Below are 57,671 nucleotides of genomic sequence, written 5' to 3' on the forward strand. Positions count from 1 at the left end.
TACTCCAATCGATGTTTTAGAACAGAGTAAAATAGGATCAAGACCAGCTCGTAGAACAGGCAAAAGATCCCTTAACGACCTGCGTTCTATTCCTTGGGTATTTAGTTGGAACCAAGCTAGGTTTAACCTAAGTGGATGGTTCGGAACAGGTGCGGCATTTGCCGCTTTTAAAGAAAAATATCCAGAGGACTTTTCCTACCTGCAAAAAGTCGCAAAAGATTGGCCCTTCTTAAAATTTGCTTTAATACAAATTGAAACCAACTTATTGAATGCTAATCCTAAAATCATGAGAAAATTTGCAGAATTAGTAGACGATTCTGATACAAAAGATAAACTCTTAAAATTGATTCTTACAGACTTCACCTTAGCCCTTGAAACAATAGAAAGTCTGTTGGGTGCATCAAAAGAAGAGCGTAGATTTTCTAGAATGGAAAATAATAAACTGCGTCACGAAGCATTAGATACACTCCATCATATTCAAATGCAAACGCTAGAGCAATGGCGACTAATTAAGGAGATTAGACCAAAGGAGGCCGATAAACTACTTTTAATGTTATTGTTGATAGTAAATGCTCTTTCAGGTGGTCTAAAGGGTACGGGGTAATAAGCCAACTATTTTCTTCGCCCTTCTGGCAACTTATAGTAAGTAGAACAGTCTTCATGCGGCCTTAAAGAATCACTTAGCTGAGAAATTTAAATAATAACAGGGCCAACCTCTATGTAAGTAGATGTATCTGTTTAGTTAAAAAGACTAGATCACTCTTTGATATATTCAACTGTGGACTGGTCCTTTTCTCTATATATATAATGGCTACCATCGGGTTTAAACACAATTTCCCCGTTCATTTCGGGATCATTGGTTACAAAGCCAAAGTGTTTCCCAGAGGTTTTATCGGAGCCCTTCGAAACTTCAATATCGGTAGTAAGGCCATCATCGTTAATCCTTAAAATATGCTTACCCCCACTTTGTAAAAGAATTAATACCCCAATAGCTTCTATCTTCTCTACCTTGCCATCGGCGGTCTTAATTACCTTATAGTTAAAGGGATGTAGGCCACTCCACTCCTCTGCGTTAATGTTGCTATCCGCATTTACAACAGTTGGTGCATCCCGAGGCGCAGGGGCATCAGGATCTGGTGGTGAGGTAGAATACTCTTCTACAACCAAAGCTTTTGAATTAAGCAAAACAAGTTTATTGTCTTTAAGTTCTTGAATCCGTAAATCTGCCACTTGCATGTTTCCATTGAAGTCCATGGTAACCCGCAAATCGCGAGAGGCTTGAATATACTCCCAGCTAGCGTCCAACGTCATCTCCCCTTCTTTAATGGTTAAGGTTCCATCCTTAGAAATATCTAAGACAGCATTTTTCTTGGTCGGCACCATTGCGCCACCTTCCGCATTGCCTACTTTAGCCTTATACCATGTTTTAGATAAGCCGTTCTCAATCTCCGCTGTATCCTGTGCAACTACTGCTGATAGACTAAACAATAAAAGGCAAATTAGATATGCTAACTTATAGCTAAACTTTTTCATAATGTTCTATTTTACCTAAAAATAAAAAAAAGTCAATTATTTCCATAAATTTTTGCTCCAGAAAATCTTATTACTAAGGCTTCTAGAAAAACTATGAATCCTGAGAAATACAGAAAAACCGACAATATGGTAGAACATGGAAAAGGTCCTAATAGAAAAGACCTCGATCTTAAAGAATTCGATAGAAAGATCCCTGCAGAAAGTGTCTGGAACCAGCCTATTGCACAGACACTATAGGTGTAAGACATCTTTTATTTAAAAGCACAGCTTCTTGAGCTTGCCCTTTTCTTATAGCTTTAGTACTTTAGAAGAATAAACACTCAATTGTCTTTCTAACTTTAAAAGACCGTAGTACATTTTTTATTAATTGTATGAGATTATCAAGAATTTGCGCCCTAATAGTTATTTCAATGGTTCTCCTTTACGCTTGTAAACAAGAAAAGGAAAAACCCAGTTTAGCCAAAACCTCAGAGAGAGATTCGATAAGAATATTTGCGCAGTCCAGACCTGGAGGAGAAGCTTTTGATTTTCATATGCCTGTAGACCCAGCTCTCGACAGTCTCGATATAGTAGATCATAATCAGGCAATTTTAGACGATAACGAACTAATACTGGGGTTGGTACTAGAAAGAACTCCAATTGCCGTTCCTATAAAAGTCTTGTCTGGTTTTGAAGTGGCTAACCTGAGAATAGCCTCAGAGAACTATATACTCACCTGGTGTCCTCTTGTTGGTTCAGCCCAAATTTTTAATGGTAGAATCAGAGGAGACACCTTGGGTTTTGATTTTGGAAGGGGCCTCATAGACAATAACTTATTGCTGGTAGACAGACGAACCAAAACCGTTTGGAATCAGCTATCTAACGAAGCCATTCAGGGGGTGTTGAAAGGAGAAAAATTAACTCCTTACCCTACCATACAATCTACTTGGAAATTTTGGAAAGACAAATACCCTAGTACTAAAGTGGCTTTAAGCACCGATACAAGTAATGCAGCATTTCCTGAATCTGTCTTAGAGAAACAATATTACAACACTTGGATACCAGGTAATAAATACCCAAATAATTCGGAACACAAAATTACCAATCTAGGAATTGGAGCAGTAGTATCAGATGTGCCGGTGTTTATTCCTTTAAAAGAGTTATTTAAGGAAACATCCCCCATGACTTACCATATAAAAAATCAGTCGTATTTTATCTATTTTAATGTGGAAGGTATAACGGCATGGATAGAAGATAAAAATGAAAAACTAGTTCCATCTACCTTAGTCTATAATTGGGCCTGGAATAGTTTTTATCCTAATTCACAAGGTATAAATCAACAATAGTTCCTATTGGTTATTCAGGTTATGCGCCTAAATATTTAGTTTGTCAGTACTAAATTTATGATAGTCTTATCGATGTACGATAGCAATAAAACACTTCTATGATTAAGTTTTTTAGACATATTAGACAGAACTCACTTTTTGAAGGTAAAACAGGCAAATATTTAAAATATGCCTTAGGAGAAATTTTCTTAGTGGTTATAGGTATTTTGATTGCCTTACAAGTCAATGATTGGAATGAAGTAAATAGGGAAAGAAAACTAATTAGATCTTATTCAGAATCTTTAATTGCTGATTTAGAAGCAGATATAAGACTCATTAAAGATGTCCAAGCACAAATGCGAGAGCTAAATAGTAGAATAGATAGTCTAGCGGTCTATGTTCGAAATAAATCTATAAATGAAATATCCAATTTAAGGGTATTAATGCTGATCATAGATGACAATATATACCCCTATTCATGGAATAAAGTCACTTTGGAGGAATTACGGTCAACCGGCGTCCTTCGTTATGAAGGCAATAAAGAATTAGCGAAATTGATTGTTTCTTATGTTAGTCTGCGGGAACATATGTCGGAAGACTATAAAATAGACCAGGGAATTGCAGAAATGAATTTCCCACTAGTCCATAAAGTATTGAATATGAATTACGCAAATTTTAAAGAGCTATCTCATGTAGGAATGAATAATATAACATATCATACTTCCTCTCAAAAGGACAGCGAAGAATATATGAATCAACTGGCTCTCTTGAAAAAGGAAATATCCATAGCAGAAGAAAACAGTTTAGAGTTACTAACAAAAGATGTAAACTTGTTGCACGAAATGGTAAATGGATATCTAGACCTAGGAAGAAATATGGATATCCGAGCTAATGCAGAATTACCAAGTTTAATTGAAAAAGCCGAGGAGATTATAGTATTACTAAATTCCCCACAATTCAAGTAAGGTAGAAAACATGGTACTATCTTATTAATTTTCTTGTAACAAATTGCCTATCAAATACTCTAATAGATTATAGTTGAACATTTTGCTTGCGCAGCCAAAAAATCTATTAATTTTTTCCAACAGAAAATGACCATGCCTTCCACACCCAATGCCGACAACAAAAAAGTTTATAAATATTTCCTCCTCACTTTTTGTATTTCATGGACGCTGTGGAGTCCTTTCTACTTTTCTGAAGAAGTTAACGAAATTTGGGTCTTACCAGGAGCGTGGGGACCTACTATAGCCGCCCTTCTTCTTACTTTTTTAGATAAAGGAAAGGAAGGTGTTCGAATCTTATTAAGAAAGATACTAATATGGAAACTTCCTATTAAATATTATCTGTTTGCCATTTTTGGAATCCTAGCAATAGGCGTACTTTCAATTTTGATTTATCGTTTGATTGGCGGTTATTTTCCAGATTTTGGCCTTATTTTGGAAGGAATGGGATTGCCGCAAGGGCAGTATCTGACAGCACTTTTATTATCCCCGCTGTTTTTTATTCTTAACACTCTATTAGGAGGACCCATAGCAGAAGAGTTGGGTTGGAGAGGGTATGCGCAGACCCACTTACAAAAAATACTGTCTCCAAATCTTTCTGGATTGAGCATAGGCCTTATATGGGCTATTTGGCATTTACCCCTAATCCTATTTTTACCAAAGGCTGTAGGTAACATCCCGGTTCTGGCATACATTCCGCTTATGACCACTATGGGAGTGCTTTTCTCATGGATGTATAACAGAACTAGAGGCAGTGTTTTATTGGCTATTTTAATGCATGGAGGTATGAATTTTACCCTTGGTTTTCTTGGAGCGGATATATTTAAGGACCAAAATTTACTCCTTCTTTTTATAGCACTGATTATCCTTCTGGCTCTTGTTCTAGCCACAAAAAACAAAGCTAATTACGAGGAGGGCAAACCTTAATAAATAGGATAAGCTATTTATTTATGAGCCCAGACAACCTTTAATAGAGATTTTGCGTCTATTCATAAACAAGAGAATTGTAAAAATCCAAACCCAAAGTAAAATGTTCGAAAACCCTGAAGTAAATATTAAGATCAGACTTGCCGCCTTGTGGACTTCCGTAATGTTTTGTTATATCTATTGTGACTATTTTGAGCTCTACGTCCCGGAAAAGGTAGAAGGATTAGTTAATGGGCAAAACATATTGAATAGTCCTGTAAAATTATTTACAGCCTCCCTGGTGCTTGCTATTCCTGCTATAATGATTTTTCTATCGACGCTTCTCAAACCAAAAATCAATCGGTTTTTAAACATCTTCTTTGGTGCACTCTTTACTTTAATGATGTTATTTATTGCCATTAACTCTATAACACCTTGGTATGGCTTCTACGTCTTTTTCGCGATTTTGGAAAGCGCTATCACCTTTCTAATTATATGGTACGCCTGGAACTGGCCAAAAGAACAAAAGACGTAATACCACTGTGCGGAACACAAATACTTGTATTGCCATTATTGAAATAAGCCGGAATATATAGGTCTTTATGTAAGAAGATTAAGCATGGTTGATTTATCTTTATAAGAAAAGTAACTTCATGAATTTTCGTCTTCGGTTTCCTTTAGTCATATTCTTACTATCTTTCCTAACTATAGGTTTATTATCCGTTAATCGTTCTTATGCTCAGGAAAAAATGACACCTCAAACAACTAACAACACCGAAGAAATTGCCTTTTTACTTTTCGATAATTACGAAACTCTAGATGTTTACGGGCCAGTAGAAATATTTGGTAGGCTAAAAGATCTATATTCGGTGAAATTCTATTCTTTGGAAGGCGGAATTATTAAAAATAGCCATGGAGTCTCTGTCCTGACAGAAAAAATAAGCACCATAAAGTCTAAACCTGAAATATTTCTGATTCCAGGTGGATGGGGAACAAGAGAGGAGGTGAACCATCCCGAGCTAATAGAACAGATAAAAAAGATATCGGAACGCAGCGACTATGTCTTAACCGTTTGCACTGGAAGCGCTTTATTGGCAAAATCAGGACTTCTTGATGGTAGGCAAGCTACTTCTAACAAAAGAGCTTTTAAATGGGTAGTAGGTACTGGTCCAAAAGTAAATTGGGATAAGAAGGCCAGATGGAAAGTAGATGGCAAATACTATACCTCTTCTGGAGTTAGTGCAGGTATGGATATGTCTTTAGGTTTTGTGGCCGATAGACACGGCCTTGCGTTTGCGAGAAAAGTAGCGACTGAGATTGAATATAATTGGATAGAAGAGAAAGATAATGATACGTTCAAGGCAGATTAAAGCAGTATAACTCTTCTTTTGTTGACAATTATTGGTCTTTAGAATTGTGAAACCCTATAGCTAGCCCCTGTACTACTTTTACTATGCTTAGTACGCCAATATATTATTATCTTTGATATCCCCCTGGAAATGAAGATCCTATGAGTATAATTAAATCCTTAACGGACTATTTTAAGAAGAACCCAAACCTTAATAAAGAGGAAACCCCTGAGGGAATTTGCCCTAATTGCTGGGGAGAACAGGAGTACGGAGGTAAATTTTATGAAGCTGTCAGAAACTACCATAATGACATTAATAGTCATGACCCCCGTGATGGATGGGTAAAAGAATACGCCGACAAATACCTATTAAATATTCAATTACAGCAAGAAAATGATGAATTGGTTTGTCAGACCTGCAAAGTGACCTACCGTCTGACCAAAGATTAAAAAGATGATTCTTTACGATTCTATGTCACTTCTGTATTAATCAATGTAGTTAATATCCTTTCATATGAGCTATACCGAATTAATGTACCTGCATTTGGCAACGGTAGTTCCCTGCTTCCTCATCGGAACATTTTTGCTCCTTATTAAAAAAGGTTCTCAAATTCATAAAGTATTTGGTAGAATATATATGATTCTTATGCTTTTCACAGCGATTGTGACTCTTTTTATGCCTTCTGAGGTAGGACCCAGGCTTTTAGATCATTTTGGTTGGATTCACAGTTTTAGCTTTTTAACTATCTACACCGTTCCAACTGCCTATTGGGCTATTAAAAAAGGAAATATCAAAGCACATAAAAGAAAAATGATATTACTTTATTTCGGGGCGATTATTATTGCAGGGGGGTTCACTTTTTTCCCCGGCAGGTATTTACACCAACTATTTTTTGGGGTTTAAGTATATTTGGTTTTTTCATGTCCCTCCTTTAGGTATACTCTCGGTTAAATATTAAAGACCCTTTCTAAATTACGTCAAAAGGGATTATCTTTAGTTAAGCCAAAACAAAACTGTCGTATGAAACAAGTAGGTTTAAAATTCCTAATACTTTTTGTCTTTTTTTGGATACTATGTGGATGCCAATCTAAGGAAATAGATTCTAAGAAAATACTGAATTTTGGAAAGGCCTATACCGAAGCTTGGAACAGCATGGTACCACAGCAAATGGCTTCTTTCTATACAGAAACAGGCTCACTAACCATAAATAACGGAAAAGCTGCCATTGGTCGCGATCAACTGGCCCAAACAGCTGCCTCGTTTATGAAAGCTTTCCCCGACATGCATCTGGTCATGGATAGTATTGTAAAACACCAAAAATCGTACCGTTACTATTGGACGTTTAGAGGTACCAATACTGGTCCGGGTGGGTCCGGAAATAAAGTAATTTTTAGCGGTTACGAAGAATGGATATTGAGTAATAATGGCCTTATTGAAAAATCGATAGGTACATTTGACGCAGAAGATTACCAGCAACAGTTGGAAGGAAATTAACGCTTGAAAAGAGTGCAAGACCACATTATTTAAATTAAAGAAATGATCCGAATCCTTATTATTGCAACAATTAGTTTATGTAGCATCTTAGGGATGGGACAAACAAAGCCCCTTGAAATAGGCGAAGTTCACTTTTTAAAGTCTACTGTCCTAAACGAAGATCGGCAAATAGCTATTTGGACACCGGAAGACTACAAGAATACCGATAAAAAATATCCAGTATTGTATTTACTGGATGGTGAATGGAACTTTCGCTTTGTATCTGCCCTGGCGGATAAACTAGCCAGCAGCGGAGATATTCCTCAAATAATAGTGGTTGGAATTATCAATAATAACAGGAGCAAAGACTTAACACCACCAGGACCGGCTGATAACAAAAATAGCTTTGGTGGTGGAGAAGAGTTTCTGCGTTTTATTGAAACGGAACTCCAACCATGGGTAACCTCTACCTTTAGAACACACCCCTATAGGATATTGGCCGGGCATTCTTTCGGTGGCTTGTTTAGCATCTATAGCATGATGGCCAGGCCAACAGCATTCGAGGCATTTATTGCTCTTAGCCCAAGCCTTGGAAGAAATAACGAACAAGCAGTTGAACAGGCTGTGGAATTTTTTAATCAAAATAAGTCCTATGCAGAATGCCTTTATTTGGCTGTCGGCAATGAAGGGGGTTATACGCTCAAAAGTTCCCAAAAATTCAATAACATAATACAAGATAGTTCTCCTCCAAAGATGAGATATACTTATGAAAACTTGGAAAACGAAAATCACGCATCAATTACAACAACTGGTTTCTTAAATGGTTTAAGGTTTATTTACGATGGCTTTAATATCGAAGAATTATCCGATTTGGATGAAATATTTCTTTGTGAAGAATACTACCAAAATCTCTCAAAAAGATATGGTTACAAGATTCGGGTTCCGGAAGAAAAGTATCAGGAGTTTGTTCTTGAACAAATGGCCTTGCGTGAATTTGATTATGCTCTTTTCTTATTGAAGAAGTATAAAAAGATATATCCCGAGTCTATCTCTCAGATGTATCTCTTTGCAACTTTCTATTTACAGAAAGGAGAATTTAAAAAGGCCAAGGAGTACTATAAACGTTTAAGACAAGATGGTTTTGAGGATGAAAATACAGAGCGAATCTGGGAGCAACTAAAAGATTTTTAAACAAAAGTAAGCATATGTTTATTTCATATATCGTATCACAAAAAATATTAAGACAATTCATATGAATTTAATCGTAATTAAAGCACTATCTGTATTACTATTACTAGTTCCCAAGGTATTTCAAGAGTCTAATCGAATAACTAAAGAAGAATTAAACCTTATTACGGGTTCCTGGAAGGGTAGTCTAACCTATTTAGATTATAGCTCGAATAAACCTTTTAGCATGCCGGCAAATTTAATGGTAAAACAAGGTTCAACTAAGCAGGAACTTATTCTTATGAACGACTACCCTCAGGAACCGAATGCCAATAGTTCTGAAAAAATAAAGGTTTCTAAAAATGGGGAGGCTATCAATGGTTATAAAATAATTAGTAAAATAAAACGCTCCGATGGCAATCTTGAAATAACAACGGAACACAAAGGAAAAAACAACAACAAAAGTGCCCTGATAAGAAATATTTATATCCTGGGTATTAACCATTTAATTATACGGAAAGAAGTTCAATTTAAAGGCTCCATGAATTGGATAAGGAGGAATGAGTTTTCCTATACTCGCTAAAAGAAATACCATTAAACACCAACTCCTAAAATGATACTAATTTGCACTATCGTCTTTAATTAAACTATCTATGAAAGAAGATTTGGTCTCCCAAGTAAAACAGGAACTTTCTAAAAACGCAGAAACTACCACCCAGAATTCCAACCAAAGATTCTTTAAAGAACCTATTCAAAATTATGGAGTTAAAGCGTCTATTGTCCACAAAATTGCTAAATCACATTTAAAAGAACTGAGAGAAAAAACAAAAGAAGAAGCATTTAATTTGTGTGAAGAATTATGGGAATCTGGGCAGATTGAAGAAACTTTAGTAGCATGTGATTGGTCATATGCCTTGAGAAAGAGTTATGTGCCGGGCGACTTTAGAACTTTTAATAATTGGCTGGCCCTTTATGTTAACAATTGGGCATCCTGTGATACCTTTTGTAACCATACCATGGGTGCTTTTATAATGATGTATCCTAAATTCATTACAGAACTCAAGGAGTTTACGCTTTCCAATAATAGGTGGCTCCGAAGGGCTGCAGCCGTTTCCCTGATAGTTCCGGTTAGAAAAGGTGCATTTCTTCCGGATGTTCTGGAAATTTCTGATAAGCTCATTTACGATCAGGACGATTTGGTACAAAAGGGGTACGGATGGCTATTAAAAGTAGCTTCTAAAAATCATCAGGAGGTGGTGTTTAACTATATCATGGACAACAAGACTCGTATGCCAAGAACTGCCTTTAGATATGCCATAGAAAAAATGCCGACTGAGTTAAAAGAACTTGCTATGCGGAAATAGGCGGAAATTCTTCTTGACAATGAGGAAGAAAAGGAGGTAATAATACCCAATGCCCCAATTTTAGCAGTCGAAAATTATTACATTTAGAATATGTAAAGACTTTAATATCACCTAGCCATTATTATGAAAACATTTAAAACCATTGCCTTGATTGCTGCTTTTTTAACTGTACACCATAGCATTTCATCTCAAAACATAGCTGCTAATTTACAAGATTTTATAGGATTAAATGATTCTATCGTTGCCATCACCAATATTACCCTCATTGATGGTACGGGAAGCCCCCTCAAAAGAAATCAGGACATCGTCTTTACCAATAACAACATCCGGTCTATTGGTAATACCGGAGAAATAAGCATTCCTGCAAATGCCACCCTCATTGACGGCACTGACAAAACCCTGATTCCCGGTTTTATTATGATGCATGAACATTTATTCTATGCCAAACCTACCGAAAACAGGTACAAGGCCGTACATATGCCCTTTACTTTTCCAAGAATGTATTTAGCCGGGGGAGTAACGACCATGAGAACTGCAGGAAGTATAGAAGCTAATACCGACTTAAATGTAAAAATGCTTATCCAGGAAGGAAAGATGATAGGACCTAAAATAGATGTATCCACTCCACATATAGAACATGAAGGTTTTATACCACAGCTTCAGTCTCTTTATGGAAATGAAAACATAGAAGACTGGCTTAACTATTGGTTTAAAAAAGGCGTGACATCGGTTAAAGTATATAATCATATCAGTAAAGAGGAGTTAAAGGAAATAATTCGGGTCTCGCATAAAAACAAGATCAAGGTAACAGGACACCTGTGTTCTATAACCTATCGTGAAGCTGCCGAATTAGGTATCGACAATTTGGAACACAGTTTTCTTGCTGCTACCGATTTTGTAAAAAATAAGCCTGAAAATGAATGTGTACTAGACTATAGCTCTCTTTTAAAGTTAGATGATAATGATCCTAAGCTAATGGAACTAATGAAGTCTTTAATCGATAGAGAGGTAACCCTTACCTATACCCCAACCGTATTTGAGCCATTTACCAATAGAGAAGTGATTCCTGGAGGCGGTATAAAATCGCTCGCACCAAGTTTGAAAAAGCATTTACAAGGCATCTATGATAATCAAATTAATACTAAAGCCGATTCAACGAGTTTGGTTCAGTTTAAAAAAGAAATGACAAGAATTAGAAAGTTCCACGCTTTAGGAGGTAAGCTAACTGTCGGCACAGATCCCACAGGTTCCGGAAAAACAATTGCAGGATACGCCAACCAAAGAGCCTTTGAATTGTTAATTGAAACAGGTTTTGCTCTGGAAGAAGCTGTTAAAATTGCAAGCTCTAACGGCGCAGATTATTTAGGAATATCAGAAGACACAGGAACTATTGAAGTAGGAAAAAAGGTCGACTTAGTTCTTATAAACGGGGATTTATCCAAAGACATTTCGTCTATACGAAAAATGGAACTGGTTTTTAAAGATGGTGTTGGCTATGACTCTCCTAAAATCTTTTCTTCTGTGGAAGGAAAAGTTGGTCTGTATTAGATTCTATTTCGTCCTAGTAAAAAAATATCGTTAGAAAAATATGAGTTTATGAAGGAAATCATGAAAAACAATGCCATTGCGTTTTACAAAATGGCCTATGAAGGTAATCCTAAAAAAGCATGCAAACTATATCTTGGTTCTGAATACATTCAGCATAACGCTGAGGTAGCAGATGGTGTGGAAGGTTTTATCGATTATTTTGAACGTATGCAGGTTGAATACCCCAATAAATCTATTGAATTTGTGAGGGTTATCTCTGAAGGGGATCTGGTAGCCTTACACACGCATCAAACCTGGCCGGATAATGATGAATACGTAACCATGGACTTTTTTAGATTTAATGAAAACGGAAAAATAGTAGAGCATTGGGATGCCATTCAACAAATTCCTAAAACTTCAAAGAACAATAACACTATGTATTAATAAATCTATTAAGGCAAAGTAAAAATTATCTTTGATTAAAAAAGTTAAAATACCAGTTGGAGACGAAAGAAGACCTTCTTAACTTTAATAGCTTAACATCCTTAAAAACTCCTCGTAAATATTCTGATGGCACAAGACATTATTCCAAGGCATAGAATTTTTGACTCTCTAAAAGTTAACAATGATTTTAAGGTCATAACAGCAATAGCTCCAGGCGGCTATGGTAAAAGTATTGTAATAAAGTCATGGCTAAACCATGAAAAATCTAAATACTTTTGGTTAGATCTAAACAAAAGAAATAGTGATACAAACTTATTTCTACAAGCTGTTCTAAAACAACTAGAAAGACTTATTCCAAACGATAGACCCAAAACTTTTGAACTACTTCGGAATGTCAATGAACAGGCTCCTTATATAATAGTGGAAACATTAATTGATGACTTAAATAAAATAAAGGAAGAATTATTTATTGTCTTCGATAACTACCAAGTGATTAATAACCCCATAATCCATAAGATTGTTCATGGGGTTATTAATTATTCCAATGAGAATATCAAAATAATTCTTATAAGCAGAAATCAACCTCCAATTAATCTGACCAAACTAAAAATAAACTTTAAGGTAAAAGAGCTTTCCATGGCAAACTTAAAGTTCGACCTGTTAGAACTCAAATACTTAGTCCAAAAACTAAATTTAAATGAGATTAGTGATGGGGACTTAGGGCAATTGATAAATCTAACTGAAGGCTGGATTATTGCTTTGCGTGTTGCGTGCAATCAAATCTTAAACCAACATAGCATTACTGAAGTCATAAAGAATCTAAACAATAATTCAGTAAAATATTTTGATTTCTTTCTTAGGGATATTTTTCAAAGGCAAGATCCATATATTCAAAAATACCTAGTATTATCTTCATTCCTCAACCAATTTACTGCCGAATTAATTAATTCTTGTATTCAGTTAGACACTATTGAAGTTAAGAACTTTTTCAAAAGAAAGAATTTTTTGAATCATTTACTAGACGACAGTTTGTTTTTGATTAACATCGATAATACTAATGAATGGTTCAGATTTCATCATCTATTTCAGGACTACCTCCAAAGACAACATTACAATACCATAGCGGATAAGGATCTGGAAAATTTTATCCGAATCGTCTCTTATAAATTAAGTCGCACTAATAGAGTTGAAGAGGCAATAGAATATGCTTTGTCTGTAAATAACACAGAAATAGCAATTGACATATATTGTCAACATAAGGCAGACATCATAAATAAAGAAGAATTTAATAGACTTGCCTACATTTTATCCTTATTTCCCAATGTTATTATTGAAGCCAATGTAGAACTACTCTTAGCAAGAGCTTTATTGGCAGATTGTAGAAGAAATTACGTTGATCTGGAAAACGATTTGGCTTTAGCCAAAGTATTAATGGATAAGGAGAATGATTATACCAAAATTGGAGACTATTATAGTCTAATTTCCTTTAAATATTATATGGAAGGTAAGGTTAATAAATCTTATGAATTTTCATCCAAAGCGTTACAAAAACTTTTCGACACTCACGGATATATAAAAGATTATGCTGTTGGCACACATGCTATTGCTATCTTCTCCCTAAAAAATGCAGACCATAGTTCAGAATTTTTAGATAAAAAACTAGAAAAAATAACAACTTATAATGAATTAGGTCGAATAAGGCTATTATCTGCAAAATCCAATATTCTAGCCATGGAGTCAGATTTAGAATCTTGCATAAAAAACGCATTGGCCTTCTTACGTATTAGCAAGAAGCAAGGACTCTTGATGAGCTGGACTATTGCGAGCTATTTTCTTGGCATGGCTTATTATCAAACGAATCAACTAGAAAAGGCAATACAGGCTTTGGAACCATTGATTAACTCTAAATACTATGGAAGACCATTTTGGAATTTTAACATCTATTTTATTTATTTGAAAACCTTGCTGCATTTGCATAAAAATGAGGAATTTAAGGCTTGCCTTGTACAATTTGACAACTTGGTGGTAAATTCAAAAGATGCAAAACATACCCAGTTTCTTAAATTTGTTAAAAGTGAAATAGCACTACTTAACAATGATGTTTTAGCAGCTAAAAGATTCTATCGAAATAGCGATTTAGCTCCATTTCCAATTATATTTTTTTCATTTTTTCCGCAATTGACCAACATAAAAATAATGCTTCACTCAACACTTCCGGAAGACATTGAACAAGCAGGAGAATGCTTAAGAGAATTATGTGTGGTTGCTAAAAAGCGTAATAATAATTTATTGCTTATCCAATGCCTAGCCCTTGAGGCAGTTTACTTCGAAAAAACTAATGCAAAACAAGAATCCATAGCTTCTCTGAGCAATTCAATTATTTTAAATAAAAACGGGATTAATATAAGACTGTATTTGGACTTGGGTCTCCTAATAGAGCCATGCTTTGAACTTTTAAATGAGGCATCCAACAAAAATACCATTGTAGATAAAGTATCGCACATGTATTGGGAAGGTCGATGGAATAAAAAAACCATACTTCATAAGGACAATATGCAGGGAAAGAAACTATTAATTGATAAGCCTATTTCTAAACGAGAATTGGAGATTATTGGATTAATAGCTCAAGGTTCTACAAATAATGAAATAGGAAAAAAGCTTTTTATTTCCGAGGAAACAGTAAAAAAACATCTTTCGAAGGTATATCAAAAACTCAAAGTTAAGAATAGAATTGGGGCAGTCATTGAGGCGAAAAAACTAAAGCTAATAAAAGACTAATCAGGAAAGCTAGATCTCAAGCTTCAAAAATGAAGGGTAAATTTCAAAAAATACAACTTTAGTGCTATTGTATACCACCAAGCTTTTAATGACTTTTATAAAAAATTGTAAATTTCATAGCATTGATTTTGTAAAAGACTTCTGTTTTGATTTGGAGCTGACGGTCCAGTCAAAATATTGATTAAAATTCTCCCCCAGATAAGTCTATTTCAAACTATAATTCGCAATATTTTTCAATTTCTTTTTGAACTATAGATGAGACAATATAAAAAACATCTTAATCAAAATTAATTGAAGATACTTCACTGGGAATATTAAGATGCTATAAAAACTAATCTAGTAATAGCAACACAAATAAAATATAATTCAAAACTTAAAAAAATGAAAAGAATTCAAGCCTTCTGCCTTCTTTTAGGATTTATTATTATAACAGGGTGTAATTTAGAAACAAAAAAAGAAGAAAATCAGTCTAAAGATGTTTCCCTTTCTGCCGACACGGAATTTGATGTGGTAATATTAAACGGTAGGGTTATGGACCCTGAAACCAATTTTGATGGCATTAGAAATGTTGGGATTAAAGACGGTAAAATAGGGCTAATAACGGAAAAAGAAATTTCTGGTAAGGAAAGTATAGATGCTTCAGGGCATGTGGTGTCTCCTGGTTTTATTGATTTTCATACGCATGCCTCCAATATTCCATTTGGACAGCGTTTGCATTTAAGAGATGGGGTGACTACTCCATTAGAATTAGAAGTAGGTGCTTATCCCTTGGATGCTTACTACAAAAGACTTGAGGGTAAATCCTATACAAACTATGGTGCAACAATTGGGTTGGGCGGAATTCGTGAAAAAGTATCAAATCCAGATTACAATTCGACTTCGGGAAATTTGGTAACAGACCTTTTCAATGTGAATGAACATTCATTGGCCACGTTAGGGATTACCACTTTTCAAGCTTCTCCAGAGCAAATAGAGGTTATAGCTCAAAATGTCGAAGAAGGAATAAATCGCGGTGCATTGGGCATTGGTGTGCCCGTAGGTTACATGTCTACAGGGGCAACAACAGACGAAATGATTGATATGCAACGTTTAGCTGGAAAATACAAGTTATCCACGTTTCTTCACGGGCGTTTCTCGAGTCAAAAACCACCAACTTCAGGGATATTTGGCTTTCAAGAATTATTAGGACCTGCTGGTATTTATGGAGGCGGGATTTATATTCATCACTTGCACCAACAGGCACTTAATCAAACACCAGAGGCATTAAAAATGATTGAAGATGCAAGAGCATCAGGGACAAAAATCATTGCAGAAATCTATCCGTATTACCAAGGTGCAACTATTGTAGGGGCAGATTATTTAGTTCCAGAAAATTATGGCCCAAATATGGGACGTAGCTATGAAGATATTATAGAAGTAGCAACAATGAAGCCTTTAACCAAAGAGCGTTATGAGGAATTGGTGAAAACAAATCCCGCAGCTTCCGTAATTTTTGGAGGGATTTCAGAAGACGGCCTTATGTCTGCTATGGCCGATCCTACCACCATTATTGGTAGTGATGGCATGCCTCTTACTATAAGCGCCACCGGAGAAATGGCTGTAGACTTTAATATACCATTTGATGGGGTTCAGGGGCATCCTCGTGGTGCAGGATCACATGCAAAAGTACTTCGATTAGTAAGGGAGAATCAGCTTATGCCCCTAATGTTGGCAATAGAAAAAATGACTATCATGCAAGCCAAATATCTAGAAGAAAACGGGGTGCCTGCCATGGCCAGGAAAGGACGCCTACAAATTGGTAAGGATGCCGATATAACTATTTTTGATCCCGCTACTGTTAAAGATAATGCCACAATGGTAAAGGCAGGCTTGCCTTCCACGGGTATTCCTTATGTGTTGGTTAATGGAACCATTGCAGTAAAGGATTCTAAAGTCTTAGAAAATGTGCATGCAGGACAACCGATTAGAAATCCAATAAAAGAATAAGTCGTTTTAAAAAAAATTAACACAAAATACATATTATGAAAAGAAAAAATATAACAGTTGTCTATTTACTTTTAATTTTTACAATTAATTATTCATTCGCTCAAAGCACTATATCAAAAAGTCTACCTGTAAAAACTGACTTTGATGTGGTTATTTTAAACGGAAGAGTCATTGACCCAGAAACTAATCTTGATGCTATTAGAAATGTAGGTGTCAAAGATGGTTCTATAGGGATTATTACCGAGAAAGACATCAAGGGAAAGAAAACCATTGACGCAACCGGTAAAATAGTTTCTCCAGGCTTTATTGATTTGCACATGCATGGATTGAACATTAGTGCATACAGAATGCAAGCCATGCAGGGAGTAACCACCGCTTTAGAATTAGAGTCAGGAATACTACCCATCAATGATTTTTATGAAGGACAAGCAACTAAAAATCTACCCATTCACTATGGAGCCGCAGCCGCATGGACCTTTGGGCGCATTGCTACTTTTACCGAAAAAGAACCAGAAGCTACGGCCGACTATTTTCAAAATGCTCAAGGGGTAGATAATTGGAAGAAAGAATTAGCTTCTCCTGAGCAACTAGAAAAAATTCTGAATGAAGTTGAGGAAGGCTTAAAGCAAGGTGCCATAGGGATTGGCGTTAATGCAGGTTATGCTCCTGGCAATGGACATTTGGAATATTACAAGGTTTCCAAACTCGCCAAAAAATACAATGTGGGTACTTTTACACATGTGCGCTTTATGAAAGGCCCTGAGCGCAACAATGCCTTTGAAGCCTTTCAAGAATTAATTGCCAATGCCGCTGCCACAGGTGTGGATATGCATATTTGCCACATCAACAGTAGTTCGCAAAAGGATATTGAAAATACCTTAGAACTTTTTGAAAATGCCAAAGCCAACGGTATTTCTGTTACTGCTGGTGCTTATCCATGGGGTGCTGCAAGTACAGTTATCAAAGCCGCTATGTTCACAGGTCCAACCTGGAAGGAAGACATGGAAACCGATGAGACGGCTTTTCAATTGGGACCAAACCGCCTAACGAAAGAACAATTTGACGACTTGCAGGCTAATGAGCCTGGCACCTTTATAGTGTGGCACTTCCTAGATCCTGCAAAACCAGATGAACTTGCGTTAATGGATGCCTCTATTTTACATCCAGACGTCTTAATTGAATCTGATGCTATTCCATGGTATGCCAGTGTAGATGGTAAAATTGTACCTTATGAGGGAGATGAATGGCCATTGCCAAACAACCTTGTTAACCACCCTAGATCTAGTGCCACGTATACTAAAATATTGCAAGATTATGTGAGGGATAGAGAGTTAATGTCTTTATCAACTGCCATCAAGAAAATGAGCCTTATGCCAGCGCAAAACATGGAAGACGCTGTTCCCCAAATGAAGAAAAAGGGTAGGCTTCAAGTGGGCATGGATGCAGATGTTCTAGTTTTTGATCTTAATGCTATTAAAGTAAATGCAAATTATATTAAACCTTACCTTGCCTCGGAAGGAATGTCTACTGTCTTAGTAATGGGGACTCCAGTTATTGAAAATGGCGAACTATTATTAGATGCTGCTCCAGGACAAGCCATTAGGAATTCATCAAAAGATTAAAAACCAGACTAGAAATTATTATGAATTTAATAATGAATCGAACTGACTTTGTTTTGATGTACTTAGTAGGCGCTCTTTTTTTCTCAGCTCCAGTACTATCGCAAAATCAAGATAAAAGTGAAGTAACTACAGACACTATTCCTGCAGGAGTACGTGGGTCTATTAACCCTTTAACGGATAATAACCCCGTACATACGGGAGAAAATTTATTGGATGACTCCTTTCCTAGTTCATGGCCATTGTTTGGCTCTGATATTCGCATGCGTATTGGTGGTTACGTTAAAGCAGATTTTATAAGAGACTTTGATTATTTGGCAGATCGATACGAATTTGAATTGGGAAGTATAGCCGTTGAAGGTTCTCCGGAGCGAGAATTAGGTGGGATTTCTACCTTTCATGCAAAGCAGACCAGGATTAATTTTGATTTTAGATCCAAGGCAAAATGGGGCAATGGCAAAGAGTTTCCGATGCAAGTGTTTTTGGAACTAGATTGGTTTTTTGATTCTGATGCTTTTAGGTTAAGTACAAGATTGCGTCATGCTTATGGGGTAATTGGAAGGCTATTAGTTGGGCGTACTTGGACTACGTCGGCTGACCTAAGCACTTTGCCTGGAACAATTGATTTTGCAAATGGCGATGCCCTATATGGTGGGAGAACTACGCAAATTCGTTGGCAAGATAAGATTAACGATAAGTTCTCGTATGCAGTGGCTTTAGAAGACTTTGCGCCTCAAATAGACAACGTTTTAGATCAAGAGGGGGCCGCAAGACCCTTATGGCCAAATATAGCCGCAATGGTAAAGGCGAAATCTAGTAATGGGTCTAGTATTCAATTGGGATTAGATGTTTTTCCACTAAGCTGGAAAGGACCTTCCACCGTTCCCAATTCCAATAAAACAGGGTATGCCATAACCGCCACGAGTAGAATAGTGTTAAAGGTTACAGAATACCAAGATGCCTTTGTTTGGGGTGCGGGATATGGTGAAGGGCAAGCACACAAAATCATTTCACTTTCTTGGGACGGCAAAGCCTCTGGGACACTTACAAACAATGATTTAACCCTAGCTCCAGCATGGTTTGCCTTCGCAGGATACAATCATTATTGGAGTAAGAAGTTTAATTCCAATATATCCACGGCTTGGAGCGGAACCACCTTATCGTCTTTACAATCGGACGATACCATTCAAAAGGCAGGTTCGGTCCATGCCAATCTAATATACTTTCCAACTCGAATGATTTCTGCGGGGATAGAATATATGTGGGGCGTAAGAGAAAATAAAAATGGCATTGAAGGTACTGCATCAAGAGTTCAGGCCATGGTTAAATTTAAATTTAATTAAATTAAAAAATTATGAAAACAGTTAGTAAGTATTGGTGGTTAACTTTAGTAAGAGGTCTTGTTTTAATCCTATTAGCAGTGATGGTATTTAAGCATCCAGTAGGAGCCTTAGTTGGAGTGGCCATGTATTTAAGTATTAGTTTACTTTTTGTAGGCATTACCCAAATATTTATGGCCATAGCAACCAAACAAACTCAAGATAATTGGGGTTGGACGCTAACGGTAGGTCTTATCGATGTTTTTATAGCCTTTATTCTGTTGTCTAATCCTGCGGTAACGGCAGCAACCCTGCCTTTTGTAGTGGGCTTTTGGTTAATTGTGGCAGGTGTTATGAATTTTGTAAATGCCTTTCAAGATAAAAAAGAAGGCTTGGCCTACTGGTGGTTAGGATTAGTTGGTGGGGTGCTAATGATTTTAATAGGATTTAAACTTACCAATAATTTACTGGTTGGTACAATGGCCATTACCTCTTGGATTGGCATTGGATTATTATTGGCAGGTATAATCAATATAGCTGTTGCTTTTGGATTGAAATCTTTGAAATAGGACCAAGTTGCAAAGCTTTTTATTTAATATTTAATGTCAATTGAACATCTGGGATATAATGAATTAAATAATGATATTCAAGGGAGTGTGGGGAAAGCACAAACAATAGTCTTTAAAGGAAATAGTAGGATTCAAAATGGAATGAAAAATAGGATTCTTCTATATTCTATCACCTAAAATAAGCATCTACTCCCTTCACGCTAATTTTATGAAGCGTATAAACAATAGGTAAACCTGACCATTAAGAAAGCTAGCCATTTTAGAAGGAAATCAATTCTTGAATAGAAACAATCCCAATGTTTCCGATGATTTTTTCCAATCTGGAGAATAGAGGCAAAATAGTAGAGCATTGGGATGCCATTCAACAGATTCCAAAAACTTCAAAGAATAATAACGCTATGTATTAATCCCCAATTATTTAGTACCTTGGGGTTATACCCAAATTTTACCAGTAGTTTTTAATTAAGCGGCCATACTTAAGGCAATGGTCTATACCAAAAAATAGAGTCTAGATACCAATCGTACCAAAAATGACAGAACTATTAAATGAAATTGAATGGAGTGAGCCAACCATTTCCATTGTGCATGACAAGAAATGGGAGGCAGAAGTAAAAGCCGACATAGGCAGAGTAGCAGACGTACATATGCGCACTTCTCCCAGCCCATGGCTACGGAAAATCATCCTTAAATGGCCGCGTTATGAGGCTAAAGAGTTTCCAAGAAAATTGGCAGATATATGCGGTCTTGTCGCAGCGCAGGAAAATGCATGCAGGTATTGCTTTGGTGTTGCCCGATCCTGGATGCGACTTTGGGGATATTCTGAAAAAATGATTAATAATATAGAACGGAATGTTCAAATGGCTGATTTGGAAGAAAAGGAAAGGGCTTTTATACGCTTCTGCAGAAACCTTTCGAGATCTAATCCCCGGCCACCAAAGAAAGATAGAGACGAGCTACTGCGCTTGGGCTATTCCGAATTAGCCATTGCGGAAATGGCTTTTCTAATTGTTAACCATTGCTTTGTAAATAGGGTGTCAACCTTTATAGCCGTACCTCCCATGGAAGAATTAGAGAATCTCCCGAATAGCCTCCTTGGGAAAGCACTGAGACCTTTGTTTGGATGGAAACTCAGAAGTATTGGCTGGACAGAAACTAAGGCATTGAAGGGGAAACCAGAATCATTTCCTGGAGTTGTCCAAAAACTCATTGGGCTACCGGCGGCCTATGCCATGAATGAAGCGCTCAGCGAAGCACTAGAATCAGAAGCCCTGTCTAGGAAGCTAAAAATACTTATGTTTGCGGTTGTAGCCCATAGTCTGGAATGTAAATTTTGTCAGGCCGAAACCGCTGCCATGGCAATGGAATGCGGTTTTACAGAGGAAGAGTTTAATAAAGCGCTTGCCACGCTGTCCTCTCCCCATTTAAATGAGCAAGAGGAAAAATTACTTGCCTGGACAAGGGAGACTATTCACTTTCAAAATGCACCTATGCAGTCCAGGATTAGGAAACTTGCAAAAGAAGTCGGAGAACCTATGATGCTAGAGGCTATAGGAGTTGCATCTCTTGCTAACTCAACTGTTAGACTAGCTGTGCTTCTCGGATAATGGAATTAGTATACTACATCGCCGGATTGCTAATAGCTTTGCTTCTTGTATTAATTCTGTTTTTTAAGCAGAAAAAGAGGAATAAACAGCTAATTAAACTCTTGGGACATACAAATAAAAAGCTCGAAAGACTTCAAATTCATTTTGGTAGATTTACACCGGAAGAGGTTATAGAACATCTGACAGATTCTGATAGTACATTTAAACCAACCCTTCGATCTGTAACTGTATTATTTGCAGATTTGAAAGGATTTACAAAGATGTGTGAAGAAAGAGATCCTGTGGAAGTGATGGGTATTTTAAATGGTTATTTACGCTGCATGAGTGAAGTATTAAGTCGCCATCACGGACAGGTTACAGAACTTATCGGGGACGGGATTATGTCTCTTTTTGGTGCTTTAAGCAACAACCCCTGGCAGGTACAGGATGCCGTTATGGCGGCATTGGATATGCGAAAGGCACTTCAGGAATACAATAATGAACTGCGATCCAAGTCTTTGCCAGAACTGTCTTTTGGCATTGGGATTCACAAAGGGCAAGTTCTTGCTGGGGTTATGGGTAATTATGAGTTAAGCAAATTTGGTGTGGTTGGAGACGCAATTAATGTGGCCTCACGAGTTGAAACGCTCACAAGGGAGCATAAGACAGACATTCTAGTAACTGATACTATTGTAGCCGAATTAGATGATCGTTTTGTATTAAAAAAAATGCCTCCTGTTAAAGTGAAAGGAAAGTCGGAGCCCATTGTAACCTATGTAGTTGAAAAACTGCTTAATAAAAGTGGTACCTAAATTTAGCCGTATTCCTTTAATTTAAAAATGTATATTTCTTTAAGTTGAGATATTTATTACTATTAAAGGGATGTTTATATTCCAAATAGATGCACAAAAATTAATTAACCTTTAAATAAATACTTTTATGAAACTTGGAGCCTTTTCCGTCAGTTTATCAGTGAAAGATTTAAGCAAGTCGCAGTCCTTCTACGAAGCCTTAGGGTTTAAGCTGTTTGCAGGATCTCATGAGATGAACTACCTGATAATGAAAAATAATAAATCACTTATTGGCTTGTTCCATGGCATGTTCGAAAACAACATCCTCACATTTAATCCGGGATGGGATGAGAATGCTCAGGAGTTAGCCACTTTTGACGACGTTAGAGAAATTCAAAAATCTTTAAAAAAAGATAACATCCCCCTTCTTTCTGAAGCGGATGAATCTACTACTGGTCCTGCCAGTTTTATGGTTTTAGATCCGGATGGTAATCAGATACTAATAGATCAACACATATAATTTTTTATAGTTTAAAAACAGCTTTTTAACAAGACTATCCAACAAATCGGACTAATGAGAAATAACATCCATTACCTTTTCCTATGCGCTGCTGTATTTTTTATAACGAATACCTCTGCACAGAACAAAACTAGTACTAGTTCAAAAGAATCTTCTTCCATACCTAAGTTGTTCTATGAAGGGCTTCAATGGCGAAATATTGGACCTCATAGAGGAGGCAGGTCTTTGGGTAGCAGTGGAAGCCCGGGGCGACCTAACGAATATTATTTTGGGGCCACAGGAGGGGGATTATGGAAAACAACAGATGGAGGTAATGAATGGTTTCCTGTTACCGACGGGCAGCTCACTAGCTCCTCCGTTGGTGCCGTTGCAGTTGCCGAAACCAACCCAGATGTGGTATATATAGGAATGGGAGAGGTGCAACTGAGAGGTAGTATTACACAGGGCGATGGGGTATATAAGACTATAGACGGTGGAAAAACCTGGAGACATCTTGGCTTAAAAGAAACCCAGGCAGTAGCTAGAATCCGAATTCATCCAACGAATCCGGAGATTGTGTATGTGGCAGCCTTAGGGCATCCATATGGAGAAAATGAAGAACGGGGAGTATTCAGGTCCACCAACGGAGGTAATAGTTGGGAAAAGGTTTTATATGTTAGTCCTAAGGCCGGTGCAGTAGACCTTATTATAGACCGTAATAATCCTAAGGTATTATATGCCAGCACCTGGCAGGTCTATCGTAAGGCATGGAAAATGTGGGGCGGTGGAGGCGATAGTAAGTTATGGAAATCGACCGATGGCGGGGATACATGGACAGACCTAAGTGAAAATCCAGGTATGCCAAAAGGTCCAATTGGTAAGATTGGGGTAACAGTTTCTCCTGCGGATTCAAATAGAGTCTGGGCCATAGTAGAGGCCAATGAAGGGGGAGTCTTTAGATCAGATGACGCTGGGGCAACTTGGGAACGTACCAATGAAGAGCGTAAGTTACGACAGCGTGCTTTTTATTATTCAAGAATTTATGCAGATCCCTGGGACAAAGAAACTGTTTACTGCCTAAATACCGGCTTTTATAAGTCGACCGATGGAGGAAAGACCTTTGATACCACCATTAAAGTACCTCATGGAGACAACCATGATTTATGGATAGATCCAAATAATCCTAAACGTATGATAAATTCTAACGACGGGGGAGGAAATGTAAGTATTAACGGTGGGGATAGCTGGACGGAGCAAGACTATATTACTACACAGTTCTACCATGTAATGACCACCAATGACATCCCATATCATGTAGCAGGTGCCCAGCAAGATAACAGCACTCTAGCAATGCCTAGCGATGGGTGGGAACATATGCAGGCGAGAGGTCCAAATCACGGATGGTTTTACGCCGTAGGCGGAGGAGAAAGTGGTTGGATCACTCAGCATCCCAAAAATTTGGATATTTTCTATGCAGGAAGTCAGGGAGCCCTTTTAACCAGATATGATAGAAGCAATGGTCAGACAAGAGATATACAAGTTTATCCCCGTTTCTTTTCAGGAGAACCGGCCGATGCACTTCCAGAACGTTGGCAATGGACTTTCCCAATAATGTTTGCTCCACAAGATTCAAAAGTTATGTACACCTGTTCCCAACATGTTTGGAAAACCATTAATGACGGCCAAACATGGGAAAAAATTAGCCCGGATCTTACGTATGCCGATCGAGAGACCTTGGGAAAAACGGGCGGTGTCATTACCATGGATATGAATGGGCCCGAAATATATGCTACCGTATTTGCCTTAGCCCCCTCCTATCATGATATCAATACCATCTGGGCAGGATCTGATGACGGGAAAGTGCATATTACAAGAGATGGCGGTGAGCATTGGGAAGACATTACTCCTCCCGATTTACCCAAGTTTTCACGGGTAAGCATTATAGATGAATCAAAACACCGTCCGGGCACGCTTTTTCTAGCTGCTAACCGATACCAAGTAGATGACAGAGAACCTTATGTTTTTAAAACACATGATTATGGAAAAACGTGGCAAATGATAATTAACGGGCTAGAGAAAGGACATTTTGCCAGGGCAGTTAGAGAAGATCCAAAAAGGGAGGGTCTACTTTTTCTGGCAACAGAACACGGCGTATATTTCTCAGTTAATGATGGGGTTTGGTGGCAGAGTATTCAATTAAACCTTCCGGATACCCCCGTTCGGGATTTGGTAGTTAAAGACAATGATGTGGTCATCGGTTCTCATGGAAGAGGGTTTTGGATTTTAGACGACATTCTTCCCATACGTCAATACCAGAGTACAATGAAAGATGAGGCAGCAATTCTGTTTAAACCTTCCAATGTTTATCGGGGCTTAGAAGATGCCTCCATACAATACTATCTTAACGAACAAATAGACAGTATTACCTTTGAAATTTTTGATGCAAATGATAACCTTATAAACACATTTACCGGGAGTAAGACCAAATATGAAGCGGATCCTGATATTCCTTGGTGGATGCAAGGAGGTTCCACCAAGCCAACAATTGCCAAGGGCCTAAATAACTTTAGCTGGGATTTAAGATATCCGGGAGCTACAGAATTTGAAGGTATGATTATCTGGAGTGCTCGTCCTCAAAGGGGTCCAAAAGCACCATTAGGCACATACAAAGTAAAGATGAAGACCAAAAGTTACGAGAAATCATATGATTTTACCGTCCAAATGGATCCCAATCTTAAAGGCGTTTCAGAAGCGGATTTACGGGAGCAGTTTAACCTGGCCAACAAAATAATGCAAAAGACCAGTGCGGCCAATGAGGCGGTTATTCAAATACGTCAAATGAGAAAACATCTAGAAAACTCAAAGAGTAAGTTGTCTGCTGCAGATTATAAAAGAACAATAATGCCATTTATAGACAAAACTGCAATAATAGAAAAAGAATTATACCAAGTTAAAAATCAATCCGGACAAGATCCTCTGAATTTTCCAATAAAACTTAACAACAGACTCGCCTCACTAAGAAGAAGTGTTGAAAGTGGAGATGCCAAACCTACAGATGGGGCATATAAGGTTTACGAGGAACTTTCTTTGGAACTTAAGCGGCATCTGGAAGATTTGAACGCTATTCTGACTAAAGATTTACCAAAAATTAATACTGTCCTTGAAAAAGTAGGTGCCACTGCTTTAAAAGGGTCAAAATAACAAAGGCTAAAATTTGTATACCTTTACACCTTAATTACAGAAATTAAATTTTAAGTTTTCGATTTGGGCACTCATGAAAATATATAAAGACATTCCCTAATAACTGGATGTTTCATATATGTGCCTTTACGACACCATACTATAAAGCACTTATTCCATATAGGGCAAATAGCAATAGAATTATTAGTCTTAAAAAAAATGGATAGTAAAAATACTTTTGAAATTAATTTTTTAGATCATGTTGCTATTCGGGTAAAGGATTTGAAAATATCGGAAACCTGGTATACAAAAGTCTTAGGATTAAAAAAATATCAATTAGAAGAGTGGGGCGAATATCCAATTTTTATGTTAGCGAATAAAACCGGGATTGCTCTTTTCCCTGCGAACAGAGCAGACAAGGAATTAGATATAAAATCAAAAAATGTAAAAATAGACCATTTTGCCTTTAATGTATCGAAGGAGAATTTTGAAAAAGCCCGTAAAAAATATCAAGAATTAAATATAAATTTTCATTTTCAGGATCATCATTATTTTCATTCCATTTATACCAAAGATCCGGACGGACATACCGTAGAATTAACCACCTTAGTTGGAGATGAAAAAACATTTTACAAATAAAAAATCCCTCCAAAAGAGAGCATAAAATATTAATCCTGGAAATAATAATCTATACCTAATAGACTCGAACCTTTTTTCCAAGTAATGGAAGAGAAGAAAATAATTAACCATAAGGTAATTCGAGTCCTTAATCCAAAAAATAATGACATTCGAAGATTTAAAGCTGAATCCTTCTATACTTAAAGCCTTAAAAGATCAAAATTATAGTACACCTACAGACATACAAGAGAAGTCTATTCCTTTGGTCCTAAACAAACAAGATGTATTGGGAAGTGCCCAGACCGGCACTGGTAAAACTGCGGCATTTGCAATACCGATTATTCAATTGATGAACAATAGGGAAGAAAGGCAAAGTGGTAGGCGTAAGATTAGAGCTTTAATAATTACCCCCACCAGAGAACTGGCTATACAAATTGGTGAGAGTTTTAATGCTTATGGAAAATACACTAACCTTAAAAGTACCGTCATTTTTGGAGGCGTTTCTCAAGGAGCACAAACAAGAATATTAAGAAGCGGTGTAGACATTTTGATTGCTACACCTGGACGCCTTTTAGATTTAATGAATCAAGGTTTTATTTCCTTAGATGACGTGCGTTATTTTGTGTTGGATGAGGCCGATCGTATGCTCGATATGGGATTTATAAATGATATAAATAAAATTCTGGCGAAATTACCCAAAAGAAAACAATCGCTATTTTTCTCAGCCACCATGCCAAAAAAAATATTGGAACTTTCCAATAAGATATTGGTCAATCCAAGAAAGGTGGCAGTAAATGCCGTCTCTTCTACTGCTGAAACCATTAAGCAGTACGTATATACTACCAACCAGTCTAATAAAAATGAGCTATTACTTCATATTCTTGAAAATCCTGAATTAAAGCAGGTTCTTATTTTCTCCAGGACCAAACATGGGGCAGACAGAATTGTACGGAATCTTCAAAAAAAGAAAATAAAAAGTGCTGCGATTCATGGCAATAAAAGTCAAAATCAACGTCAAAAAGCCCTCAAGGAATTTAAAGCCGGCAACCTAAGAGTACTGGTCGCTACCGATATCGCCGCAAGGGGAATCGATATAGACAAATTACGTTATGTAATAAACTTCGATATACCCAACGAACCGGAAACATACGTGCACAGAATAGGACGATGCGGAAGAGCTGGAGAAGAAGGGGTTTCCATTTCTATCTGTGAACCAGAACACAATGCCTATCTTAGAGATATTGAACGACTCATAAAACAGAAAATAGTCTTGGTAAATGACAATCCCTTTCCGCAGACCGACAAACCCATGACCAGTGCAGAGAAAAAAGAATGGGAAAGAGAAAAACAAAAAAGGAAACAAGAATTTTTTGCCAATAGAAAAAACAATCAATCAGGTAGGAAATCTGGATTTAGAAGGAATAAAAGATAGGCTTAGGAGGGCATTTAGCCAATAGAAATACTATAAATAAGACTGTAGTCTAAATTACGAACATTCAATTCTTTATAGCAGACAAACCGCCAAGTACTTGAGTTCAGTATGTCGCACCTTCTTAAAAATAAACACTTAGAGTTAGTATGGGATTTTCCCTTGGAAAAGTATCGTTTTTCTAGGTTCGACTGGACTGGTAAAATCTCCTCCTTAAAATATGAGGGCATGGAGTTGCTTGCTAAGGAAACATTGGAGAGTCTTGATTACAATAGTATTGGCAAAGGTCTTTATAATGAATTTGGGATTTCAGAACCTATTGGTTTTGAAGAAATACCAGTTGGAGGTTGGTTTCATAAAATTGGGGTTGGATTGTTACAAAAAGAAACCACTCCTTATTTCTTTGCTCATGATTATAAAATTAAACCTGCCAAATTTCAATTTACTGCCAACTCCCACAAAATCGCTATTCTTTGTAACTCGGCAAGCATAAATGGGTATGCTTATTCTCTGAGTAAAGAAATAGCTCTTATGGAAAAGGGGGTTATCATTAGATATCGTTTAATAAACACAGGCAAAAAAACTATCAAAACCGATGAATATACGCACAACTTTATGGGTATAGGTGGTAATTTTACAAGTGAAGATTATGTACTGAAGTTTCCGTTTGAACTAGACCCTGATATATTTAGTGAAACAGTAAATCCGGACCAAAATGTTGTTATCCAAAAAGATAAAATCATATTGGATAAATCTTTAAAAGCACAATTCTTTTTTGGCAACCTCAGCGGGGGAAAAGAACGTAAAGCTTCATGGGAACTGCATAATGTTAGAGCTAATATTGGAATTCGTGAAACAGGGGATTTTAAAACAACCAAAATCAATTTGTGGGGTTGGAAACATGTGATTAGTCCAGAATTATTCTTTAAAGTATCTATAAAACCATCAGAATCTATGCAATGGGTTAGGAAATACGACGTGTTTTCGCTCTAAGTAATCCTTCTAATCTATAATCAAAACAGTTTCAGACTGCCAAGGAAAAGTAATTTCACTATAAATTGGACAGTTGTTTTTTACACTTTTTCCAATAAGAAAAAAAAGAAGGATAATATCCTTTTACAGGAAACATCCATTCCCTATCCTCCTTAATACCTTCATAATGCTCGGTGGTAGGATGTTCCTTAAAATATAATGAATTAAATGAGTAGGTTGCAAGGAGGTCTTGAAATTCTCCAACAAATACTTGTACCTTATCTATATTCTCTTTCGCAAGTTTTAGAATAAATTGTATAGTTTTTTTTGCCACCGGATAGTTTTTAAAATGTGAAGGTTCTAACAATAAAATTCTATTGGCCTTTATCTCTGTTCTCCAAGCGGGATCCAAGTTGTAAAAATTATAAATACAAGCCGGCAAACTTCTATCTATTGAAATATCTTCTGCTGGAGGCAGGGAGGTTGTAAATATGGGAGTTATAGTTGGTTCCAATATAGAAATTGTTTCTATGCCAGAGAAAGCCTGGTAGGGAATATCTAAAAAAGTGCTTTTCTGAGAAGTATAGCAATACCTATTAATGTTCTCCTGGTTGGCATAGTATTTTTTGTTGCTGTTACTGCCAGCCACCCATTGCCAACTTAAGGCGTTGCTAGCCCAGTCAGCGTCTAACAAATGGTAATACATCCATTGCGCAGGTAGTTTCCAATGATTCTTGGCTAGATTACAGCTTAAGGAGGCTATGTACATTCGGATATGATTGTGGATATAACCCGTATTATAAAAATCATCGATAGCCAAGTCAATTGCTAAAATCCCGGTAGCACCCTTATAAATTGCTTCTGCCATTCCGTAATTATTAACCGGAGTCTGCGGATTCTTTATATCTGTATTAATCTCGCTACCCTTAGCTATCCAGACCTGCTGCCAATAGTCTCGCCAAGCTAATTCCTGAATAAACTTTTCAATTTGGGCTGGCTTATACCCCCTTCTTATTACACTGTCTAATATGCGTTTTGTTGTGGTAAATCCCCTGGATATGTAGGGCGATAAATACGTAACTTTTCCATCTACATAATTCCGTGTTCTGCCATAGCTTATAGGATCTACATTCTCAATTCTCCGTATAACTTCATCTAATGAGCTCGGAAACAGAGGCAGGGTATTTTTTATCAAATTCATCCTAGCGCTTGCTGATCTTATTACCTGAAATAGCCCTTTGCCTTGAACATTTAAAACGTGTAATATCGGGGTTCCGTTTTTTTAAGTGTTTCTGGCTTACCCCACTATTAACCCTTTTCCTCCATCTTTTAAAACTTGATTTCCTTAAGTTAGAGCGCATCAGTTTAATAACTTCTTTTTCTGCCAATTGAAACTGAAAAAGTATGGCTTCGAAAGGTGTGCGATCTTCCCAGGCCATTTCAATAATTCGGTCTAATTCTCTTGCGGTTATAAGATCTAAATCTCGTTCACTTTTTCCCAAATCTGTTCTGCATTTAAATAATAACTACCTAAGGATTTAAAATTACACTGGTCAGGTGCTATCAAAGAGAGAAAAGACTCTTCGTTATCCCTTTGGTATAAATGATAAACCTGACCCATAATTGGTTCAAAAGAAAACTTGGCGTTGTAGATGAGTTCACTGTATCTGTATTCTCTCATCATTTCATCGTATGCCTCTTTTAATTCCAAATACCTGGTTTTCAGTCTATGATTAACTTTTTGGACGCTAATATTTTTCCAGGCGATACTATCCGTTGAGGTAATTACAGGAGCTCCAACGGAAGTTGCATAAGGTTTTAGAGCAGCATCATAGCGATTAGTCTGCTCGTTAAAGACCACATTATCTGGTTTTTTTTTCATTCTATCCGTAACTAAAAAACTAGTCGTACTTCTCAAGTTTCTTTAATACTTCGTTTGCATCAAATACTTTTTGATCACTCATTTTCCTGTTTGTTGTGGAAAGACTATGTGCCTCTTTTAATAGCTTTTCGTACTGTTCCTGTAACTTTTCTTTTTCTGATTTCTTTTTAAATAATCCAAACATAGTATTGGTTTTATATTATTAGTTACTCGCTGTCCAAGAGTCTTTTCGCTTCTTTCTAACAAAGATACTAATTGTTTAATGTTTTTTATTTTTTATTAAACATTTTAAAGAATATTTATGATTCCCGAACTTACTTTCTTTAATTTAGAGTAGAAAGTTTTAAAAAAAAACAGGTATTTTGTAATTTAATTGATATATCAATTATATTTACATCAAATATATTTTATATGATACTTGCTCTTCCCTCCGAAACCGTTTTTCACACCATAGAAAGTACTATAAAACAATACCGAAAGTTTGCTCAAAAAAATATTACAAAAGCATTACCCGGAATGACCGTAGATCAGGGCCTAGTACTGATTTTTTTGCACGAACATCCTGAACTTACTCAGAAAGAAATTGCGCAATTGGTTTTTAAAGACAATGCTTCGATGACTAGAATGATCAACACTATGGTTAAAAAAAAGTATTTAAAACGATCCATGAACGAAAAAGACAGAAGGCGTTATAAGTTAAAAATAACCCCAGAAGGAAAAGAGCTACTTAAAAAATTACCCCCCATAATTCAAAAAAACAGAAGTGCTTCCTTAGAAGGAATTAGCAAGAAGGAGCAAGATCAATTAACTAAAATCTTAATAAAAATTCAAACAAATTGCCAAAAATCCTAATATCATGCATAGAACAAAGACAATATACCTGTTATTTTTCCTTTCTAGCTTAATAGCCATTCCTGGCATAAAGGGGCAAGAAAACTTAGAGCCATTAAATCAGGCAGAAATTAGTACGGTAATAGACTCGATAAGCAATAAACTAACGGAAAACTATGTCTTCCCCAAAATTGCCTTAGCAATGTCTAATAGCATCCAAAAAAAATTTAAAGACGGAGCATACAAGGATCTAAATGATCCTGAAATATTTGCAAATATTCTTACGGAAGATCTCCGAGACATTAGCAAGGATAAACATCTAAGAGTCACATTTACACCTAGGCGCATAACAGAGATGCAGCAAGTAACCACTACAGAAGATAGTCTCGCCTATCTAAAACGTAGAATTGCCCGTATGGAAAGAAATAATTTCGGTTTTAAGGAAGTTAAAATATTAAGTGGAAATATAGGGTATCTTGATTTGAGGGGATTTTCTGATGTAGAATATGGAGGTGAAACCGCTGTGGCAGCCATGAATTTCTTAAGCAATGCGGATGCAATTATAATTGATTTAAGAAATAATGGTGGCGGTAGTCCAGCGATGATTCAATTAATTAGCAGTTACTTCTTTGAAAGTGACCCGGTACATTTAAACAATTTCTATTGGCGGCCTACAGATTCTAATTCCCAAACCTGGACCTTACCACATGTCTCAGGGACTCGCAGCCCAGATACTCCTCTGTATATTCTGACGAGTTCTGGCACTTTTTCGGCCGCCGAGGAATTTAGCTATAATTTAAAGAACCTAGAAAGGGCAACCTTAATTGGAGAGACTACTGGCGGGGGTGCACATCCCGGTGGTTCTCTGATAGCTACTGAGCGTTTTATGGTTTGGGTACCTACCGGAAGAGCTATTAATCCAATTACCAATACAAACTGGGAAGGCACTGGTGTAACCCCACATATTAAAACATCTGCCAGGAAAGCATTAGATAAGGCATATACGATTGCATTAGAAAAGCTAATAAGTCAAAATCCCAATGAAGAATCATTGTCTTACTACGAATGGCCCCTTACAGCAATTAAACTAAAGACTAATCCTATCACTCTATCTAAAAAGAGTCTGGAAGCTTTTGTAGGCAGCTATGGCCCCAGAAGGATAAGCATGACAGATGGAAAATTGTATTATCAGCGCGATGGCGGGAGTAAATATGCACTTTACCCCTATTCTGAAAATGCATTTATGCTAGACGGCATGGACAGCTTCCGAATAAGATTTTTATTTGAAGATGAAAAAATTATAGCCTTGGAAGGACTATACAGTAGTGGCCGTAGAGACAAAAATTTAAGAGACTAAGTCCGTGTATGTGGAAGCTATATCCCTGGGTTTATTTCTTTGTAATAATTGAGCGTTATAATCTATAAAAATTCGTTTCAGCTGACACAAATCATTCTCTTCTGACAGAAAACTCGTAACTTTATTAAAAATAAGAATTATGAAGAATTTAATTGGAATAGATAGTAAAAAAGCAGACACGCTTGTAAGTGAATTAAACGATCTTTTAGCCAATTACCAACTGTTTTACCAAAACTTAAGGGGGTTTCATTGGAATATTAAGGGTAAGGAATTTTTTGAATTACACTTAAAATTTGAAGAATTATATAATGATGCCGTGGTAAAAATAGATGAAATTGCCGAACGTATTTTAACCCTTGGGGGGGAACCTTTACATACTTTTTCAGACTATTTAGACACAGCAGAAATAATAGAAGAAAAGGGAATTACCAAGGGTCCGGAAGGCGTTAAGATTGTATTGGAGAATTTTAAAGTACTGGTTAACAAAGAGAGGATTATACTCTCTCTGGCATCCGATGCTAATGATGAAGGCACTGTTAGTCTTATGAGCGACTATATTACGGAAACAGAAAAAACACTTTGGATGCTAGCATCCTATCTAAGCTAAGGTATAAGGTACACCATTAAATAACGAAGGTGGTCTGTTTAGACCACCTTCGTTATTTATCAACGTTTGTATTGAATAATTTAAACTAAATCGAAACGATCTAAATTCATAACCTTAGTCCAGGCCGAACCAAAGTCCTTCACAAACTTTGCTTGTGAATCTTCACAGCCATATACCTCAGCTAAAGCTCTTAATTCGGAATTAGAACCAAAGATTAAATCTACTCTAGTTCCGGTCCATTTTAGCTCCCCGGTTTTACGATCACGTCCTTCAAATAAGGATTCGTCCTCGGTGGCAGCTTTCCAACTAATTCCCATATCCAAAAGATTTACGAAAAAATCGTTTGTAAGTGTTTCCGGGGCTTCCGTAAACACCCCGTGCTGTGACTGACCTACGTTGGCATTTAAAACCCTTAAGCCTCCGATTAAGGCAGTCATTTCCGGAGCAGTTAGTGTTAATAATTGCGCTCTATCTACTAACATTTCTTCTTCAGAAACTTCATAGCTGCCCTTTGAATAATTTCTAAATCCATCTGCTCGTGGTTCTAGTGCAGCGAAAGAATCTATTTCTGTCTGCTCTGCGGAGGCATCACCTCTCCCTGGTGTGAAGGGAATTGTAAGTTTATTCCCTGCCTTTTCGGCTGCTTCTTCCACGGCTACTGATCCAGCCAAAACAATTAAATCTGCCATTGAAATTTCCTTGTCATCATTTTGAGAAGCATTAAATTCCTTTTGTATAGCCTCCAAAGTTTCTAGAACCTTGGCCAATTGATCTGGAGAATTAACTTCCCAATCTTTTTGTGGTGCAAGTCTCAATCTACCTCCATTGGCACCTCCCCTTTTATCAGAACCTCTAAACGTAGACGCTGAAGCCCAACTAGTTGCTACTAATTCAGAGATGCTAAGACCAGATGCTAAAATCATTCGTTTTAATAAGGCTACATCTTCCCCATTTACTAAACTATGTGTAACGCTAGGAATTGGATCCTGCCAAATAAGTTCTTCATTAGGAACCTCAGCCCCTAAGTACCGAGTTATTGGACCCATGTCTCTATGAGTTAGCTTATACCATGCTCGTGAAAATGCATCTGCAAATTCTTCTGGATTTTCATAGAAATGTCTGGATATCTTTGCATAGGCTGGGTCTTCTTTTAAGGCCAAATCGGTAGTTAGCATAAAAGGAGCATGACTTTTTGATGGATCATGTGCATCTGGCACTGTGCCTGCACCAGCTCCATCCTTTGGTGTCCATTGAAAAGCCCCAGCCGGACTTTTACTTAATTCCCATTCAAAACCAAAAAGGTTTTCAAAAAAATTATTACTCCATTTTGTCGGTGTGGTAGTCCATGCACCTTCTAATCCACTGGTAATCGTATCTCCTGCATTTCCCGATCCGAAAGAATTACTCCATCCCAGTCCCTGCTCTTCTATCCCAGCTCCTGCCGGTTCAGCGCCGACGTACTTACTTGGATCTGCCGCACCATGTGTCTTCCCAAAAGTATGTCCACCCGCTATTAAGGCCACTGTTTCCTCATCATTCATAGCCATCCGACCAAAAGTTTCTCGAATGTCTTTTGCCGATGCAAGGGGATCTGGCTTGCCATTTGGGCCTTCGGGATTCACATATATTAGTCCCATTTGAACTGCTCCTAAAGGATTTTCTAATTCCCTGTCTCCGGTATACCGCTTATCCCCTAGCCACTCACTTTCCGGTCCCCAATAAATATCTTCTTCTGGTTGCCAAATATCTTCTCGACCTCCTGCAAAGCCAAAGGTTTGTAAGCCCATAGATTCTAAAGCCACATTACCTGCCAGTATCATTAAATCTGCCCAAGACAACTTTTTTCCATATTTTCTTTTTATCGGCCATAATAAGAGTCGGGCTTTATCCAAGTTGGCGTTATCTGGCCAGCTATTTAAAGGAGCAAAACGCTGGGTTCCTGAGCCAGCCCCTCCTCTACCGTCAGAGATTCTGTAGGTTCCGGCACTGTGCCAGGCCATTCGTATTATGAAAGGCCCGTAATGCCCGTAATCTGCAGGCCACCATTCCTGAGAGGTAGTTAATACTTCTTCCAAATCTTGTTTAACAGCTCTAAGATCTAAAGACTTAAACTCCTTGGCATAGTCAAAGCCCTCATCCATAGGATCTACCAAGGAAGAATTCTGTCGTAAAATATTTAATTTAAGTTGATTAGGCCACCAATCTTTATTCGTTGGTCCTCCTCCCGCTGTCTGCTTGAGTTCTCCACCCATAAAAGGGCATTTACTTATGTCATTTACATTGTAACTTGCCGTGCCGTTTGTATTGTTCTTACTCTTATCCATATTGTGTTTTGTTTTAATAGCTAAATCCTATCAAATTTACCGAATTGCACCGTATTTTGAAAAGAGACATTATCTTTTTAAATGAATGTACTATTGATAATATCTATGGAATGAGAAATGCTCCAAAGTCTAACTTTTTTATTTAAAATTAATTATGTTTTATCTTTACTTGCAGCCTGTGTAAAAACCATATCAATTCTTCATATGACCTATAAGAAACCTGAATTTTTAAATATGATTCGAATGGCTTTGAGCTGTTTACTTCCCATTATATTGCTTATGGTCTCTTGCAAAGAGACGAAGGAGGAAAAAAGAAGCCCAAACATCATATACATTTTAGCGGATGACATGGGCTATGGAGATGTTTCTATTCTCAATAAAGAGAGTAAAATTTTCACGCCAAATTTAGACAGACTAGGACAGCAGGGCATATTATTTACCGATGCACATACCTCATCCTCCGTCTGCACTCCAACAAGATATGGCATATTAACCGGAAGATATAATTGGCGGAGTCGTCTTAAAAGTGGGGTGCTTACTGGAAAATCAAAGGCTCTTATTCCAAATACTCGGACAACCGTAGCGTCTATGCTTAAGAAAAAAGGCTATACAACGGCCTTTATAGGAAAATGGCACTTAGGTTGGGATTGGGCCTATGAAAATAATACAGATACAGGAGGAGATGGATGGAACAAAGAAGATTTTAAAAATATAGACTTTACTAAACCGGTTTTAAACAATCCAAACGATCTCGGTTTCGACTATGCTTACGGGCATTCTGGTTCTTTGGATATGGCTCCTTATGTATATGTAGAGAACGGAAGAGTCACCTCTATACCGCGCTCTACAACGGTAGATAAGGGAAAATACTCATGGTGGAGAGAAGGGCCAACGGCAAAAGACTTTGTCCATGAAGAGGTTACCCCTAATTTTTTTGATAGAGCTAACGAATATGTCCAGAGAGCAGCGGCAAATGATACTCCTTTCTTTCTATATCTAGCCCTACCTTCACCACATACACCAATACTGCCTACAAAGGCTTGGAAAGGTAAAAGTGGATTATTACCATATGCAGACTTTGTGTTAATGGTTGACCATTATCTTGGAGAGTTACTAAATAGGTTGAAAAAAGAAGGAATTGAAGAGAACACCCTTGTGATTTTTACCTCAGACAATGGTTGTTCCCCTGCCGCAGGAATAGAAGAGTTACAAGAACTAGGCCACTATCCAAGCTATATTTACAGAGGCCACAAGGCAGACATCTTTGAAGGTGGACATCGAGTACCGTTTATGGTTAAATGGCCATCAGTAATTAAACCAGGGAGCAAATCTGATGCCTTGGTAGGGACTACAGATTTAATGGCTACTCTGGCGGAAATAACCTCTTACTCTCTTAAGGAGGATGAAGGAGAAGACAGTATATCTATGTTGCCTCTTTTTCAAGAAGAAACTAAAAATAATCACCAAAGAGAAACCGTAGTAAATCATTCCATCAATGGAGACTTCGCTATCAGAAAAGGAGACTGGAAATTGATTATGACTCCAGGATCCGGAGGGTGGAGTTATCCCAATCCAAATAGGGATAGCCTTGCGCTAAAATCCTTACCTCCTATGCAACTTTACAACTTAAGAACGGATCCTCAGGAAAGCAAAAATCTGTATGATAAGGAAACATCAAAGGTGATGGAATTAAGGAACATACTAATTAATCAAATAGAAAAAGGCAGAAGTACAAGGGGAGCGCCGCAAGAAAATGATTCTATCCATTTTGAATGGACGCAAATCGACTTTATAAATTCTTAAAACAGATAGAAACATAAGCAACGTCCGGTATAATAATTTAAGTAGAATCTATGGAAAGTAAAAAATCGTTTATAAAGAAGAATTCCAGTAAAAGGATTCAGAGACAAAAAAGATTATTAATAGGCCTTATCACAGTTATTTCTTTGATAGTTTTATACGACTCATTTATTCATAAAACGCCCTTATATTACATAGGTTTTTATTTTTTAGGAAAGTTCGTAGGGAGAATTTATCGACGTTTCTACACTGTTAAATACGAAAAAGAAGAAGAAATATTCTCACTATCCAGTAGTAGTTGGAATATTATCTTTACCGTATTGCTTGTTTCCATGAAACTTGTTCTGGCAAAAAAAATGCTCCATTCCTTAGATGTCATATGGACTACAGATGCCATTTATTTATTCTCTATCGGAATTTATTTTTCTAAATGGAAAAGCATTGCAAGACAGTTCGATGATTTAATTTACAATCGCATTGCTAAAATCTACAGCACTAATTGAGGAAGATCCTTCCAAGTAGTAAAGCGCCTTGTGGCAGTAGCGGAAGGCAATCTTGCTTATATTAAAGAGATTGTTTGCTTGCTTTTCCCAGTTTATCTGTAACTTATACAGAAAAATAAAAATGCCACTTTATACCTTAAATATTAATAACAATTCTTTTGAAGTGGAGGTGAATAAAGGCACCTCTTTACTCTGGGTTCTGAGAGAACATTTGGGTCTAACCGGGACCAAATACAGCTGTGGTATTGCCCAATGTGGGTCTTGTACCATACATATAGACCAAAAACCCATGAGGGCATGCATCTTAACTGTAGAAAATTTTGCCATGGGACAAAAAATTTTAACCATTGAAGGTTTATCTGAGAAAGGGGAGCATCCCGTTCAAAAGGCATGGATTAAAACTCAGGCTCCTCAGTGCGGTTATTGCCAATCTGGTCAGATCATGCAAGCAGTTGCCCTGTTAAAGGAGAAACCCAAGCCATCTAGAGAAGAGATAAAGTCTTACATGAATGGAATTCTTTGTAGATGTGGTACGTATATGCGCATCCTGGAGGCCATAGAAATAGCCTCAGAAGAAAATAGTGCGATTAACTAGAGATGATGAGAGACACAAACATAAACAAAAGTAGAAGGGAGTTTTTAAAATCATCTACAGGGGTGGCTCTCTTTATTGGAATGTCTGGTTTATTGCCTTCAATTGTTTCCTGTCGAGATTCCAAAAAGATAGAGAAAACATTAGAAAAACATAATATAACCGCCTGGGTAAGAATAACAGAGGATGGGGATATTACCATTTACAATCCTGCGGCAGAAATGGGACAAGGCTCAATGACTTCTCTGCCAATTATTTTTGCAGAGGAAATGGATGCCGAATGGTCTAAAGTCAAGGTAGAATTTTCACCCCAAGAAGTAGAAATATATGGTTCAGAGGGATGGACACCTGGCAGTAAGCTTATGTTTACTGTTGGAAGTAGAATTACTAAAAGTAATTTTCCTCTTATGCGTCAATCCGGAGCTCAGGCACGTCATATTTTAATGTATTCAGCTGCTAAGCACTGGGATGTTCCTCTGGAAGAACTCACCACAGATAAAAGTGTAATTACGCACCCAAAAACCAAAAGAAGCATTCCCTATGGGGCTTTAATACCTTTCTTAAAAACCCCTAAACACTTGCCAAAATATAGTTTAAACGAATTAAAAAAAACCGAAGATTTCAGACTTATTGGCAAAGAAATTCCAAGAGTAGATATTCCTGACAAGGTTAATGGCTCGGCTAAATTTGCCGGAGACCTTCGTATGCCAGACATGCTCTACGGAGTTTTAGAAAGAGGAAACCTTCATGGGGCAAAACCCTCATTGGAAAACGAGCAGGAAATATTATCAATACATGGGGTCATTAGCCTGCTTCCATTTAATTATGCTATTGGCGTTATAGCCAATAGCCTAGAAGTTGCTTTGGATGCAAAAAGTAAGCTAAAAATAAAATGGAGTGAGACAGATGCCACTAACTTTAACTCTCAGGAAATCTACAATAGCTACGAAAATATCGCAAAGGACGCTTCCACTGGAAAAATAATACGTGAAAAAGGCAATGTCAATATAGAACAAAACACCAATTTTAAAACATTCGTATCAGATTTTAAAAATGACTATGTCTATCACGCCCAGATGGAGCCTCTCAATATTGTAGTACAGGTAATTCCAAACCAACAAAGGGCGGAAGTTTGGGTAGGCAGTCAGCAAGGGGTAGATCCGAAGTTGGGCATCCCGGACTTACTGGGTTATCCTCCGGAAAATATAAATATACATTTACAATATTTAGGAGGTGGTTTTGGCAGAAGAAGCATGAATGACTTTGTACATGAAGGGGTTCTAATGGCGAAGGAAGTTGGACCAAAACCCTTAAAATTACTTTGGACAAGAGAAGATGATATCGGATATGGAGCGTTTAGACCTCTTTCTCTTCAAAGACTTAAGGCAGTTACAGGTATTAATGGCGCTATTTTAAGCCTATCGCACTGTATTATTGGAGACGGTGGCAATCTGGTAGCCAGTGGTACAAGGAATGATCATTATGACATCCCAAATGAACTAGTAGAGTGGCGTGAAACAAAACATGGAATTCGCTTAAAACACTGGCGAGCTGTAGGCCATGGACCAAACAAGTTTGCAATAGAGTGTATGCTGGATGAAATTGCTGCAGACCAAAGAATAGATCCTATTAGCCTTAGAAAAAACTTAATGCAAAATTCGCCCAGGGCTTTGGCAACCATGAAAAAAGTGGAAGAAATGTCTAATTGGACAGAGACTTCATCTATGGATAGAGCTAAAGGGGTAGGATTTGTAGAACACGGTTCATTAGGTTCTGGAGTATGCGAAATATCCGTAAACAAAGCTACAGGTGAAATAAAAGTACACCATTTTTGGGTCGCATTGGATGCAGGAATTATTATACAACCGGATAATGTAAAAGCGCAGATTGAAGGTGGGATCATAATGGGAATGAGCAGCGTGTTAAAAGAACAAATTACCATAGAAGACGGGCGAGTAGTGCAGTCTAATTTTCACGATTACAATTTGCTTAGAATACAGGACATTCCGGAAACTATTGAAACTTTCTTAATCCCTTCTAATGAAAATCCTGAAGGCGTTGGGGAAACAGCCACACCAATGGTAGCTTGCTGTATTGCGAATGCATTTTTAAGACTAACTGGGAAGCATCTAAGACATTTACCCTTTACACCAGAAAGGGTATTAGATGCCCTAAATACATAAAGATTTATTTAAGACAAGCATAAAATGCCTATCTTACCTAGGCATGTCTCTAGTTTAAAGCGAACCAATCAAATCCCGTTAAACCAAGCTTTCTTATGAAGACCAAAGAATATATAGAACAACTGAACTCCCGTTTTTTTAATGGCAAATTATCTTCCGATTTTAAGGAAGAGCTAGAAAAACTTCCAATCGATAGACCAGATGTATATGCCTTTGTAGAAAGAGCATTTGGTTTTATAAACCAAGCCGGAGTACCTGCAACGGATATGTCCATTATGCTTGGTGAGATATTAGGATCACTTCTAGCCCGTCTCTTACCTGGTGCATGGGAGGGAAGAATTCCTCCAATAACCGTTCCTGGCAGACATGCCGAAATAGATAATTATATTAAATCTAATCCATGGGTTAAGATCGGAAATCGGAAAATGCTCGATATTGGATGTGGTTTTCCACCCTACACCACCTTAGATGCATCCAATAGCCTGAAAGACTGGTATATTACTGGGGCAGATCCTTCCCTTCCTATGTACTTAGTCCATGATTCCGAAGGGAATTACGCCACCTTAGACCAGAATAGGTCTACTATCTATTTTCAACCATCTCTGCCCTCAATAGAAAATTGGAATAGTTTATTAAAGGATTCTAAAGCGACAAAAAAAAGGTTTGAACAATTATTAAGCGAGCTCTTAGAAGCGCCTGAGAAAGATAAGATCGGTCTTCAAAAGCTACAAATCGATCCAATAAAATCTTATGAAACTGACCGGCTTAAATTTTTAAACGGGGGGATTGGTCAGATATCCATTGACCCTCAAAACATTATTCGCTGTTTTAATGTTTTGATATATTTTGATGACGTATTTTATCAAAATACATTAGACTGGTTTAAGGAGAATCTGGAAGAAAATGGCATAGCAATAATAGGAGCCAACTGGGCTGTTTCAACAGAAAACTATTACAATATCTACAAAAAAGAAGGAGATCAATTAATCAATAAAGAGTTTGCATTTAGTCTGGATAATATCAATCCATTCAGTGTGGTTACCTGGTATGCAAATTATGACGACGATAGGCAAACAGCTACTTTGGCAAATTATATTCGCCTAATACGTGAGGATGCAACTTTCATGAAGGAGTATTATACTATTAATGACGCCCAACGTCTTAAATATAAAATATGCCCGAGGAATTCCGAAGGCTACTACGGAAAAACAGACTCCTCCATTCCTCCAAACGAGCTATGGGCGCTTATAAGGCAGATGTTAGATGAACTGAATGAACTAGGCCTAAATCAGAAGGCGGCTGAGGTCTTGCAGAAAGCAGGTCTTAAAGCTCGAGTTAACGAGGTAGGCCATATATCTATATCCACTTAGATGATAACTTAAACTATTTAACCTCTACTAGATTTTTTAACCATATGGTCATCATAATTGGGGCTGGACTCTCAGGATTATTAACTGCTTACCATTTACAAAAAGCACAGATTCCTTTTAAAATTTTAGAAGCCAGAGACCGTATTGGGGGACGAATTCTTACATACTATGGCTCTAAAGGAACAGCCGTTGAGATGGGAGCCACTTGGTTTGGGCCACAACACCAACTGCTTATTCAGTTAATAAGGGAATTGAATCTTGGTTATTTTGAACAATATATGCAAGGGACTTCCTACTATCAAGCCTCCGCAGGCGCCTTGGCTCAAGCCATAATTCTTCCTAATCAGGATCCTAGTTATAGGATTACAGGTGGCACAACTGAATTGATAAAACAGCTATACAATAGTTTGGACAAAGATTCTGTATTGCTAAACCAAACAGTAAATAAACTAGAATTACAAGACAATTCGGTCTTGGTAAAGGCGAAAATAGTACTTAAAGCCAAAGCAGTAATTGTAAGTTGTCCACCAAAACTATGGGCACATAAAATCACCTATGAACCCAAGTTGCCCGAAAATCTCATAGACGTTGCAAAAGCAACACATACTTGGATGGAAGATTCCATAAAAGTAGGTTTTGTCTATCCAGAACCCTTTTGGAGAAACAATAAACAATCCGGAGCTCTTTTTTGTAATTCCGGACCCCTTACAGAATATTATGATCATTCTAATGAGGAAGGAACGAAGTTTGCTTTATGTGGTTTTTTACATCCGGCCTATAAAAAAACCACACAGCAAGAAAGAAAATTAATGGTTTTAAATCAGCTAAAAGAGGTCTTTGGGGAAAAATCCTTATTATTTACAGAGCATTTTGAGCTAATATGGCCTTCGGAAAAACACACTTTTTATCCTTCTCTTTCTTATCAGTTTCCCCATCAAAACAATGGAAACGATATATATGAAGAGTCCTACTTCGGCGGTCGATTACTATTTTCAGGTACAGAAACCTCCGCGCATTTTGGAGGATATATGGAGGGTGCCGTATATGCTGCCAAGGCAGTTTGTGATAGACTCAATTCGGGTTTTTAAATAAAAATCAAAGTGGTAAATTCGTAAGAACTAATATTTATTGTCTTTTCTATGTTTACAAAGAGAACATATTCTACGGTACAAATGGTCTGGTGGACCAGGTTTGAAAGTTTATTCTTTTTAACACTTATACTTGTTTGGGTAGCCGTCTACTACTTTTTCGATTTGGCCTGGTTAAAAATACCGTGGACTCCTCTTGCCTTAATAGGCACTGCTGTGGCCTTTGTTATTGGGTTTCAAAATAATGCTGCCTATGGGAGGATTTGGGAAGCCAGAAAAATTTGGGGAGGCATTGTTAATACCTCTAGGACATTTGGCATGTTTGTCCAGGACATGGTTACCAATGAGCATACTGTTACCGACATACCTAAGGAAGAAATAAAAAAAGAGGTTAGAGTACTTACCTATCGTCATATTGCCTGGATGAATGCTTTGCGCCATGCTATGCGGATGCCTCGACCATGGGAGACCACTGTAAATCACCGTACGAATCAGGAATGGGATATGAAACCTCCAGAATTACAAACTACTGTCGAAGAAGATCTTAAACCATATTTATCGGATACGGATTTAGACTATGCCATGAGTAAAGGAAACAAACAAACAGCAATTCTTTATCTTCAGTCGCATCACTTACAACAACTTAAAGAACGGGGACTGATTTGGGAATTTTCCTTTCTGCAATTAGAGGGCGTCCTTGAGGAATTATTTACACAGCAAGGAAAGAGTGAACGAATTAAGAATTTCCCATATCCCAGACATTTTGCGACCTTAAATCATTTCTTTATGTGGATTTTTGTGTTATTGTTACCTCTGGCATTGGTTCCGCAATTCGCTGAGATTGGAATTAAAATAGCAGAAGATCATGGCTATATTGGGCAATTTTTTATTTGGTTATGTGTGCCTTTCTACGTTATTGTAGCCTGGATTTTTCATACCATGGAGAGAATAGGGAGAACCGGTGAGAATCCCTTTGAAGGCACGGCCAACGATGTCCCAATTTCTACCATAGCAAGAGGAATTGAAATAGACCTGAGGGAGAATTTAGGAGAATCTATTCATGAAATCCCCGTACAGTTTGAAATCAAACACGACACACAGTTTTAAATAGATTTTGACCGTATCCAAGTACGTTCAACTCTTTACATTATTAAAGAATTAAATAAATTTACGAGAGCCAATAGCATAAAATGAAATACCTCAAGTTTTTCCTTTCATTTCTCCTGACTGCCGCAATTTTTTATGGTTTAAACACTAAGTTCGGCTCAATCCCCCCAATTGGTAAGTTTCTAAATCCTTATACAGGAATATGGCAGAATGAGAAAGAAGCCAAGATAGACGGTACGCTGTCCTTAGAAGGATTAAGTAAAGAGGTGACCGTGCACTACGACGAGAACCTGATTCCCCATGTTTTTGCCCAAAACGACCTGGATTTATACAGGGTCCAAGGTTATCTTACGGCAAGGCACCGACTTTGGCAAATGGAATTTCAAACGCATGGTGCCGCAGGCAGAATATCTGAAATATTTGGAGATGTTGCTTTAGATTATGACAGGCATCAAAGGCGACGGGGAAATATTTACGGAGCCGAAAGGGCCTTAAAACAAATGCAAGAAGACAAGGTGCTATCTTCGGCTTTAGATTCCTATGCAGCTGGTGTAAATGCCTTTATAAATGAATTAGACGTTGCTAATCTTCCTGTTGAGTATAAATTATTAGACTATCAGCCCGAAGTATGGACTCCCTTAAAAACAGCTCTGCTTTTAATGTATATGACACGTGATTTAGCCGGAGGTGACAATGATCTGGAATATACCAATGCGTTGAGAATTTTTGGGAAGGAACGATTTGATTTACTCTTCCCTGATTTCTTTGAAACGGTAGATCCGGTGATCCCTATGGAAACAGACTGGAGCTTCATTACAACACCCATAACCCCAGTTCCTCAAGGAGAAATGCCATTAGATACAATTACGGAAACACTTCCTAATCCTCCACGAGGTATTGGAAGTAACAATTGGGCCGTTTCTGGAAAAAGAACCTATTCCGGCAATGCCATTCTGGCTAACGATCCTCATTTGAAATTAAATCTACCATCCTTATGGTATGTCATGCAGTTAAGCACCCCAGAGTATAATTCTTTCGGTGCTACCCTTCCCGGAGCCTTAGGAGTTATTTCTGGTTTTAATAAGCATATCTCCTGGGGTGAAACCAATGCTACCAGAGATGTTATGGATTGGTATAAAATTGAGTTTAGGGATTCAACAATGAAGGAATACCGCTTCGACGGAATATGGGAAAAGAGTTCCTTCCGTGTAGAAGAAATAAAAATAAGAGGGCAGTCAACCTTTATTGATTCAGTTACCTATACACGCCATGGTCCCATAGTCTTTGACCCTAATTTTAGAAAAAAAAGTGGTTATTCAGGTTATGCCATGAAATGGATGGGTCATGAAGGAGGCAATTCACAGTCGACATTTATTAAACTAAACAAGTCGAAAAACTATTCGGAGTATAAAGAGGCGCTAAAGGATCATATAGCTCCTGCCCAAAACTTTGCCTTTGCATCTGTAGATGGAGATATTGCCTTATGGATACAAGGCAAATTTCCAAATAAATGGAAAGGACAGGGCAAGTTTTTAATGGATGGCAGTAATCCGGAACACGAGTGGCAAGGATTCATCCCGCAAGAATTTAATGCTCATACGCTCAATCCTGAAAGGGGTTTTGTAAGCTCCGCCAATCAACACCCTGTAGATCCGTCCTATCCTTATTTTGTTTTTAACGATTTCTATGAGGCTTATAGAAACAGAATTATTAATAACTTTTTCAATTCTAAGGAAACCTTTGATATCCAGGATTTTAAAAATCTTCAAAACAATAATTATAACCTTAAGGCCCATGAACTTTTACCCTTTATTTTTGAGACAATGGACAGTAGCTCTCTTAGCACAGATGAGCTTGCGATTTATAATAATCTAAAGGAGTGGGATTATTACAATGACTTCTCTAAAATTGAACCTACTATTTGGGCAAGCTGGTGGGAAGAATTATTTGAACTAACCTGGGATGAATTTAATAAAGAAGGAATAGCCTTAACAAAACCAACCTCATATCAAACTATACATCTTCTAAAAACTAAAGGAGACGACATCTTTATGGATATTCTAAAAACCCCAGAAAAAGAAGTGGCAAAAGATTTATTTGTAATAAGTTTTCAAAATGCTGTAAGTAGCTTAGCTGATTGGAAAGAAAAAAATGGAGAATACAGTTGGCAGAATTATAAAGGCACTTATGTTGGACATCTATTACAGGGACTTCCGGCATTTTCACATTTTAATCTTCCAATTGGTGGTGATGGGAGTTCCGTAAATGCAGCTACCGAAAATACCGGGGGTTCCTGGCGTATGATAGTAGAAATGACCTCCCCTCCTACCGCCTACGGCATCTATCCCGGTGGGCAGTCTGGAAATCCTGGTAGCAAATATTACGACAATTTTGTAGATCCTTGGGTTAAAGGAAAATATCACAAATTACTTTTCTTGCAATCCAAAGATGAGAAAGCAGGTATTATGACAACCCAGACCTTAATCCCGTGATACTATGAGCCAAAAAACAATCAATTTTACAGCTACTTTTATCCTCGCCTTGATTCTTTCTATTTTTCTACCCTGGTGGTCTGTGATGACTGCAGCCATAATAACAGCCCTCTTTGTTGAGCTAAAAGGTTTTGCTGTCTTTTATATTCCTTTTTTGGCAATCTTTTTACTGTGGGTCTTGTATGCTTTTATGTTATCCAATGCCAATGATTTTACTTTAGCTAAAAAAATAGCCGTATTACTGCCCTTAGGAGGTAATCCCTATACTTTAATTTTAGTAACAGGATTTATTGGAGGGCTAGCTGCCGGTATAGCCGGTATTTTTGGAAAAGAATGCAAACTATTATTTCGCTCCAGGTAGTAATTTTAGAACTTTAATTAATATACTTAAATTTCTTTTACTTTATAGCTTATACTTAATAAGAGAATAATCCATTAGTTCGAAGTATTTCCTATTTTAGTAGACCACTAAAATTAACCAACCAATCACTATGAAACACTTACTTTTAGCACTTCATTGCTTTTTTATTTCCTCAATTGTCTTAGCTCAAACCACAGTTTTAAAAGCGGATGCTTACATTGACGTTGCAGAAGGAAAACTGATAAGGCCAGCAGTTATCGTTATTGAAAACGGTATTATAAATGCTATAAATCCCATACAACTTCCTGAGGACATTGAAGTGACCGACTTAGGTGCCAAAATACTCTTACCGGGCTTAATGGATATGCATGTGCATCTAGGACTGGATTTTGGAAAAAATGCCTTTGGAATTGTCACCAAAGAAACTGCCACCAAAGGAAGTATTAGAGCGGTGAAAAACGCAAGAAAAACTCTTATGGCGGGCTTTACAACGGTCCGAAATGTTGGGCAATTACATCCAACTACGGAACTAATGGATGTTGCCTTGGCCGAGGCATCTGATGAAGGTTGGATAGCAGCACCAAGAATAATACCCTCCGGTCATATGATAAGTATTCTGGGTGGACATGGAGATTTATCCATGGCTGAAGGTTTGGCAGAAGGCATACTCGAATTAACGCCTCATGAAGGAGTAATAAGTGGTGTAGATGAGGCTATAAGAGCTACACGCTATCAAATAAAGTATGGAGCCAAAACTATAAAAATCCATGCAACAGCTGGCGTTCTATCGCTTGAAGAGGCCGTAGGAGCGCAACAACTAAACAATGAAGAAATGCGAGCTATAGTGGAAGAAGCTAAAAGGCATGGAATTCCTGTTGCAGCTCATGCCCATGGTGTTGAAGGAATAAAAGCAGCTATACGTGCCGGTGTTAATTCCATTGAGCATGGCTCCATCTTAGACGAAGAAGCAATAAATATGTTTTTAGAAAAAGAAGTAGTGCTGGTTCCCACCACAGGACTAACAGATAAGATGAATCTCACTATGCTGGATCCTATTAGAAAAGCAAAGGCAGACTATGTACTTCCTTTGGCCAGAACCTCTGTATCGAAGGCGATAGACGCCGGGGTAAAAATTGCTTTAGGAACAGATGCCCCGTTGATAGACCATGGGGATAACGCATACGAATTAACAGCAATGATTAATAGGGGAATGTCTAGAAAGGTAGCATTGCAAGCAGCGACCATTAATGCTGCCGATCTTATTAATAGAAAGGATTTGGGACAGATTAAAGAGGGGTTTTATGCAGACATAATTGCTGTTGACGAAAATCCTTTAGATGATATTAAAACCTTAGAAGAGGTCTCTTTTGTTATGAAGGAAGGCGTGATTTATAAAAATGAATAAGTGCGGTATTTATAAATCCTTGAAGCATCTTAGGTCTCAAAGCTTCCTTAATTTTGCGTCTTAGCTCAACTATCTGAAATAACTATGTGATTTAAATGAGTAATAGTAACTATGGTAATATCATAAAGTTTAACAGGAAAACACCGAGTAACCTTTTGTTACTGTTTGTAGTTCTCCTATGTCTGTGCTATGCACCTTTGTCTGCACAAAAATCTCCACAGGAAAATTATTACTCCTTTAGCGATAAACATTGGGAAGTAGAAATTCCTCTATGGATCCCAGGCTTTAGGGGGCAAATGGCATATGGTAGTTTTAGCTCATCTGCCTCAAACTCCACAGCGGAAAAAGAATTTAACAGAATAAATAAAGACGGTGGCCTTGAGTTTTATTTTATGGGTGGCTTGTCCGTGAAATACGGAAAAATTTGGGGGCAGTTAGATGCTTTTTCAGGGCAGGTAGGTACGGCGTTCACCTATAACCGGCTGGTTAGAGAAAATTTAGAAGACATAGTAGACATAACCATAAAAGGAACCATTCCTAGACTTAATTTGGGATATACCATTTGGAAAAAAACCAAGGGGGATCATTTTAAATTAGAAATAATCCCACATTTAGGCATTCGCTATATCAATATTAATTTAACTACGGACGTATTCGATAATTCGGAAATTATTGATGTAAGACCCGAGTGGTTTCAACCAATTGCAGGGCTCTATATACCCTTAAGCTATAAACGGTTTAGACTTGAGTTACAAGGCGATATAGGCGGTGACTCAACAAAAAACTCATGGTCCGTAAATAATAGATTTAAATATCGCTTTTCGCGACTTATGGAGGTACAACTTGGCTGGAGTATTTTGGGTTTGAAATATAACGAAAGTCTCAGCGGGCAAAATCTAGATTTTAACATAAGAATGTTTGGTCCTACCGCCGGTTTAGGATTTTGGTTCTAATTACGGATTTAGTTTTCAGGTGGTGCAACGAGCTCAACAAAAACGCCATCCGGATCTTTAATAAACAACAATTGGTAGGTCTCTCTTTTTACCCACCCAAGAATATCAATATTGGCTTTTTTAATTCTATCAACCGTACTCTTAAAGTCATCCAAGGAAAGGTGAAAAGTTAAATAATTAACTCCTGCATTAACATCGATACCTGTCTGTGGTGGTCTAGGAGCTATCTTGTCAAAATAAGCAAGTTTTAAAATGGTAGCTGAAGCTCCTTCTTTAATTTTAAACATTTTAACCGAAAATGGCTTATTCCCAGCCGCTCCGGCCTCTTTACTCCATTCTTCATCTAAAGAGAATGCTCCTGCAGGACTCATCCCTATTATCTGCGTATAAAAATTTTCAGAACTCTCAATATCTGAAACCACCAAGCCAATGGCAGCCACGCCAAGTTCTGCTCGTTTATCTTGCCCACTTAAATTTCCTATCAATAGAATAAATAATACACTCGTAATAACTCTTTTCATCATTTTAAATTTAATGCTACTGAAGATACTAAAAAAAGTCGCACCTAATATAGATTAATACGTTCTTTACAGAAGCTAGAGAAGTACTATAAAAAACATCCTATCCAAAATTTTCCTCCTTTTATCGAAACATTTATCATTTGCCCTTTAACGCCCATTGGGTGGCATACTTCTTGATTTTGCCTGCATAGCCATTTAAGTCAATAGCAGTCCCAGATTCTAATGAATAGATTTATTTGAATTCTTTATTACATAATACACCAAGCAGTTTAACTATTAATGACAGGGAGAAATAGTTTTCTTAATCTTCAAAATTCTAAACAACTATGAAAATTTTTAACAATTTCCATCTTCCTAGCTTTCTGTTTTTTTTTCTTGTTGGAGGATTTACGGTCTTGCCACAAAAGGGTTATGAATCCGGCTATATAATAAGTAAAAATAACGATACCATTTATGGAAGAATCAAAGATCGAAAGACTAATACCTTTAATTCCACCCTTTACGAAAAAATCAGATTTAAGAGGCAAAATAAACGGAGGACAAAAAAATTTAATGCCGATATGATAAAGGGCTATGCCGTTGGTGACAGAAAATATATTAGTTTTAATATGGAGTCTGAGTCGAGTTTCTTCAACGTAATTTATTGGGTTGGGGAAAATCCTAAAAACCGTAGTTTTCTTAGAATTATTTATGATGGTTATTTGTCTTATTATTACCAAGAATATATTGATGAAGACAATAATTCCATCGAATTTGTAGACTATTTTAAAAAACAAAACCAAAAGGAATTAGTAAGAGTAACTCAAGGTATTTTTGGACTCAAACGAAAAAAACTTATCAAATTCTTCAGTGATTGTCCGGATTTACAGCTCAAATTAAGGAACAAAGAATTCAAAAAACCCTTCCAGGTAATTGAGTATTACAACCAGTGGATTTCGGCAAACCCAAAAAACGAGGCTTTACTTAATTCTTGAAACACAATTCTCATTAATAGCAGATAGCACTGTCCATTACCTGTGAATTTTTAGTACTTTTAGGAATGAAAGCAGGGAAGTATCGCTGTCATTTTGGATGCTCTTAAGTAAGATATGACGATTTCGCTTAACTGCTAAAAAAATATTTCTAAGTAGATTTTATTCTATTTTTCAGAATACCAATTCAGATATGCCCATAAAATCTAAGAGTGCCATAGCTACGGGAGACGGCCATTTCCTAATCGATTTTGTTGACGTCGCCGAACCAAAAGCCACAGAGGTTGTGGTTAAAATAAAAGCTGCAGGTCTATGTCATACAGACTACGACTCCCTTTCATGGGGCAAACCAATTATTATGGGACATGAAGGAGCCGGAATCGTAGTAAAAGTCGGAGCAAATGTAGATCGTATAACCATAGGAGACCAAGTTCTATTAAATTGGGCTACACCCTGTCTGAAGTGTTTTCAATGTTCGCAAAACAACCAACACCTTTGCGAAAATAATTCTCCGGTAGTTGCCGGAGCAAACGGATATACAAAAGGACATGCCCATTTAGATGGTACGAAATGGAGAAAAAATCCTATTGAGCGTTCATTTAACCTGGGCACCTTAAGCGAATATGCTCTAGTCCAGGAATCGGCCCTCGTAAAAGTCTCAGGGGAACCACTACATTATCCCGCGGCCAGTATTCTGAGTTGTGGGGTTATGACTGGTTATGGTTCCGTAATAAATACGGCAAAAGTCAAAGCTAACAGTTCGGTAGTTGTATTGGGGTGCGGAGGTGTAGGCCTCAATGTTATTCAGGCTGCTAAAATTGCAGGAGCCACTAAAATTATCGCTATTGATATTAAAAAAGAAAAACTGGAATGGGCTAAACAATTTGGCGCCACACATACGCTGCTTGCAGATAAAAATGATAACGGACTACTAGAGGCAGCAAAAGAAGTTATGGAGCTATGCGACAAAAGAGGTGCTGACTATGCCTTTGAATGTACTGCAATTCCCTCTTTAGGAGCTGCGCCACTAGCCATGGTTCGAAATGCAGGCTGTGCGGTTCAAGTTAGCGGTATTGAGGAAGAAATTACCATAGACATGCGTTTATTTGAATGGGACAAAACCTACATTAATCCACTATACGGAAAGTGTAACCCGCAGAAAGATTTTCCAATACTAATTAAACAATACAGAGAAGGAAGTCTTAAATTGGATGAAATGATTACAAAACGATATAAGTTAGAGGATCTTAAGCAGGCATTTGCGGATATGTTAAACGGTAAAAATGCTAAAGGAGTAGTTATTTTTGAATAAAAATCTATGAGTCACTTTAGAACCCTAGAAATATCGGATAGCGCATATGAAAATGATGGCCTAAAGTTTCTTACTATAAAATCTCAAAATCTTCATGGACGAGGCAATGTTTGTCTTTTTGTTCCGGAAAATACGCAAGACTTTAGTAGGCTTCCCATTTATATTCTTCTTCATGGCGTCTACGGTAGTGCATGGTCTTGGGCATTAAAAGGTGGTGCACATAAAACTGCCAAAACATTGATGGAAAATCAAGATATTGCTCCAGCAATTATTGCTATGCCTTCAGATGGCCTTTGGGGCGATGGCTCGGCATACCTGCGGCATAATGGAAAGGACTTTGAAAAATGGATTGTTTCTGATGTTCCCAGAGCAATTAATGAAGTTTTGTCATGCACCAATAGCCAATCTCCAATTTGTCTTGCCGGACTTTCTATGGGAGGCTTCGGGGCATTTCTTCTAGGGGTTAGAAATGCATCAAAAATAAGTGCAATTTCCGCACATAGCGCAATAACTCAATTTAAGGACCTGTCTAATTATGTGGAAGAACCTCTTGCTAGTTATGATTTAGAACACAAAAACCTGGATGTTTTGGAAAGCTGTATCAAGTACAAGAATAATCTACCCCCAATCCGTTTTGATTGCGGCATGGAAGATCCACTGCTCGGGGCAAATAGACATTTACATCATGAATTAGCAAAACACAAAATTCCTCACGTTTATGAAGAATTTAAAGGAGATCACGAATGGTCCTATTGGAAAGAACACCTAAAAAAGACTTTACTATATTTTAATCATATTCTCAAATAAACAATACTAAACCTAATTTGAAATAAGACGTTTACCATGTATAAAAGACTTACCACAAGTGCATTTATTATTACCTTAGTTGTACTGTTTTTCTCTTGCAAGCAACAAAAAAAAGAGGAAAACACAGAAATGCAAGAATTGCCAAACATCGTTATTATATATTTAGACGATTTAGGTTATGGGGATGTTAGTTACCAAAATTCAGGTAGTTTAAAAACTCCAAATATTGATAAGCTTGCAATGGCTGGAGTACGTTTCACCAATGGCTATGCCACCTCGGCTACCTGTACTCCCAGCAGATATGCACTCCTTACCGGAACCTATCCCTGGCGAGAAAAAAATGCAAAAATTTTACCCGGAACGGCACCTCTTATAATTGACACTGCCCAAGTTACGCTTCCAAAAATGCTCCGCACTAAAGGGTATCATACCGGTATCGTTGGAAAATGGCATCTAGGTCTTGGAGAGGGGAATGTAGACTGGAACATGCCAATACATCCGGGGCCCAATGAAGTAGGTTTTGACTACGCCTATATATTAGCAGCAACGCAAGATAGAGTACCTACGGTTTATATTGAAAATAGTAGGGTTGTAAACCTAGATCCAAACGATCCTATTGAAGTGGATTATAAAAAGAATTTTAAGGGCGAACCTACAGGACTAGAAAATCCGGAATTACTAGACTTGAAATGGCATCATGGACACAATAATAGTATTGTAAATGGTATCCCACGAATAGGTTTTATGAAAGGAGGTAAATCTGCTCTATGGAGTGATAAAAACATGGCGGACCACTTTTTAGAAAAAGCAAAGAAATATGTACACCAAAACAAGGACAGACCTTTCTTTTTGTACTATGCCATGCAACAACCCCATGTTCCTAGAACACCCAATCCCCGCTTCAAGGGCATAACAGGTTTAGGGGCCCGGGGTGATGCCATAGCGGAAGCAGATTGGTGCGTTGGGGAATTTATAAAAACCCTAGAAAATGAGGGTATATTAGAAAACACCATAATTGTATTTTCAAGCGACAATGGTCCGGTATTAAATGATGGTTACTATGACGAAGCCGTAGAGAAAAATGGTAGTCATAGACCATGGGGGGATTTAAGAGGTGGGAAATACAGCCTATATGAGGCCGGTACAAGAGTACCTTTCTTTGTTTATTGGAAGGGCAAAATCGCTTCTAAACAATCCGGTGCCCTTGTATCTCAAATAGATTTGCTTTCCTCTTTATCTACCCTGGTAAGTAGCGACATAAAAACAGAAGACAGTAAAGATCTTATGGATGTTTTTTTAGGAAGATCTAACATCGGGAGGGAGAATTTAGTCCTAGAGGCTACTTCAAGGACGGCATTTAGAAAAGGACATTGGATAATGATTCCTCCATACAGTGGTCCGGCAATTGCAAAGCAGGTAAATATCGAAATAGGAAACCAAGATTCCTATCAACTCTATGATTTAAACGAAGACCTCGGACAATCCACCAATTTGGCAGAATCCAATCCAGCTATACTCGAAGAGTTACGGCAAGAATTTTTAGAAATTAGAGGAAATGGCTTTGATGACACTAAATCTCTGGAACTAAAATAATAATTTGTCTTAACTATAGTTGTATAAAACTCTTATGAATCCTTTTGAACTTAAGTCCCCAGACATTGTAATTACTTCTCCAGGTAGAATTAATCTTATTGGAGAACATATAGACTACAATGGTGGTGAAGTCTTACCGGCAGCCATTGATCTTAAATTAAAATTATCTTTTAAACGAACAGATACTGAGGAGGCCTTTATTTTTTCTAAGGATTTGAAGGAGAGTTTTAAACTAAATCTAAACAAGCTTCAGAAAGGAGATATTGAATGGCATAATTTTTTTATTGGGGTAGTCTACTATATACAGAAAAAGTTCCCGGATACCATTAAAGGTTTTACCTGCGTGGTAGAAAGTGATATCCCTTTTGGTGCAGGAGTTAGCTCTTCCGCTGCACTTGAATGCGGTATTGCTAAGGGTTTGGATAAGCTATTTAATATAGGATTATCAGATTCGGAAATTATTACTTTCTCCCGAGATGCAGAACATAATTTTGTTGGCACCAAATGTGGGATTATGGACCAATTTGCGGTAGTAAAAGGGAGAAAGAACTCATTGATTCAATTAGATTGTGCCACCTTAAATTATAAATACGTCCCAGCCTTTTTTGACCCCTATTGCATAGTACTGTTAAACTCAAATGTAGAACACAATCTTGCCAGCAGTGAATACAATAAAAGACGCCAAAGTTGTGAAGAAGGGTTAAAAATAATAAAAGAAAAAAATCCGGAATTCAATTATTTGGCTCATGTCCCTTTGTTAATTGTCCAGGAAATGAAACCTCAGTTTTCCCTTTCAACCTATCAAAAGTTAGTATATGTTATTGAGGAAAATGAGAGAACTAAAGCAGCTGCTAAAGCACTTGAAGATAAGGATCTTAATCGCTTTGGTAGCTTATTATTTGCTTCACATCAGGGTCTAAAATCTAAGTATGAAGTTAGCTGTAAAGAACTAGACTTTCTAGTAGACTATGCCTCTTCTTATGAAGGCGTGCTAGGCGCAAGAATGATGGGAGGTGGTTTTGGAGGTTGCACCATTAATCTTGTACATAAAGATAAAGTCGTTGATTACATTCACAAAATAGGGAAGGCCTATGCAGAAGCCTTCCATATAACACTTACACCGCACATGGTTGCAATAGACGATGGGGTTAAATGGATTAGAAATGAAAAATAGAATTGAAAATAGTAAAGAGATTGTTCTTGTTGGAAAATGTTTGCGCATGTCTTTGGCAAATAATAAAACTGCAGAAATTTGGAAGAGTTTTATGCCTTTTCGGCATCTCATAAAAAATAAACTAGGGGAAGAGTATTATTCCGTTGAGGTTTATAAGGATTTGGATTTTTTTAAAAGCTTTGATCCTGAAAGAGAATACATAAAATGGGCAGCCCTTAGAGTAACCAAAAAAGAGAACGTCCCGGATGATATGCAAGTATTAAACATTCCAGCAGGTCTTTATGCTGTGTTTAATTACAAAGGGAGGTCTAGTAAGGTAAGTGAGGCCTACCAATATATCCTTCTAAACTGGCTGCCCAATTCGGACTATGGTTTAGATAACAGACCACATTTTGCCATTATGGGGGAGAAATATATTCAGGATAATCCCGAATCTGAAGAAGAGCTATGGATTCCAATAAAATCTAATGCATCGAAGCTGCAAACCTAATTATAATCCTTAAATGAGTCCTACAAATACCCATGTGAGTTTTGAAACAGACAGACTATTCCTTAGACCAACCTCTATAGGGGACGCCAGCTTTCTACTGGAGCTTATGAATACACCTAAATGGCTGCAATTTATTGGAGACCGAAAGATTGAAACCTTAAAAGACGCGGAACAATATATTGAAGATAAAATTCTACCCCAATTAAACCGTCTGGGGTATTCTAACTATACTGTTATTCGAAAATCGGACGATATAAAACTTGGTAGCTGTGGCCTATATGACCGTGATGGTGTGGAAGGCGTTGATATTGGTTTTGCATTTTTACCCGCTTTTGAAAAAATGGGATACGCCTTTGAAGCAGCCAATAAACTAAAAATCAAAGCAGGAACCGTATTTGGAATAAAGGAATTATATGGTATTACCCTCCAAGAAAACGAAGCTTCTCAAATACTACTGGAAAAACTGGGTTTTACTTTTAAAAAAATGACAAGAATACCTAACGACCAGGCAGACCTGATGCTTTACCATATTTCATT

At 37.4% G+C, this 57,671-nt stretch carries 55 protein-coding genes (2 of these 55 running past the window's edge); 48 read left to right on the plus strand and 7 right to left on the minus strand.

The window, feature by feature from the left end; translation table 11 throughout:
- Positions 1-604 carry the 3' portion of a phosphoenolpyruvate carboxylase gene (locus tag PXG98_RS00515; RefSeq protein ID WP_276388334.1) on the plus strand. It extends 2,108 nt beyond the left edge of the window, so the window shows 604 of its 2,712 coding nt (coding positions 2,109-2,712); its start codon lies beyond the left edge, outside the window; it ends in the stop codon at positions 602-604.
- A 152-nt stretch (positions 605-756) separates the two neighbouring features.
- Here PXG98_RS00515 and PXG98_RS00520 read toward each other — a convergent pair whose 3' ends face one another.
- Complete coding sequence (locus PXG98_RS00520; RefSeq protein WP_276388335.1) at positions 757-1,533, minus strand: hypothetical protein; 777 nt, start codon at positions 1,531-1,533, stop codon at positions 757-759.
- A gap of 93 nt (positions 1,534-1,626) precedes the next feature.
- Between PXG98_RS00520 and PXG98_RS00525 the strand changes: the two genes are divergently transcribed.
- From PXG98_RS00525 to PXG98_RS00650, 26 genes are all read left to right on the plus strand, one after another.
- Positions 1,627-1,770, plus strand: a complete 144-nt coding sequence (locus PXG98_RS00525; RefSeq protein ID WP_276388336.1) for a hypothetical protein — start codon at positions 1,627-1,629, stop codon at positions 1,768-1,770.
- A 134-nt stretch (positions 1,771-1,904) separates the two neighbouring features.
- Positions 1,905-2,858: a DUF3179 domain-containing (seleno)protein gene (locus tag PXG98_RS00530; protein ID WP_276388337.1), complete on the plus strand. Its 954-nt coding sequence runs from the start codon at positions 1,905-1,907 to the stop codon at positions 2,856-2,858.
- Positions 2,859-2,956: 98 nt separating this feature from the next.
- On the plus strand, positions 2,957-3,802 hold the full coding sequence (locus tag PXG98_RS00535) for a DUF6090 family protein (protein ID WP_276388339.1): 846 nt from the start codon (positions 2,957-2,959) through the stop codon (positions 3,800-3,802).
- A gap of 132 nt (positions 3,803-3,934) precedes the next feature.
- The gene (locus PXG98_RS00540) at positions 3,935-4,765 is read left to right on the plus strand and encodes a CPBP family intramembrane glutamic endopeptidase (RefSeq protein WP_276388340.1); all 831 of its coding nucleotides are present in this window, start codon (positions 3,935-3,937) and stop codon (positions 4,763-4,765) included.
- Between the two features lie 103 nt (positions 4,766-4,868).
- Positions 4,869-5,279: a DUF6326 family protein gene (locus tag PXG98_RS00545; protein WP_276388341.1), complete on the plus strand. Its 411-nt coding sequence runs from the start codon at positions 4,869-4,871 to the stop codon at positions 5,277-5,279.
- A gap of 118 nt (positions 5,280-5,397) precedes the next feature.
- Positions 5,398-6,114 (plus strand): DJ-1/PfpI family protein, encoded by a 717-nt coding sequence (locus tag PXG98_RS00550; RefSeq protein ID WP_276388343.1) that lies wholly within the window; start codon positions 5,398-5,400, stop codon positions 6,112-6,114.
- A gap of 140 nt (positions 6,115-6,254) precedes the next feature.
- On the plus strand, positions 6,255-6,542 hold the full coding sequence (locus PXG98_RS00555; RefSeq protein ID WP_276388344.1) for a hypothetical protein: 288 nt from the start codon (positions 6,255-6,257) through the stop codon (positions 6,540-6,542).
- A gap of 64 nt (positions 6,543-6,606) precedes the next feature.
- Positions 6,607-6,996 carry a DUF2306 domain-containing protein gene (locus tag PXG98_RS00560; protein ID WP_276388345.1) on the plus strand — a complete coding sequence of 130 codons (390 nt, stop codon included), beginning with the start codon at positions 6,607-6,609 and terminating at the stop codon, positions 6,994-6,996.
- A gap of 117 nt (positions 6,997-7,113) precedes the next feature.
- Positions 7,114-7,587 (plus strand): ester cyclase, encoded by a 474-nt coding sequence (locus PXG98_RS00565; RefSeq protein ID WP_276388347.1) that lies wholly within the window; start codon positions 7,114-7,116, stop codon positions 7,585-7,587.
- Between the two features lie 42 nt (positions 7,588-7,629).
- On the plus strand, positions 7,630-8,757 hold the full coding sequence (locus tag PXG98_RS00570) for an alpha/beta hydrolase-fold protein (protein WP_276388348.1): 1,128 nt from the start codon (positions 7,630-7,632) through the stop codon (positions 8,755-8,757).
- Between the two features lie 61 nt (positions 8,758-8,818).
- Entirely contained in the window at positions 8,819-9,316 is a 498-nt protein-coding gene (locus PXG98_RS00575) for a hypothetical protein (RefSeq protein ID WP_276388350.1), read from the plus strand.
- Positions 9,317-9,386: 70 nt separating this feature from the next.
- On the plus strand, positions 9,387-10,097 hold the full coding sequence (locus PXG98_RS00580) for a DNA alkylation repair protein (protein WP_276388351.1): 711 nt from the start codon (positions 9,387-9,389) through the stop codon (positions 10,095-10,097).
- Between the two features lie 123 nt (positions 10,098-10,220).
- Positions 10,221-11,645 (plus strand): amidohydrolase family protein, encoded by a 1,425-nt coding sequence (locus PXG98_RS00585; RefSeq protein ID WP_276388353.1) that lies wholly within the window; start codon positions 10,221-10,223, stop codon positions 11,643-11,645.
- A 48-nt stretch (positions 11,646-11,693) separates the two neighbouring features.
- Positions 11,694-12,068, plus strand: a complete 375-nt coding sequence (locus tag PXG98_RS00590) for a nuclear transport factor 2 family protein (protein WP_276388354.1) — start codon at positions 11,694-11,696, stop codon at positions 12,066-12,068.
- A 126-nt stretch (positions 12,069-12,194) separates the two neighbouring features.
- Positions 12,195-14,846 (plus strand): LuxR C-terminal-related transcriptional regulator, encoded by a 2,652-nt coding sequence (locus PXG98_RS00595; protein WP_276388355.1) that lies wholly within the window; start codon positions 12,195-12,197, stop codon positions 14,844-14,846.
- Positions 14,847-15,227: 381 nt separating this feature from the next.
- Positions 15,228-16,832, plus strand: a complete 1,605-nt coding sequence (locus tag PXG98_RS00600; protein ID WP_276388356.1) for an amidohydrolase family protein — start codon at positions 15,228-15,230, stop codon at positions 16,830-16,832.
- 35 nt (positions 16,833-16,867) lie between these two features.
- Positions 16,868-18,454, plus strand: a complete 1,587-nt coding sequence (locus tag PXG98_RS00605; RefSeq protein WP_276388357.1) for an amidohydrolase family protein — start codon at positions 16,868-16,870, stop codon at positions 18,452-18,454.
- Between the two features lie 20 nt (positions 18,455-18,474).
- Complete coding sequence (locus tag PXG98_RS00610) at positions 18,475-19,794, plus strand: DcaP family trimeric outer membrane transporter (RefSeq protein WP_276388358.1); 1,320 nt, start codon at positions 18,475-18,477, stop codon at positions 19,792-19,794.
- A gap of 11 nt (positions 19,795-19,805) precedes the next feature.
- The gene (locus PXG98_RS00615; protein ID WP_276388360.1) at positions 19,806-20,339 is read left to right on the plus strand and encodes an HdeD family acid-resistance protein; all 534 of its coding nucleotides are present in this window, start codon (positions 19,806-19,808) and stop codon (positions 20,337-20,339) included.
- Positions 20,340-20,869: 530 nt separating this feature from the next.
- On the plus strand, positions 20,870-21,943 hold the full coding sequence (locus PXG98_RS00620; protein ID WP_276388361.1) for a carboxymuconolactone decarboxylase family protein: 1,074 nt from the start codon (positions 20,870-20,872) through the stop codon (positions 21,941-21,943).
- Positions 21,943-22,734 carry an adenylate/guanylate cyclase domain-containing protein gene (locus tag PXG98_RS00625; RefSeq protein ID WP_276388362.1) on the plus strand — a complete coding sequence of 264 codons (792 nt, stop codon included), beginning with the start codon at positions 21,943-21,945 and terminating at the stop codon, positions 22,732-22,734. The genes PXG98_RS00620 and PXG98_RS00625 overlap by 1 nt, the downstream gene beginning before the upstream one ends.
- A gap of 127 nt (positions 22,735-22,861) precedes the next feature.
- The gene (locus PXG98_RS00630) at positions 22,862-23,233 is read left to right on the plus strand and encodes a VOC family protein (RefSeq protein WP_276388363.1); all 372 of its coding nucleotides are present in this window, start codon (positions 22,862-22,864) and stop codon (positions 23,231-23,233) included.
- A 54-nt stretch (positions 23,234-23,287) separates the two neighbouring features.
- On the plus strand, positions 23,288-26,413 hold the full coding sequence (locus PXG98_RS00635) for a VPS10 domain-containing protein (RefSeq protein WP_276388364.1): 3,126 nt from the start codon (positions 23,288-23,290) through the stop codon (positions 26,411-26,413).
- A 198-nt stretch (positions 26,414-26,611) separates the two neighbouring features.
- Positions 26,612-27,031: a VOC family protein gene (locus PXG98_RS00640; RefSeq protein ID WP_276388365.1), complete on the plus strand. Its 420-nt coding sequence runs from the start codon at positions 26,612-26,614 to the stop codon at positions 27,029-27,031.
- Positions 27,032-27,173: 142 nt separating this feature from the next.
- Complete coding sequence (locus PXG98_RS00645) at positions 27,174-28,442, plus strand: DEAD/DEAH box helicase (protein WP_276388366.1); 1,269 nt, start codon at positions 27,174-27,176, stop codon at positions 28,440-28,442.
- 108 nt (positions 28,443-28,550) lie between these two features.
- A complete protein-coding gene (locus tag PXG98_RS00650; protein WP_276388368.1) occupies positions 28,551-29,432 on the plus strand; it encodes a hypothetical protein in 882 nt (293 codons plus the stop codon).
- Positions 29,433-29,490: 58 nt separating this feature from the next.
- On the opposite strand, the gene PXG98_RS00655 is transcribed toward PXG98_RS00650, so the two are convergent.
- Genes PXG98_RS00655 through PXG98_RS00670 form a run of 4 tightly spaced genes read right to left on the minus strand, consistent with a single transcriptional unit; the run spans position 29,491 to position 31,477 of the window.
- Positions 29,491-30,612, minus strand: coding sequence for an FAD-binding domain-containing protein (locus tag PXG98_RS00655; RefSeq protein ID WP_276388369.1), 1,122 nt, complete (start codon positions 30,610-30,612; stop codon positions 29,491-29,493).
- 1 nt (position 30,613) lies between these two features.
- Positions 30,614-30,913, minus strand: coding sequence for a TIGR03643 family protein (locus PXG98_RS00660; RefSeq protein WP_276388370.1), 300 nt, complete (start codon positions 30,911-30,913; stop codon positions 30,614-30,616).
- Positions 30,889-31,293 carry a DUF2452 domain-containing protein gene (locus PXG98_RS00665; RefSeq protein ID WP_276388372.1) on the minus strand — a complete coding sequence of 135 codons (405 nt, stop codon included), beginning with the start codon at positions 31,291-31,293 and terminating at the stop codon, positions 30,889-30,891. Before PXG98_RS00665 ends, PXG98_RS00660 begins: the two co-directional genes overlap by 25 nt.
- 19 nt (positions 31,294-31,312) lie before the next feature.
- Complete coding sequence (locus PXG98_RS00670) at positions 31,313-31,477, minus strand: Lacal_2735 family protein (protein ID WP_276388374.1); 165 nt, start codon at positions 31,475-31,477, stop codon at positions 31,313-31,315.
- Positions 31,478-31,704: 227 nt separating this feature from the next.
- On the opposite strand from PXG98_RS00670, the gene PXG98_RS00675 reads away from it, so the two are divergent.
- The 3 genes from PXG98_RS00675 to PXG98_RS00685 all read left to right on the plus strand — a co-directional run bounded on the left by PXG98_RS00675 (position 31,705) and on the right by PXG98_RS00685 (position 34,088).
- The gene (locus PXG98_RS00675) at positions 31,705-32,145 is read left to right on the plus strand and encodes a MarR family winged helix-turn-helix transcriptional regulator (RefSeq protein WP_276388376.1); all 441 of its coding nucleotides are present in this window, start codon (positions 31,705-31,707) and stop codon (positions 32,143-32,145) included.
- A gap of 4 nt (positions 32,146-32,149) precedes the next feature.
- On the plus strand, positions 32,150-33,481 hold the full coding sequence (locus tag PXG98_RS00680; protein WP_276388378.1) for a S41 family peptidase: 1,332 nt from the start codon (positions 32,150-32,152) through the stop codon (positions 33,479-33,481).
- Positions 33,482-33,620: 139 nt separating this feature from the next.
- Positions 33,621-34,088, plus strand: a complete 468-nt coding sequence (locus PXG98_RS00685) for a Dps family protein (RefSeq protein WP_276388380.1) — start codon at positions 33,621-33,623, stop codon at positions 34,086-34,088.
- 80 nt (positions 34,089-34,168) lie between these two features.
- On the opposite strand, the gene katG is transcribed toward PXG98_RS00685, so the two are convergent.
- A complete protein-coding gene (gene katG, locus PXG98_RS00690) occupies positions 34,169-36,412 on the minus strand; it encodes a catalase/peroxidase HPI (RefSeq protein WP_276388381.1) in 2,244 nt (747 codons plus the stop codon).
- A gap of 204 nt (positions 36,413-36,616) precedes the next feature.
- Here katG and PXG98_RS00695 point away from each other — a divergent pair, with 204 nt between their 5' ends.
- The 11 genes from PXG98_RS00695 (at position 36,617) to PXG98_RS00745 (ending at position 50,266) form a co-directional block, all read left to right on the plus strand.
- Positions 36,617-38,215, plus strand: coding sequence for a sulfatase family protein (locus tag PXG98_RS00695; RefSeq protein WP_276388383.1), 1,599 nt, complete (start codon positions 36,617-36,619; stop codon positions 38,213-38,215).
- Between the two features lie 50 nt (positions 38,216-38,265).
- Positions 38,266-38,715 carry a hypothetical protein gene (locus PXG98_RS00700; protein WP_276388384.1) on the plus strand — a complete coding sequence of 150 codons (450 nt, stop codon included), beginning with the start codon at positions 38,266-38,268 and terminating at the stop codon, positions 38,713-38,715.
- Positions 38,716-38,836: 121 nt separating this feature from the next.
- Positions 38,837-39,310 (plus strand): (2Fe-2S)-binding protein, encoded by a 474-nt coding sequence (locus PXG98_RS00705; RefSeq protein ID WP_276388386.1) that lies wholly within the window; start codon positions 38,837-38,839, stop codon positions 39,308-39,310.
- A 2-nt stretch (positions 39,311-39,312) separates the two neighbouring features.
- Entirely contained in the window at positions 39,313-41,490 is a 2,178-nt protein-coding gene (locus PXG98_RS00710) for a xanthine dehydrogenase family protein molybdopterin-binding subunit (protein WP_276388388.1), read from the plus strand.
- A gap of 95 nt (positions 41,491-41,585) precedes the next feature.
- Positions 41,586-42,860, plus strand: coding sequence for a hypothetical protein (locus PXG98_RS00715; protein WP_276388389.1), 1,275 nt, complete (start codon positions 41,586-41,588; stop codon positions 42,858-42,860).
- 44 nt (positions 42,861-42,904) lie between these two features.
- Entirely contained in the window at positions 42,905-43,948 is a 1,044-nt protein-coding gene (locus PXG98_RS00720) for a flavin monoamine oxidase family protein (RefSeq protein WP_276388391.1), read from the plus strand.
- Between the two features lie 51 nt (positions 43,949-43,999).
- Entirely contained in the window at positions 44,000-45,055 is a 1,056-nt protein-coding gene (locus tag PXG98_RS00725; protein WP_276388392.1) for a bestrophin family protein, read from the plus strand.
- 83 nt (positions 45,056-45,138) lie between these two features.
- Positions 45,139-47,547, plus strand: coding sequence for a penicillin acylase family protein (locus tag PXG98_RS00730; protein WP_276388393.1), 2,409 nt, complete (start codon positions 45,139-45,141; stop codon positions 47,545-47,547).
- Positions 47,548-47,551: 4 nt separating this feature from the next.
- A complete protein-coding gene (locus PXG98_RS00735; protein ID WP_276388394.1) occupies positions 47,552-47,908 on the plus strand; it encodes a hypothetical protein in 357 nt (118 codons plus the stop codon).
- A gap of 130 nt (positions 47,909-48,038) precedes the next feature.
- Positions 48,039-49,313, plus strand: coding sequence for a metal-dependent hydrolase family protein (locus PXG98_RS00740; protein ID WP_276388395.1), 1,275 nt, complete (start codon positions 48,039-48,041; stop codon positions 49,311-49,313).
- A gap of 95 nt (positions 49,314-49,408) precedes the next feature.
- Positions 49,409-50,266, plus strand: coding sequence for a hypothetical protein (locus PXG98_RS00745; protein ID WP_276388396.1), 858 nt, complete (start codon positions 49,409-49,411; stop codon positions 50,264-50,266).
- Positions 50,267-50,274: 8 nt separating this feature from the next.
- Here the strand turns inward: PXG98_RS00745 and PXG98_RS00750 are convergent, their stop codons facing one another.
- A complete protein-coding gene (locus PXG98_RS00750; protein WP_276388398.1) occupies positions 50,275-50,790 on the minus strand; it encodes a VOC family protein in 516 nt (171 codons plus the stop codon).
- Between the two features lie 323 nt (positions 50,791-51,113).
- On the opposite strand from PXG98_RS00750, the gene PXG98_RS00755 reads away from it, so the two are divergent.
- The 7 genes from PXG98_RS00755 to PXG98_RS00785 form a co-directional block, all read left to right on the plus strand.
- Positions 51,114-51,761 carry a hypothetical protein gene (locus tag PXG98_RS00755; RefSeq protein WP_276388400.1) on the plus strand — a complete coding sequence of 216 codons (648 nt, stop codon included), beginning with the start codon at positions 51,114-51,116 and terminating at the stop codon, positions 51,759-51,761.
- A 190-nt stretch (positions 51,762-51,951) separates the two neighbouring features.
- The gene (locus PXG98_RS00760) at positions 51,952-53,070 is read left to right on the plus strand and encodes a zinc-binding dehydrogenase (protein WP_276388402.1); all 1,119 of its coding nucleotides are present in this window, start codon (positions 51,952-51,954) and stop codon (positions 53,068-53,070) included.
- A 6-nt stretch (positions 53,071-53,076) separates the two neighbouring features.
- Positions 53,077-53,877, plus strand: coding sequence for an alpha/beta hydrolase (locus tag PXG98_RS00765; RefSeq protein WP_276388403.1), 801 nt, complete (start codon positions 53,077-53,079; stop codon positions 53,875-53,877).
- Between the two features lie 36 nt (positions 53,878-53,913).
- Positions 53,914-55,470 (plus strand): sulfatase-like hydrolase/transferase, encoded by a 1,557-nt coding sequence (locus PXG98_RS00770; protein ID WP_276388404.1) that lies wholly within the window; start codon positions 53,914-53,916, stop codon positions 55,468-55,470.
- A 34-nt stretch (positions 55,471-55,504) separates the two neighbouring features.
- Positions 55,505-56,644 (plus strand): galactokinase, encoded by a 1,140-nt coding sequence (gene galK, locus PXG98_RS00775; protein ID WP_276388405.1) that lies wholly within the window; start codon positions 55,505-55,507, stop codon positions 56,642-56,644.
- The gene (locus tag PXG98_RS00780) at positions 56,634-57,134 is read left to right on the plus strand and encodes a GyrI-like domain-containing protein (protein WP_276388406.1); all 501 of its coding nucleotides are present in this window, start codon (positions 56,634-56,636) and stop codon (positions 57,132-57,134) included. Before galK ends, PXG98_RS00780 begins: the two co-directional genes overlap by 11 nt.
- Positions 57,135-57,147: 13 nt before the next feature.
- On the plus strand, positions 57,148-57,671 hold the 5' portion of the coding sequence (locus PXG98_RS00785) for a GNAT family N-acetyltransferase (protein WP_276388407.1). The gene runs 4 nt beyond the window's last position; 524 of the gene's 528 nt are visible here — the first part of the coding sequence; its start codon is at positions 57,148-57,150; the stop codon falls past the right edge of the window.

Source organism: Eudoraea chungangensis, assembly GCF_029360665.1.
In the GTDB taxonomy this organism is placed as follows: Bacteria; Bacteroidota; Bacteroidia; order Flavobacteriales; family Flavobacteriaceae; genus Eudoraea; species Eudoraea chungangensis.

Coding starts and splice junctions, on each gene's coding strand:
- PXG98_RS00585 (WP_276388353.1), top strand. CDS start 10,221: ATGAAAACATTTAAAACCATTGCCTTGATTGCTGCTTTTTTAACTGTA.
- PXG98_RS00620 (WP_276388361.1), top strand. CDS start 20,870: ATGACAGAACTATTAAATGAAATTGAATGGAGTGAGCCAACCATTTCC.
- PXG98_RS00750 (WP_276388398.1), bottom strand. CDS start 50,790: ATGATGAAAAGAGTTATTACGAGTGTATTATTTATTCTATTGATAGGA.
- PXG98_RS00675 (WP_276388376.1), top strand. CDS start 31,705: ATGATACTTGCTCTTCCCTCCGAAACCGTTTTTCACACCATAGAAAGT.
- PXG98_RS00740 (WP_276388395.1), top strand. CDS start 48,039: ATGAAACACTTACTTTTAGCACTTCATTGCTTTTTTATTTCCTCAATT.
- PXG98_RS00530 (WP_276388337.1), top strand. CDS start 1,905: ATGAGATTATCAAGAATTTGCGCCCTAATAGTTATTTCAATGGTTCTC.
- PXG98_RS00665 (WP_276388372.1), bottom strand. CDS start 31,293: ATGAAAAAAAAACCAGATAATGTGGTCTTTAACGAGCAGACTAATCGC.
- PXG98_RS00545 (WP_276388341.1), top strand. CDS start 4,869: ATGTTCGAAAACCCTGAAGTAAATATTAAGATCAGACTTGCCGCCTTG.
- PXG98_RS00630 (WP_276388363.1), top strand. CDS start 22,862: ATGAAACTTGGAGCCTTTTCCGTCAGTTTATCAGTGAAAGATTTAAGC.
- PXG98_RS00580 (WP_276388351.1), top strand. CDS start 9,387: ATGAAAGAAGATTTGGTCTCCCAAGTAAAACAGGAACTTTCTAAAAAC.
- PXG98_RS00705 (WP_276388386.1), top strand. CDS start 38,837: ATGCCACTTTATACCTTAAATATTAATAACAATTCTTTTGAAGTGGAG.
- PXG98_RS00525 (WP_276388336.1), top strand. CDS start 1,627: ATGAATCCTGAGAAATACAGAAAAACCGACAATATGGTAGAACATGGA.
- PXG98_RS00625 (WP_276388362.1), top strand. CDS start 21,943: ATGGAATTAGTATACTACATCGCCGGATTGCTAATAGCTTTGCTTCTT.
- PXG98_RS00600 (WP_276388356.1), top strand. CDS start 15,228: ATGAAAAGAATTCAAGCCTTCTGCCTTCTTTTAGGATTTATTATTATA.
- PXG98_RS00555 (WP_276388344.1), top strand. CDS start 6,255: ATGAGTATAATTAAATCCTTAACGGACTATTTTAAGAAGAACCCAAAC.
- PXG98_RS00610 (WP_276388358.1), top strand. CDS start 18,475: ATGAATTTAATAATGAATCGAACTGACTTTGTTTTGATGTACTTAGTA.
- PXG98_RS00575 (WP_276388350.1), top strand. CDS start 8,819: ATGAATTTAATCGTAATTAAAGCACTATCTGTATTACTATTACTAGTT.
- PXG98_RS00565 (WP_276388347.1), top strand. CDS start 7,114: ATGAAACAAGTAGGTTTAAAATTCCTAATACTTTTTGTCTTTTTTTGG.
- PXG98_RS00615 (WP_276388360.1), top strand. CDS start 19,806: ATGAAAACAGTTAGTAAGTATTGGTGGTTAACTTTAGTAAGAGGTCTT.
- PXG98_RS00770 (WP_276388404.1), top strand. CDS start 53,914: ATGTATAAAAGACTTACCACAAGTGCATTTATTATTACCTTAGTTGTA.
- PXG98_RS00595 (WP_276388355.1), top strand. CDS start 12,195: ATGGCACAAGACATTATTCCAAGGCATAGAATTTTTGACTCTCTAAAA.
- PXG98_RS00720 (WP_276388391.1), top strand. CDS start 42,905: ATGGTCATCATAATTGGGGCTGGACTCTCAGGATTATTAACTGCTTAC.
- PXG98_RS00780 (WP_276388406.1), top strand. CDS start 56,634: ATGAAAAATAGAATTGAAAATAGTAAAGAGATTGTTCTTGTTGGAAAA.
- katG (WP_276388381.1), bottom strand. CDS start 36,412: ATGGATAAGAGTAAGAACAATACAAACGGCACGGCAAGTTACAATGTA.
- PXG98_RS00695 (WP_276388383.1), top strand. CDS start 36,617: ATGACCTATAAGAAACCTGAATTTTTAAATATGATTCGAATGGCTTTG.
- PXG98_RS00655 (WP_276388369.1), bottom strand. CDS start 30,612: ATGAATTTGATAAAAAATACCCTGCCTCTGTTTCCGAGCTCATTAGAT.
- PXG98_RS00680 (WP_276388378.1), top strand. CDS start 32,150: ATGCATAGAACAAAGACAATATACCTGTTATTTTTCCTTTCTAGCTTA.
- PXG98_RS00640 (WP_276388365.1), top strand. CDS start 26,612: ATGGATAGTAAAAATACTTTTGAAATTAATTTTTTAGATCATGTTGCT.
- PXG98_RS00650 (WP_276388368.1), top strand. CDS start 28,551: ATGTCGCACCTTCTTAAAAATAAACACTTAGAGTTAGTATGGGATTTT.
- PXG98_RS00730 (WP_276388393.1), top strand. CDS start 45,139: ATGAAATACCTCAAGTTTTTCCTTTCATTTCTCCTGACTGCCGCAATT.
- PXG98_RS00685 (WP_276388380.1), top strand. CDS start 33,621: ATGAAGAATTTAATTGGAATAGATAGTAAAAAAGCAGACACGCTTGTA.
- PXG98_RS00560 (WP_276388345.1), top strand. CDS start 6,607: ATGAGCTATACCGAATTAATGTACCTGCATTTGGCAACGGTAGTTCCC.
- galK (WP_276388405.1), top strand. CDS start 55,505: ATGAATCCTTTTGAACTTAAGTCCCCAGACATTGTAATTACTTCTCCA.
- PXG98_RS00710 (WP_276388388.1), top strand. CDS start 39,313: ATGATGAGAGACACAAACATAAACAAAAGTAGAAGGGAGTTTTTAAAA.
- PXG98_RS00700 (WP_276388384.1), top strand. CDS start 38,266: ATGGAAAGTAAAAAATCGTTTATAAAGAAGAATTCCAGTAAAAGGATT.
- PXG98_RS00535 (WP_276388339.1), top strand. CDS start 2,957: ATGATTAAGTTTTTTAGACATATTAGACAGAACTCACTTTTTGAAGGT.
- PXG98_RS00670 (WP_276388374.1), bottom strand. CDS start 31,477: ATGTTTGGATTATTTAAAAAGAAATCAGAAAAAGAAAAGTTACAGGAA.
- PXG98_RS00520 (WP_276388335.1), bottom strand. CDS start 1,533: ATGAAAAAGTTTAGCTATAAGTTAGCATATCTAATTTGCCTTTTATTG.
- PXG98_RS00590 (WP_276388354.1), top strand. CDS start 11,694: ATGAAGGAAATCATGAAAAACAATGCCATTGCGTTTTACAAAATGGCC.
- PXG98_RS00760 (WP_276388402.1), top strand. CDS start 51,952: ATGCCCATAAAATCTAAGAGTGCCATAGCTACGGGAGACGGCCATTTC.
- PXG98_RS00745 (WP_276388396.1), top strand. CDS start 49,409: ATGAGTAATAGTAACTATGGTAATATCATAAAGTTTAACAGGAAAACA.
- PXG98_RS00715 (WP_276388389.1), top strand. CDS start 41,586: ATGAAGACCAAAGAATATATAGAACAACTGAACTCCCGTTTTTTTAAT.
- PXG98_RS00755 (WP_276388400.1), top strand. CDS start 51,114: ATGAAAATTTTTAACAATTTCCATCTTCCTAGCTTTCTGTTTTTTTTT.
- PXG98_RS00605 (WP_276388357.1), top strand. CDS start 16,868: ATGAAAAGAAAAAATATAACAGTTGTCTATTTACTTTTAATTTTTACA.
- PXG98_RS00635 (WP_276388364.1), top strand. CDS start 23,288: ATGAGAAATAACATCCATTACCTTTTCCTATGCGCTGCTGTATTTTTT.
- PXG98_RS00570 (WP_276388348.1), top strand. CDS start 7,630: ATGATCCGAATCCTTATTATTGCAACAATTAGTTTATGTAGCATCTTA.
- PXG98_RS00735 (WP_276388394.1), top strand. CDS start 47,552: ATGAGCCAAAAAACAATCAATTTTACAGCTACTTTTATCCTCGCCTTG.
- PXG98_RS00765 (WP_276388403.1), top strand. CDS start 53,077: ATGAGTCACTTTAGAACCCTAGAAATATCGGATAGCGCATATGAAAAT.
- PXG98_RS00550 (WP_276388343.1), top strand. CDS start 5,398: ATGAATTTTCGTCTTCGGTTTCCTTTAGTCATATTCTTACTATCTTTC.
- PXG98_RS00540 (WP_276388340.1), top strand. CDS start 3,935: ATGCCTTCCACACCCAATGCCGACAACAAAAAAGTTTATAAATATTTC.
- PXG98_RS00725 (WP_276388392.1), top strand. CDS start 44,000: ATGTTTACAAAGAGAACATATTCTACGGTACAAATGGTCTGGTGGACC.
- PXG98_RS00645 (WP_276388366.1), top strand. CDS start 27,174: ATGACATTCGAAGATTTAAAGCTGAATCCTTCTATACTTAAAGCCTTA.